54 protein-coding genes (1 of these 54 running past the window's edge) are annotated in these 57,671 nt (G+C 28.6%); 14 read left to right on the plus strand and 40 right to left on the minus strand.

The window, feature by feature from the left end:
- Both C4S76_RS04210 and C4S76_RS04215 read right to left on the minus strand, forming a co-directional pair.
- Window positions 1-1,328, minus strand: a 1,328-nt coding sequence (locus tag C4S76_RS04210; RefSeq protein ID WP_105192985.1) for a contractile injection system protein, VgrG/Pvc8 family, incomplete at its 3' end; no start/stop codon positions are given.
- Window positions 1,329-1,815: 487 nt separating this feature from the next.
- Window positions 1,816-2,874 (minus strand): NAD(P)-dependent alcohol dehydrogenase, encoded by a 1,059-nt coding sequence (locus C4S76_RS04215; RefSeq protein ID WP_105192987.1) that lies wholly within the window; start codon window positions 2,872-2,874, stop codon window positions 1,816-1,818.
- Window positions 2,875-3,408: 534 nt separating this feature from the next.
- Between C4S76_RS04215 and C4S76_RS04220 the strand changes: the two genes are divergently transcribed.
- Window positions 3,409-4,890, plus strand: coding sequence for a catalase (locus C4S76_RS04220; RefSeq protein WP_105193136.1), 1,482 nt, complete (start codon window positions 3,409-3,411; stop codon window positions 4,888-4,890).
- Window positions 4,891-4,993: 103 nt separating this feature from the next.
- Here the strand turns inward: C4S76_RS04220 and pheS are convergent, their stop codons facing one another.
- Window positions 4,994-6,010 (minus strand): phenylalanine--tRNA ligase subunit alpha, encoded by a 1,017-nt coding sequence (gene pheS / locus C4S76_RS04225; protein WP_105192989.1) that lies wholly within the window; start codon window positions 6,008-6,010, stop codon window positions 4,994-4,996.
- Window positions 6,011-6,601: 591 nt separating this feature from the next.
- Here pheS and C4S76_RS04230 point away from each other — a divergent pair.
- A complete protein-coding gene (locus tag C4S76_RS04230) occupies window positions 6,602-7,663 on the plus strand; it encodes a peptidylprolyl isomerase (protein ID WP_105192991.1) in 1,062 nt (353 codons plus the stop codon).
- A gap of 241 nt (window positions 7,664-7,904) precedes the next feature.
- Here C4S76_RS04230 and recQ read toward each other — a convergent pair whose 3' ends face one another.
- A complete protein-coding gene (gene recQ / locus C4S76_RS04235; RefSeq protein ID WP_105192993.1) occupies window positions 7,905-10,106 on the minus strand; it encodes a DNA helicase RecQ in 2,202 nt (733 codons plus the stop codon).
- 87 nt (window positions 10,107-10,193) lie between these two features.
- Here recQ and C4S76_RS04240 point away from each other — a divergent pair, with 87 nt between their 5' ends.
- Window positions 10,194-11,156: a KpsF/GutQ family sugar-phosphate isomerase gene (locus C4S76_RS04240; RefSeq protein WP_105192995.1), complete on the plus strand. Its 963-nt coding sequence runs from the start codon at window positions 10,194-10,196 to the stop codon at window positions 11,154-11,156.
- Between the two features lie 32 nt (window positions 11,157-11,188).
- Entirely contained in the window at window positions 11,189-12,025 is an 837-nt protein-coding gene (tatC, locus tag C4S76_RS04245) for a twin-arginine translocase subunit TatC (RefSeq protein WP_105192997.1), read from the plus strand.
- Between the two features lie 38 nt (window positions 12,026-12,063).
- On the opposite strand, the gene C4S76_RS04250 is transcribed toward tatC, so the two are convergent.
- Entirely contained in the window at window positions 12,064-12,912 is an 849-nt protein-coding gene (locus tag C4S76_RS04250; protein ID WP_105192999.1) for a fructosamine kinase family protein, read from the minus strand.
- A 167-nt stretch (window positions 12,913-13,079) separates the two neighbouring features.
- Between C4S76_RS04250 and C4S76_RS04255 the strand changes: the two genes are divergently transcribed.
- From C4S76_RS04255 to C4S76_RS04265, 3 genes are all read left to right on the plus strand, one after another.
- A complete protein-coding gene (locus C4S76_RS04255) occupies window positions 13,080-13,631 on the plus strand; it encodes a plastocyanin/azurin family copper-binding protein (protein ID WP_105193001.1) in 552 nt (183 codons plus the stop codon).
- Between the two features lie 26 nt (window positions 13,632-13,657).
- On the plus strand, window positions 13,658-14,875 hold the full coding sequence (locus C4S76_RS04260) for a hypothetical protein (RefSeq protein ID WP_105193003.1): 1,218 nt from the start codon (window positions 13,658-13,660) through the stop codon (window positions 14,873-14,875).
- A 431-nt stretch (window positions 14,876-15,306) separates the two neighbouring features.
- Window positions 15,307-15,777: a DUF4252 domain-containing protein gene (locus C4S76_RS04265; RefSeq protein ID WP_105193004.1), complete on the plus strand. Its 471-nt coding sequence runs from the start codon at window positions 15,307-15,309 to the stop codon at window positions 15,775-15,777.
- Window positions 15,778-15,887: 110 nt separating this feature from the next.
- Here C4S76_RS04265 and C4S76_RS04270 read toward each other — a convergent pair whose 3' ends face one another.
- The 20 genes from C4S76_RS04270 to C4S76_RS04370 form a co-directional block, all read right to left on the minus strand.
- Window positions 15,888-16,475, minus strand: coding sequence for a LutC/YkgG family protein (locus C4S76_RS04270; RefSeq protein WP_245915790.1), 588 nt, complete (start codon window positions 16,473-16,475; stop codon window positions 15,888-15,890).
- A complete protein-coding gene (locus C4S76_RS04275; protein ID WP_105193005.1) occupies window positions 16,472-17,860 on the minus strand; it encodes a lactate utilization protein B in 1,389 nt (462 codons plus the stop codon). The genes C4S76_RS04270 and C4S76_RS04275 overlap by 4 nt, the downstream gene beginning before the upstream one ends.
- An 11-nt stretch (window positions 17,861-17,871) precedes the next feature.
- Window positions 17,872-18,618 (minus strand): (Fe-S)-binding protein, encoded by a 747-nt coding sequence (locus C4S76_RS04280; protein ID WP_105193006.1) that lies wholly within the window; start codon window positions 18,616-18,618, stop codon window positions 17,872-17,874.
- Window positions 18,619-19,123: 505 nt separating this feature from the next.
- Window positions 19,124-20,137: a hypothetical protein gene (locus C4S76_RS04285; protein WP_105193007.1), complete on the minus strand. Its 1,014-nt coding sequence runs from the start codon at window positions 20,135-20,137 to the stop codon at window positions 19,124-19,126.
- 39 nt (window positions 20,138-20,176) lie between these two features.
- Complete coding sequence (locus C4S76_RS04290; RefSeq protein WP_105193008.1) at window positions 20,177-20,767, minus strand: tetratricopeptide repeat protein; 591 nt, start codon at window positions 20,765-20,767, stop codon at window positions 20,177-20,179.
- Between the two features lie 432 nt (window positions 20,768-21,199).
- Complete coding sequence (locus tag C4S76_RS04295; RefSeq protein ID WP_146105681.1) at window positions 21,200-21,673, minus strand: hypothetical protein; 474 nt, start codon at window positions 21,671-21,673, stop codon at window positions 21,200-21,202.
- Between the two features lie 825 nt (window positions 21,674-22,498).
- On the minus strand, window positions 22,499-22,858 hold the full coding sequence (locus tag C4S76_RS04305; protein ID WP_105193011.1) for a hypothetical protein: 360 nt from the start codon (window positions 22,856-22,858) through the stop codon (window positions 22,499-22,501).
- 266 nt (window positions 22,859-23,124) lie between these two features.
- Complete coding sequence (locus tag C4S76_RS04310) at window positions 23,125-23,745, minus strand: hypothetical protein (RefSeq protein WP_105193013.1); 621 nt, start codon at window positions 23,743-23,745, stop codon at window positions 23,125-23,127.
- A complete protein-coding gene (locus tag C4S76_RS04315; protein WP_105193015.1) occupies window positions 23,730-23,993 on the minus strand; it encodes a hypothetical protein in 264 nt (87 codons plus the stop codon). Before C4S76_RS04315 ends, C4S76_RS04310 begins: the two co-directional genes overlap by 16 nt.
- A 37-nt stretch (window positions 23,994-24,030) precedes the next feature.
- Window positions 24,031-25,548 (minus strand): polymorphic toxin-type HINT domain-containing protein, encoded by a 1,518-nt coding sequence (locus C4S76_RS04320; RefSeq protein ID WP_105193017.1) that lies wholly within the window; start codon window positions 25,546-25,548, stop codon window positions 24,031-24,033.
- A gap of 15 nt (window positions 25,549-25,563) precedes the next feature.
- Complete coding sequence (locus C4S76_RS04325) at window positions 25,564-27,444, minus strand: type VI secretion system Vgr family protein (protein WP_105193018.1); 1,881 nt, start codon at window positions 27,442-27,444, stop codon at window positions 25,564-25,566.
- Between the two features lie 71 nt (window positions 27,445-27,515).
- Window positions 27,516-28,427 carry a polymorphic toxin type 23 domain-containing protein gene (locus tag C4S76_RS04330; protein ID WP_105193020.1) on the minus strand — a complete coding sequence of 304 codons (912 nt, stop codon included), beginning with the start codon at window positions 28,425-28,427 and terminating at the stop codon, window positions 27,516-27,518.
- Between the two features lie 16 nt (window positions 28,428-28,443).
- A complete protein-coding gene (gene tssD, locus C4S76_RS04335; RefSeq protein WP_105193022.1) occupies window positions 28,444-28,839 on the minus strand; it encodes a type VI secretion system tube protein TssD in 396 nt (131 codons plus the stop codon).
- A 104-nt stretch (window positions 28,840-28,943) separates the two neighbouring features.
- Window positions 28,944-29,330, minus strand: a complete 387-nt coding sequence (gene tssD, locus C4S76_RS04340) for a type VI secretion system tube protein TssD (RefSeq protein ID WP_105193024.1) — start codon at window positions 29,328-29,330, stop codon at window positions 28,944-28,946.
- A 605-nt stretch (window positions 29,331-29,935) separates the two neighbouring features.
- On the minus strand, window positions 29,936-31,288 hold the full coding sequence (locus C4S76_RS04345; RefSeq protein WP_105193026.1) for a UDP-N-acetylmuramate--L-alanine ligase: 1,353 nt from the start codon (window positions 31,286-31,288) through the stop codon (window positions 29,936-29,938).
- 104 nt (window positions 31,289-31,392) lie between these two features.
- Window positions 31,393-32,208 carry a lysophospholipid acyltransferase family protein gene (locus tag C4S76_RS04350; protein ID WP_105193028.1) on the minus strand — a complete coding sequence of 272 codons (816 nt, stop codon included), beginning with the start codon at window positions 32,206-32,208 and terminating at the stop codon, window positions 31,393-31,395.
- 40 nt (window positions 32,209-32,248) lie between these two features.
- Window positions 32,249-32,863, minus strand: a complete 615-nt coding sequence (locus C4S76_RS04355; protein WP_105193030.1) for an NUDIX hydrolase — start codon at window positions 32,861-32,863, stop codon at window positions 32,249-32,251.
- Window positions 32,864-32,879: 16 nt separating this feature from the next.
- Window positions 32,880-34,190, minus strand: coding sequence for a S28 family serine protease (locus C4S76_RS04360; RefSeq protein ID WP_105193032.1), 1,311 nt, complete (start codon window positions 34,188-34,190; stop codon window positions 32,880-32,882).
- Window positions 34,191-34,350: 160 nt separating this feature from the next.
- A complete protein-coding gene (gene odhB, locus C4S76_RS04365) occupies window positions 34,351-35,589 on the minus strand; it encodes a 2-oxoglutarate dehydrogenase complex dihydrolipoyllysine-residue succinyltransferase (RefSeq protein WP_105193034.1) in 1,239 nt (412 codons plus the stop codon).
- A 21-nt stretch (window positions 35,590-35,610) separates the two neighbouring features.
- Entirely contained in the window at window positions 35,611-38,352 is a 2,742-nt protein-coding gene (locus C4S76_RS04370; protein ID WP_105193036.1) for a 2-oxoglutarate dehydrogenase E1 component, read from the minus strand.
- A gap of 613 nt (window positions 38,353-38,965) precedes the next feature.
- On the opposite strand from C4S76_RS04370, the gene C4S76_RS04375 reads away from it, so the two are divergent.
- Window positions 38,966-39,913, plus strand: a complete 948-nt coding sequence (locus C4S76_RS04375; protein ID WP_105193038.1) for a YihY/virulence factor BrkB family protein — start codon at window positions 38,966-38,968, stop codon at window positions 39,911-39,913.
- Here C4S76_RS04375 and C4S76_RS04380 read toward each other — a convergent pair.
- Complete coding sequence (locus C4S76_RS04380) at window positions 39,910-40,791, minus strand: diacylglycerol/lipid kinase family protein (protein ID WP_105193040.1); 882 nt, start codon at window positions 40,789-40,791, stop codon at window positions 39,910-39,912. The two genes, C4S76_RS04375 and C4S76_RS04380, sit on opposite strands and share 4 nt — an antisense overlap.
- A 64-nt stretch (window positions 40,792-40,855) precedes the next feature.
- A complete protein-coding gene (rpe, locus tag C4S76_RS04385) occupies window positions 40,856-41,512 on the minus strand; it encodes a ribulose-phosphate 3-epimerase (RefSeq protein ID WP_105193140.1) in 657 nt (218 codons plus the stop codon).
- 152 nt (window positions 41,513-41,664) lie between these two features.
- Here rpe and C4S76_RS04390 point away from each other — a divergent pair, with 152 nt between their 5' ends.
- Window positions 41,665-42,222: a helix-turn-helix domain-containing protein gene (locus tag C4S76_RS04390; RefSeq protein ID WP_181044053.1), complete on the plus strand. Its 558-nt coding sequence runs from the start codon at window positions 41,665-41,667 to the stop codon at window positions 42,220-42,222.
- A 20-nt stretch (window positions 42,223-42,242) separates the two neighbouring features.
- On the opposite strand, the gene C4S76_RS04395 is transcribed toward C4S76_RS04390, so the two are convergent.
- The 3 genes from C4S76_RS04395 to C4S76_RS04405 all read right to left on the minus strand — a co-directional run bounded on the left by C4S76_RS04395 (window position 42,243) and on the right by C4S76_RS04405 (window position 44,648).
- Window positions 42,243-42,794, minus strand: coding sequence for an RsmD family RNA methyltransferase (locus C4S76_RS04395; protein WP_105193044.1), 552 nt, complete (start codon window positions 42,792-42,794; stop codon window positions 42,243-42,245).
- Window positions 42,791-43,549, minus strand: a complete 759-nt coding sequence (locus tag C4S76_RS04400; RefSeq protein WP_181044054.1) for a DUF3822 family protein — start codon at window positions 43,547-43,549, stop codon at window positions 42,791-42,793. Before C4S76_RS04400 ends, C4S76_RS04395 begins: the two co-directional genes overlap by 4 nt.
- A gap of 97 nt (window positions 43,550-43,646) precedes the next feature.
- The gene (locus C4S76_RS04405) at window positions 43,647-44,648 is read right to left on the minus strand and encodes a 2-hydroxyacid dehydrogenase (RefSeq protein ID WP_105193048.1); all 1,002 of its coding nucleotides are present in this window, start codon (window positions 44,646-44,648) and stop codon (window positions 43,647-43,649) included.
- Window positions 44,649-44,797: 149 nt separating this feature from the next.
- Here C4S76_RS04405 and tig point away from each other — a divergent pair, with 149 nt between their 5' ends.
- Window positions 44,798-46,147, plus strand: coding sequence for a trigger factor (gene tig, locus C4S76_RS04410; RefSeq protein ID WP_105193050.1), 1,350 nt, complete (start codon window positions 44,798-44,800; stop codon window positions 46,145-46,147).
- A gap of 479 nt (window positions 46,148-46,626) precedes the next feature.
- Here tig and C4S76_RS04415 read toward each other — a convergent pair whose 3' ends face one another.
- A complete protein-coding gene (locus tag C4S76_RS04415; RefSeq protein ID WP_105193052.1) occupies window positions 46,627-47,298 on the minus strand; it encodes a hypothetical protein in 672 nt (223 codons plus the stop codon).
- A 124-nt stretch (window positions 47,299-47,422) separates the two neighbouring features.
- Between C4S76_RS04415 and C4S76_RS04420 the strand changes: the two genes are divergently transcribed.
- Window positions 47,423-47,770, plus strand: a complete 348-nt coding sequence (locus C4S76_RS04420; protein ID WP_105193054.1) for a hypothetical protein — start codon at window positions 47,423-47,425, stop codon at window positions 47,768-47,770.
- A 4-nt stretch (window positions 47,771-47,774) separates the two neighbouring features.
- Here C4S76_RS04420 and C4S76_RS04425 read toward each other — a convergent pair whose 3' ends face one another.
- The 3 genes from C4S76_RS04425 to metG form a co-directional block, all read right to left on the minus strand.
- Window positions 47,775-48,728: an endonuclease/exonuclease/phosphatase family protein gene (locus C4S76_RS04425; RefSeq protein ID WP_105193056.1), complete on the minus strand. Its 954-nt coding sequence runs from the start codon at window positions 48,726-48,728 to the stop codon at window positions 47,775-47,777.
- Window positions 48,729-48,819: 91 nt separating this feature from the next.
- Complete coding sequence (locus tag C4S76_RS04430) at window positions 48,820-49,371, minus strand: DUF937 domain-containing protein (RefSeq protein WP_105193058.1); 552 nt, start codon at window positions 49,369-49,371, stop codon at window positions 48,820-48,822.
- Between the two features lie 139 nt (window positions 49,372-49,510).
- Window positions 49,511-51,547: a methionine--tRNA ligase gene (metG, locus tag C4S76_RS04435; protein WP_105193060.1), complete on the minus strand. Its 2,037-nt coding sequence runs from the start codon at window positions 51,545-51,547 to the stop codon at window positions 49,511-49,513.
- Window positions 51,548-51,689: 142 nt separating this feature from the next.
- Here metG and C4S76_RS12180 point away from each other — a divergent pair, with 142 nt between their 5' ends.
- From C4S76_RS12180 to C4S76_RS04445, 3 genes are all read left to right on the plus strand, one after another.
- Entirely contained in the window at window positions 51,690-51,941 is a 252-nt protein-coding gene (locus C4S76_RS12180; RefSeq protein WP_181044059.1) for a phage integrase SAM-like domain-containing protein, read from the plus strand.
- A gap of 503 nt (window positions 51,942-52,444) precedes the next feature.
- Complete coding sequence (locus C4S76_RS04440) at window positions 52,445-53,038, plus strand: TetR/AcrR family transcriptional regulator (RefSeq protein WP_105193062.1); 594 nt, start codon at window positions 52,445-52,447, stop codon at window positions 53,036-53,038.
- A gap of 51 nt (window positions 53,039-53,089) precedes the next feature.
- Window positions 53,090-53,767, plus strand: coding sequence for a haloacid dehalogenase type II (locus C4S76_RS04445; RefSeq protein ID WP_105193064.1), 678 nt, complete (start codon window positions 53,090-53,092; stop codon window positions 53,765-53,767).
- 290 nt (window positions 53,768-54,057) lie between these two features.
- Here the strand turns inward: C4S76_RS04445 and C4S76_RS04450 are convergent, their stop codons facing one another.
- From C4S76_RS04450 to C4S76_RS11900, 6 genes are all read right to left on the minus strand, one after another.
- Window positions 54,058-54,483, minus strand: a complete 426-nt coding sequence (locus tag C4S76_RS04450; protein WP_221404987.1) for a flavodoxin — start codon at window positions 54,481-54,483, stop codon at window positions 54,058-54,060.
- A gap of 32 nt (window positions 54,484-54,515) precedes the next feature.
- Window positions 54,516-55,361 carry a carboxymuconolactone decarboxylase family protein gene (locus C4S76_RS04455; RefSeq protein ID WP_105193066.1) on the minus strand — a complete coding sequence of 282 codons (846 nt, stop codon included), beginning with the start codon at window positions 55,359-55,361 and terminating at the stop codon, window positions 54,516-54,518.
- A gap of 13 nt (window positions 55,362-55,374) precedes the next feature.
- Window positions 55,375-55,737 (minus strand): cyclophilin-like fold protein, encoded by a 363-nt coding sequence (locus C4S76_RS04460; RefSeq protein ID WP_105193068.1) that lies wholly within the window; start codon window positions 55,735-55,737, stop codon window positions 55,375-55,377.
- A 103-nt stretch (window positions 55,738-55,840) separates the two neighbouring features.
- Complete coding sequence (locus C4S76_RS12125; RefSeq protein ID WP_105193070.1) at window positions 55,841-56,404, minus strand: sugar O-acetyltransferase; 564 nt, start codon at window positions 56,402-56,404, stop codon at window positions 55,841-55,843.
- The gene (locus C4S76_RS04470; protein ID WP_105193072.1) at window positions 56,404-57,450 is read right to left on the minus strand and encodes an alpha/beta hydrolase; all 1,047 of its coding nucleotides are present in this window, start codon (window positions 57,448-57,450) and stop codon (window positions 56,404-56,406) included. The genes C4S76_RS12125 and C4S76_RS04470 overlap by 1 nt, the downstream gene beginning before the upstream one ends.
- Before the next feature lie 4 nt (window positions 57,451-57,454).
- A protein-coding gene (locus C4S76_RS11900) for a dihydrofolate reductase family protein (protein ID WP_221404984.1) crosses the window boundary here: on the minus strand, window positions 57,455-57,671 show its 3' portion. 149 nt of this gene lie beyond the right edge of the window; only the last 217 of its 366 coding nucleotides appear in the window; its start codon lies off the right edge, out of view — the gene reads right to left on this strand; the stop codon is at window positions 57,455-57,457.

The raw sequence follows: 57,671 nt of genomic DNA on the forward strand, positions 1-57,671 counted from the left end.
ACCCAAGGAGTCTGGCTGTTAGCCCTCCTTTGCCAGGCAAACTGCACCCTTACCCTTCCCATTTTCAGGGGGTCTCGGTTGTCCTTTACAGTGGCATGTTGTATCTGGGCTTTGGGAGCTTCAACCTCGTTATAGTATGGAGGAACCGGTAAGTCTTTAGGTACTCCGACAAAGGTATTGGTATACCCTTCTCCGTCTGCAAAGGTGTGGACGATCTCGGTAATCTTATACGATTCTATGGGTACCCGTCCGTTTTTGAATATTTCATGCCCCGGAATCCAAGCCATCATCTTAACCACATCACCGACACGTAAGCAAGGATTATTACTGGTAGCTTCCACATAGACTAAATTCTGCCTTTTCTTCATATCTCTTTCCAATGATCGTTGCATATCCAACGAGCCGTTAAGCAATAAGCTCTGATCGTAATGGGCCGTAGGAGATACATTATATAGGTTTTTGGATGCATTGTAGGCAAATTGCTGAAAAGGGTTGTTAGAGGATTGTATGCTTTGGGTTTTGGAATCTAGCAAATAGTCTGTTCCTTGTTTGGCATCATAGACCGTATAGGAAAAATTCTGGGGCTGCACTTCCATCTTAATTTCATAATCGTAAACATCTTCTCCTTCCATTAACTCAATAATTTTACCTCCCCAGGCAGAGAAACAAAACTGTTCTCCATTGTAGTAAAAATATTCTCCAAACCTTTTACTTAGCTGCTGTAAAAACTGAAAATCGGTGCTGTTGTATTGTACTATATAATTCAGCCTTTCATTGTAATTAGGATTAATATGAAAGCTTATAACATTTTGCGGATAGTCTTTAATTACTTCTTTAATAATTTCCTCAAAGGTCTGGTTTTCAAAACTGCGGCAATGGAGCCCGTTTTCCATAAGAATGGAAGGAGAAGTCCCCCGAAAAACAATCTGGCGAATTCCTTCTTTTTTAGGCATGGAAAGTTGGGTAATGATTCCGGTAAAAATAGAGGTGGTTTTCCCGAACTGTCGGAATTGGAAACTAATCCTTTTTCCTAAATATTCTCTGGAGTTTTGTAAAAGGTAAGTGGTATGATTCTCTCCGAATTCGTCGGGGTCACAAATAAGGGTAAATTCGTGCAGGTCATTGATTTTTTGCCTGATTTCTAATTGGATATTTGTTTGAGTGAAAAAATCAACTCCATTGATCTTTATTTGAACTGATACTAAGTGGGAATCTCCGTATAAGTCTTCTTTTGTTCCTCCGTATTTTGCAAAATAAGAGGATTTATTTTGGGGTGGATTAATTTGAAAAAGAGGGTTTTTCTCTTCATTGGGGTTAAGTGTGTCCATATATAGTTAATTGTAAAGACTTAAATAGACAACAAATATATTATTTATTTTAATATAAAATAAATAATTAACAAAAAAATAAAATAAAATGTAGATATAAATATATGGTTATGGGTTATAATATAGTTACATCATTTATTTATACTAATACTTACAAATTAAATATATTATACCCCCTTATTGTTATTAACTTTCTTACTATTTTAATTGTTTAAAAAAAAAATTATTTATTTAAATATAAATAGTATAACTTTATATTAAACTAGTAATTTTCTATATATTAAATCTATACATATTTAAATACTATTAAATTCACATATTAATAAGAAATGAAGAATGTAAAAAATTCTATAATAAGGCATTTTATCTATACGGTCAATACAAAACCGTATAAAGATAATATACTATAAATGTGAGGGTTATATATAACATTAGAAAAAGAGCCATAGAAAACTATGGCTCTTTTTGCTGCTTATACACATAAACTTTAATTTTTTAACGAAGCCATATCAATTACAAAACGATATCTTACATCACTTTTTAACATTCTTTCATAGGCTTTATTAATATCTTGCATTTTGATGATTTCTATTTCTGAGACTATATTATGTTCTCCACAAAAATCAAGTAATTCCTGAGTTTCTGCTATACCTCCAATTACTGATCCTGCTACAGATTTTCTTTCCATTATCATAGGAACAGAATTCAACATAGGAGTTAAATCTCCTAAATATCCTACTAATACTAAGGTTCCATTAATAGATAAAGTTGATACGTATGGGTTTACATCATGCACATAAGGAACGGTATCTATAATTAGATCAAACTTGCCCTTTACAGATTTCATATGTTCCGAATCTGTAGAAATGACAACATCATCTGCTCCTAAATCTTTCGCATCCTGTATTTTAGAAGGACTACGAGAAAATAAGGTAACTTCTGCACCTAACCCTTTAGCTAATTTAATAGCCATATGTCCTAATCCGCCTAAACCAACTACAGCAACTTTACTTCCTTTTCCAACCTTCCAATGTCTTAAAGGTGACCAGGTTGTTATTCCGGCACACAATAAGGGTGCTGCGGCCGCTAAATCAAGATTTTTAGGTACCTTTAAAACAAAATGTTCGTCTACCACCACTTTTTCAGAATACCCACCGAAAGTTTGTTTATGCAAATGTTTATCATTGCCATTATAAGTTCCAATAAATCCATTTAAACAATATTGTTCCAAATCTTGTTTACAACTCTCACACTCTCTGCAAGAGTCTACTAAACAGCCAACAGCCGCCAAATCTCCTACTTTTAATTTTGTTACCTGCTCACCTACCCGTACTACTTTCCCTACAATTTCATGTCCGGGAACAGCCGGGTATAAAGTCCCTCCCCAGTCATTACGTACTGTATGGAGATCTGAATGACAAACTCCACAATATAGAATCTCAATTTCAATATCTTTAGGTGTAATTGTACGACGATCTATCTGCATTTCTTTTAAATCTGCTTTTGAGCTTTCTGCCCCAAAGGCTTTTACTTTAAATGTTTCCATATTTATTATTATTTATGTTTTTTATTATTTATAACTATTAGACACTAGCTCTTTATACAAAGATAAAAGGAGTTTATCTTTTATTGTTTTTCTTACTGGCTCACGATTGTTTTCTAAAAAGTTCAGAACTATTGCTAAGTATAGAAAGAATATTTATAAATTTTCATTTCTATCATTCACAACTTATTTTTAATTTTTTATCATATAAATTACCTAACAATCTCTATATGGTATAAAAAAATTTATGCGTTTTACATTTAAATATTTATTCAAGGATATAAATCCAATTAAGAATGTTTATTCTAATAGTTCCATAAAAGCATTAGTTTACACAAATATATAGCTTGTTTTATAACCCATCAACATCTTATATTATTTTTAACATATTATAAAGGCAATACTCTTTTAGTCTGCACTATATTTATTGATTTTATTTTAAATTATTAAAAAATTACACATATACTTGTATATATAAAATAAAATAAATACATTTGTATACAAACAAACAAATAAACCCAATCAATACTAGTGAATATGGAAACAAATAAAAAAATTACTTCAAATTCTGGTACTCCTATCGGAAATTACCAAGATTCACAAACTGTAGGTCCGAGAGGTCCTATATTATTGCAAGATTTTTTCTTACATGAAAAACTTGCTTTATTTAATAGAGAAAGAATTCCTGAAAGGATTGTTCATGCTAAAGGTTCGGGTGCTTTTGGTACTTTTACTGTAACTCATGATATTACTAAATATACGCGAGCAAAAATATTTTCCCAAATAGGAAAAAAAACTAAAATGTTCGTTCGTTTTTCTACTGTTGGTGGAGAAAAAGGGTCGGCTGATAGTGAAAGAGATCCTAGAGGATTTGCTTTAAAATTTTATACAGAAGACGGAATATGGGATTTAGTTGGAAATAACACACCTGTTTTCTTTATTAAAGACCCACGTAAATTTCCTGATTTTATACATACACAAAAAAGAGATCCTTATACTAATTGTAAAAATCCTACTATGTTTTGGGATTTTTTTTCACTAAATCCTGAATCATTACATCAAGTTATGATTTTAATGTCGGATAGAGGAACTCCTTTCGGGTTCAGACATATGCATGGGTATGGTAGTCATACTTATACTTTAGTAAATGCAAAAAATGAACGTTTCTATGTTAAATTTCATTACAAAACCCAACAGGGTGTAAAAAATTTAACGCTTGAAGAATCTATTGACTATAAAGCAAAAAATCCGGATTATGCTCAAATGGACTTGTTAAAGTCTATTGAACAAAAAAACTTTCCGAAATATACTTTTTATATTCAAGTTATGACTCCGGAAATGTTAAAAGATTATAAGTGGAATCCTTTTGATGTAACAAAAGTTTGGTCTCAAAAAGAATATCCTTTAATTGAAGTAGGCGAAATAGAATTAAATAAAAATCCTCAGAATTATTTTCAAGATGTAGAGCAAGCTGCTTTAGCGCCATCAAATATTGTTGACGGCATCGGTTTTTCTCCTGATAAAATGTTACAAGGAAGAATTTTTGCTTATGCAGATGCTCAAAGATACAGAATCGGCACTAACTACCAATCTTTACCTGTAAATGCTTGTCCTTTTGCTGTAAATAATTATAGTAGAGACGGATCTATGAGACATGATGGAAATGGCGGAAGTTCTCCAAATTATTTTCCTAATAGTTTTGATGGAAATTATGAACCTAAAGAATATAAAGGACAACCTTATGAATTAGAAAGTTCTATAGTGGATTATTATGATAGAAATGAAAACGATGATGATCATTATTCTCAACCTGGCGATTTATTTGATCGTATTATGGATGATAATGCTAAAGCTAATACAATTAAAAACATTGTAGCTCATATGAGTGGTATAGATGGTGAGAAAAAGGATGAAATCATACATAGACAACTTTGTCATTTCTTCAGAGCTAGTTCCGCTTTAGGCATGGGTGTAGCTAAAGGGCTTAATATAGATATAAGTAAGTTAAATCTTAAGTAAGTTAAAAAACTAAAAAACTTTACTTTATAATAATTATTATTATTTATATGACAAAAGGGAGTGTACACTCCCTTTTGTCATATATTAATTATATATAAAATTTTTAAATTTCTTGGCTAAATTGTTGCAACATTCGTATATCATTCTCTGTGAACATTCGTATATCTCCAAACTGATACATAAGCATTACAATCCTTTCTATTCCCATACCAAATGCGAACCCACTATACTTATCAGGATCTATATTTACATTTTTTAACACATTAGGATCTACCATTCCACATCCTAAAATTTCTAACCATCCTGTTCCTTTAGTAATTCTATAATCGGTTTCTGTTTCTAATCCCCAATATACATCTACCTCGGCACTAGGTTCTGTAAAAGGAAAATAAGAAGGACGCATCCTAATTTCTGATTTTCCAAACAATTCTGTGGTGAAATATTGTAAAGTATGTTTTAAATCTGCAAAAGAAACATTTGAATCTATATACAAACCTTCTATCTGATGAAACATGCAATGTGATCGTGCTGAAATATCTTCATTGCGATAAACCCTGCCTGGAGAAAGAATTCTGAAAGGCGGATTATTTTGCTCCATATATTGTATTTGCACGGAAGAAGTATGAGTTCTTAAAACCCTATCCGGATTTAATTCTATAAAAAAAGTATCTTGCATATCTCTTGCCGGATGATATTCGGGCATATTTAGAGCAGTAAAATTATGCCAATCATCCTCTATTTCAGGACCATCAGCCACAGAAAAACCTATTTTTTTGAAAATATCTATAATTTTATTTCGGATAATATGTATAGGATGTCTACTTCCTAAAGAATAAGGGACTCCTGGACGAGTAAGATCTAAATCAGAATTTTTATCATTTTCTCCGGAAAAAGTTTCTTTTAAACTTTCTATTTTTTCTGTAACTGCTTGTTTTAATTTATTTATTTGCTGTCCATATTCCTTTTTCTGTTCATTTGGAACTTCTTTGAATTGGGTAAATAAATCATTCAATATACCTTTTTTTCCTAAATATTTAATCCTGAAAAGCTCAATTTCATCTGATTTTATAGATGTAAATTGTTCTACTTCTTGTAAATAATTTTTTATATTTTCAAACATTATTTATGTTATTTCTTTAAAGTACTTAAATTAATGCTATGCAAAAGTAAGAAAAAAGATAAGTTATATTTACATACTATTTTTAAAATTTTCTTTTAAAAATTTATAATTTTTTCTTAAAGTTAATTCATATATCAGCATCCATATATTTAATAATTCTTAAATTTTATGTATGGTCGGTCTATTTTATATTATTAATTCTTAATCTGAAATCATTGATATCATTAAATACTTTCCAAAACACACTTCTATCATCACTTTAAATAATATTATTTATATATTTACATTCAATATATTAATAAAAAAAAAGTATATTTTTATTTAAATCCTACATAACTCATTTATACAAAGTAAAAATATTTTAACTTAAAGATAAATACATTTTCATTATAGCTATATATCTAATTAAATAAACATATAGTTTTAAATTGATAATTCTAAAAACAGAATTCTATCTATTAATAAATCTATTTCAAATTCTATTTAATGCTATTTTTATTGCAAACTATGATTTCTTGTAATACAAAATTTAACAATAGAAATAAGATTTAATTTAGTAATTTTGTTACTGAATATATAAATATTCAAATCATGAAAAAAATACTTTTTTTTTCTTTAGTATTAACTCTTATAAATTGTAAAACATTGGAAATAGACAAACAGACTTATGAAAGATTGGAAAATGGCTTATATGCAAATATTAAGACCACACAAGGAGATATGCTCATTAAATTTTATGACAAAGAATCTCCGGTAACAGTTTCTAATTTTATAGGTCTCGCCGAAGGCAAAATACAAAATAGTGCTAAAAAAACAGGAGTTCCATTTTATGATGGAATTATCTTTCATAGAGTTATAAAGGATTTTATGATTCAAACCGGAGATCCTCAAGGAACAGGAATGGGAGGTCCCGGATATCGTTTTGAAGATGAAAAAAATGATTTAAAACATTCGGGTATTGGAGTTCTATCCATGGCTAATTCGGGTCCAAATACAAATGGAAGTCAATTTTTTATAACTGAAGTTCCTACTCCTTGGTTGGATGGACGACATACAATTTTTGGACAAGTTATTAAAGGTGATGATGTTGTAAGTAAAATAGCTAATGTACCTACAGGAGCACAGGATAAACCATTAACCCCTGTAATAATAGAAAAAGTATCCATTATTACTAAAGGTGAAGATTATAAAAATTATGATGCTGCAAAATTTTTCCAAGATAACAAAGATTTAATATCTGAAAGAAATAAAAAATATTTGGAAAATAAAGAAAAATTAGAAGCAGTTCAATTAGAAAGCCTGAAAAAAGATATGCAACAAACACCATCCGGTCTATTTTATAAAATAACAGAAAAAGGAAATGGTAGTCAAGCTAAAAAAGGAGATACAGTTTCTGTTCATTATGAAGGTTCCTTAACTAATGGTAATGTATTTGATTCTTCTTTTGCTAGAAATGAACCTATTGAGTTTCCTTTAGGTAAAGGCATGGTTATTCAAGGATGGGACGAAGGTATTTCTTTATTACATGAAGGAGATAAAGCCACCTTTTTAATTCCTCCTGCCTTAGGTTACGGCTCACAAGGTGCCGGCGGTGGTGTAATTCCTCCTAATGCCTGGTTATTATTTAATGTTGAATTAATAAAAGCGAAGTAATATAAAAAGAAACTGTTTAACAATAAACAGTTTCTTTTTAAGTCTTTTAAGTAATAAAAGTAGACCTTATTTATAGTTTACATTATAGTTTTAATATTTTTTTAAAACAATTTATTTTCATTATTGACTGTTATATTAAAACCTCTTATTTCTTTGTAAATATTATTTATACAACTTATTGACTATATTCACTCAAATATATATATAAACCAAAATTTATTGCAATTCCTAACTAGAATTTTTAGTTAGCTACATCACTAATAAATTTAATTCTCATTATTCTTAATTCATCTTCTGAATATTCATCTCCAAATTCATCTAATAAAAGTGACATTTTATCACTTTCTGAATCCATTAAAAAGTCTATTATTTCTTCTTGTTGTTCTTCATCTAATAATTCGTTTACATAATAGTCAATATTCAGCTTAGTTCCCTGATAGACTATACTTTCCATTTCACTTAGTAAATCTTCCATTGAGAGGTCTTTTGCTTTGGCAATATCCTCAAAATCTAACTTCCTATCTGTACTTTGAATTATAAAAACTTTATAAGATGATTTATTAGCAACTTGTTTAATAACTAAATCTTCAGGACGTATAATATCATTTTCTTCCACGTATTTAGCTATATAGTCTACAAATTTTTTTCCAAATTTTTTGGCTTTACCTTCCCCTACTCCAAAAACATTAGATAATTCGGATAAGGTAGTAGGATATTGTAAGGCCATATCTTCCAAACTAGGATCTTGAAAGACAGCAAATGGAGGAATTCCATTTTCTTTTGCTACTTTCTTTCTTATATTTTTTAGATCTTCATATAATTTTTTGTCTGATACATTGTTTTCTCCTGCTGATTGCTGCAAAGTTTGATTTTGAGCTCCAATTTCTTTTTCAAAATCAACATCTTCTGCCATAAGAATTTCCTTAGGCTGATTTATAAATTTTTTCCCAGATTCAGATAATTTTAAAACTCCATAAGATTCTATATCTTTACTCAATAAATTATGTACTATAGCCTGTCTAATAACCGATTTCCAAAAATTATCCGTTTTATCTTTTCCTATTCCAAAATAATCTTCAGTACTTAGTTTATAGGATTTAGTTACTACTGATTCCTTACCCATTGCAATGTTTACAAGATCCTTTAATTTAAGTTTTTCTTGAGTTTTTTCCACAATGATTAACATCTGTTTCATTTCTTCTGATACATTAATCATATTTTTAGGGTTTAAGGAATTATCATCCATTTTTGAACCTAATCCATGGTTTTCATCAAATTCTTCTCCAAAATAATGTAGAAGATATTTTCTTCTCGACATGGAAGTTTCTGCATACCCAACAACCTCTTGTAAAAGTTGCATTCCTATTTCTCTTTCTGAAACGGGCTTAGCTGCTAAAAATTTTTCTAATTTTTCAATATCTTTATAATCATAAAATGCTATACAATGCCCTTCTCCCCCATCTCGTCCTGCTCTTCCGGTTTCTTGATAATAACTTTCTAAACTTTTAGGAATATCATAATGGAAAACAAATCTTACATCTGGTTTATCGATTCCCATTCCAAACGCAATTGTTGCACAAATTACATCGACTTCTTCCATTAAAAATTTATCTTGATGCAATGCTCTTGATTTGGCATCTAACCCGGCATGGTAAGGTAATGCATTTATTCCATTAACCTTAAGAAGTTCAGCTAATTCTTCTACTTTCTTTCTGCTTAAACAATAGATAATTCCGGATTTTCCCGGATTTTCCTTTATATATTTAATTATTTGTTTTTCTGGATTTACTTTTGGCCTTATTTCATAAAATAAATTTGGACGATTAAATGAGGATTTAAAAACTTTTGCATTAGTCATTCCTAAAGTTTTCTGTATATCATCCTGTACTTTAGGTGTAGCTGTTGCTGTTAAAGCGATTACAGGGGCATTCCCTATTTTTTCAATTATATGCTTTAAATTTCTATATTCCGGCCGGAAATCATGTCCCCACTCAGATATGCAATGAGCTTCATCTATTGCAAAAAATGAGATATTTATAGTTTTAAAAAAATCTACATATTCTTCTTTTGTTAAAGATTCAGGGGCTACGTATAATAATTTTGTTATCCCCATAGAAATATCATCTTTAACTTTTTTAACTTCTGTTTTATTTAATGATGAATTAAGTACATGAGCAACCCCATCATTTGAGGAAATACCTCTAACTGCATCTACCTGATTTTTCATTAAAGCTATAAGAGGTGATACTACAATAGCCGTACCTTCAGATATTAATGCCGGCAATTGGTAACATAAAGACTTTCCGCCTCCGGTAGGCATTAAAACAAATACATTATTCTTATTTAGTAAACTTTGAATAATTTGTTCTTGAGGTTCTTTAAATGAATTAAACCCAAAATATTTTTTTAATGATATGGATAGGTCTTTTAGTGAGGATTTCATTCTTTAACCTTAGTTTTTTATTATTAAATTTGTCGTTTAGAATTTAAAAGTACAATTTAATTTTTAAACAAAAAAATATTATTTATTTTGGAAAATGAAAAAATATTAAATGCAGGCAAAAATACTATTTTATTTGAAATAGCAGAACTGCAATCTCTAAATAATAGATTAGGAGAAGATTTTATTAAAGCTGTGCATTATATTCTTGAATGTAAGGGTAAACTAATTCTTTGTGGAATCGGTAAAAGTGCACATATTGCTAATAAACTTGTAGCTACATTTAACTCTACAGGCACACGCTCTCAGTTTCTTCATGCAGCAGAAGCCAAACATGGCGATTTAGGCATTGTCACAAAAGATGACATTATTGTTTGTATTTCTAATAGTGGTACTTCTTCTGAAATACAAGAAATTGTTCCTTTCTTGCGTGAATATTGTAATATACTTATAGCTATGACGGCTAATAAAAATTGTTTATTAGCTGAAGTTGCTGATCTTGTTCTGGATACCCATATAGATAAAGAAGCTGATCCGAATAATTTAGCTCCTACAACCTCTACAACTGTACAACTTGCACTCGGAGATGCCCTTGCTGTAGCTTTATTGGAAGCTAGAAATTTTAAATCTTCAGATTTTGCAAAATTTCATCCAGGCGGAGCTTTGGGTAAAAAACTTCTATGTAAGGTTGAACAACTTATAAAACCGGATAAAAAACCTGCAGTGCAATTATCTTCACATTTAAAAGAAATTATAAATTCTTTAACTTATTCTTCTTATGGAATTACAGTTGTTATTGAAAATAATCATGTTATGGGAGTTATTACAGATGGGGATTTGAGAAGAATTATGGCAAAAGATATTGATTATAATAAAATAATGGCAAAAGATATAATGTCTTTATCTCCTAAAACTATTCAAAAAAATGAGTTAGCCAATAAAGCTTTAGAGATTCTCAAAAAAAATCAGATAGGACAATTGGTAGTTTTAGATGGAGATAAATATGTGGGTATAATAGATTTACATATACTTTTAGAAAATGGTTTTAAATAAAAATCAATTTATATATGATTTCTAAATAATTCATGGCTAAGAAAAAAAAGATCAATTCGGGAGATATGCCTTTTCTTGCTCACGTAGGAGTATTACGAAAGCACATTCTTCGTTCATTAGTAGCAATTTGCATTGGAGCTTGTTTTATAGGATATAAGATGCATTTTGTAATGGATAAAATTATTTTAGGTCCAGTTCAGAAGGATTTTATTAGCTTTAAGATTATGAATGCTATTGCCAAGCTATGGGGATCTGATGAAGCTTTTATAATGCCCGAGCATTTTCCAATTCAGGTGCGTCGAGTTTTTGAACAATTGAATACTGCTTTTTATGTAGCTATGGTTGGAGGACTTATTATAGCTTTTCCTTATGTTATATATGAAATGTGGAAATTTATATCGCCCGGACTTAAGCCAAATGAAAAAAAGAATTCTTTAGCTTTTTTTATATCTACTTATTGCCTTTTTATTACAGGTTGCTGTTTTGGTTATTTTTTAGTAACTCCTCTTACTATGCACTTCGGATATTTTTTTAATCTTTCCGAAACTATTAAAGTTAATATTGATTTATCCAGTTATATTAGTATATTATTACAAACCGTTCTTGGTATGGGACTAGTTTTTTTACTTCCTGTTATTGTATATGCTTTAACGGCTGTGGGAATATTAACTCCTAAATTTTTAAAAACATACCGAAGACATGCTTTAATTATTATACTTATTTTGGCAGGATTTATTACCCCAGGTGATATACCCTCTATGCTTGTAGCTTCATGCCCGTTATATTTACTTTATGAAGCCAGTATACTGGTTTCTGCTGTTGTTTATAAAAGAAATCAAAACGATAATGATAAAAAGGTAACTACGTAATAGAATATATTTCTTTTTTATTTTTTTATAAAATTATACTAAAATATTTTAAGAATTTGCTTTACTTGGTCTACATAATAGCCACCAAATAAAACTGAATGAACTAGAAGAGGATATAATTGACTGAAAGGTAGTCTTTCCTCCCAGTTGTTATCGAGCGGATACACATCTTTATATGCTTCATAAAAATAAGATGGAAATCCACCAAAAAGCTGGGTCATTCCTAAATCAATTTCTCTATGTCCATTATAAACAGCAGGATCTATTAGTAATATTTCCTGTTGTTTTGAAACCATATAATTTCCTGCCCATAAATCTCCATGTAATAAAGATGGTGATTCTTTAGGGAAAATTTCATTTAATTTCAAACATAAATTTTCTACATTCTTCACTACATCTTTCTCTATTTTATTTTGTTCCTTTAGTTTTTTTATAAGGGGAATAAGATGATATTGACCATAAAATTCTCCCCAATTAGAACTAGATGTATTTACTTGTTTTAAGCTTCCAATATAATTATCTTCTTTAAATCCAAAAAAAGGTTGTTCTATTTTATGCATATATGCTAATGCATGACCAAAATTTTCCCATGTTTTATTTTTAGCTTCTCCCCTCTCCGTCCATTCTAATATTAAATACTGAAATTGATCTATTTCTCCATAATTTATAATTTTTGGTGTTTTTATATATCCAGTTTGTCCTAAGGCTTCTAATCCATTAGCTTCTTTAATTAACATTTTAGGAAATAAATTTTTTTGATTAATTTTTATAAAAAAATTTCCTTCTATCGTTTCTAAAAAATATGCCTTGTTAATATCTCCTCCTGATATTGTTTTGAATTTATTTATTTTTATTGGTAATTTTTCAAATAATTTAGATACTTCCATTTTTTATCTTTTATAATTAAATATTCAAATTAATAAATAAAATACTATTGTAAATTTGTTTACTAATACTTATTTTTTTACAATATTAACATTTTCAATAAATTACTTACATTTGATATTAAAATAATATTTTTTAAACTCTATAATTACAAACTTAAATATTTTTTATGAGAAATTTATCTTTAAATATAAAAGTCATCATATTTATAATTTTTTTATATTCTTGTGGCAAAAGTTCTACTCAATCAGATAATTCTTCAGCTAATATTGATTTAAATGCAGAAAATAATAAAGCTGATAATATTAGTACTGTAACAACTAAGGAAGAAATGAAAAAATGGCCTGTAAATTATTTGGAAATAGAAGGTAATGATTTAATGCAATATAATCTTAATGAATTAAGAGCTAAAGCAGGAAAAACGATTACATTAGTACTCAAGCATGTGGGTAAAGCCAGTAAAATGGACATGGGACATAATCTGGTTATTTTAAAACATGGAACTGATCCGGAAGATTTTGCTAAAAAAGCTTTAAAAGAAAGAAGTCATGATTATATTCCTCCCAGTGAATCTAAAAATATTATAGCTCATACGAAATTGTTAGGGGGTGGAGAAACAGATACTATAACCTTTATCATAAACGAAAAAGGAAAGTATGATTATTTATGTTCTTTCCCTTCTCATGCTTTTTCAATGAAAGGAAAACTTATTATTGAATAATAAAAATTTAATAATTCTATAGGTATATGAAGAAAAGCTGGTTAATAACAAGTTTGAGTAATTTATTTATAGCCTCTTGTATAGGCTTTTTACTTAGAATCACTCAATTTTATAAAATTAGTATACCCTATGGCAATTTTTTACATGCCCATTCTCATGTAGCTTTATTAGGCTGGCTTTATTTGTTTTTTTATATTTTTATTTATTGGATGTATATTCCTAAAACCTCAAAAAATAAAAAAAGATTTACTGGTTGTTTCTGGGTAACACAATTTTCTATTATAGGAATGCTTTTTAGCTTTCCAATTCAAGGATATGCATTTTTTTCTATTTTATTTTCCTCTTTACATATAGTATGTTCATATTATTTTTGTTGGATAAGCTGGAAAAATATTTCTCATGTATATTCCATAGATAACTTATATTTGAAGACTGCATTAATTTTAATGTTATTTTCAACATTAGGAGTTTGGTCCTTAGGAGCTATACTTCCTACTTTAGGGAAATCTTCTATAGCTTATCCTATTGCTATCCAGTTTTTTTTACATTTTCAAATTAATGGATGGTTCTTATTTGGAATTTTCTCTTTTATTTTTAAAATCTTAAAAAATTATAATTCCTCAATTCCTAAATATAGTTATCTTTTTTATTTTTTTAACTTAGGAACTGCAATACTTACGTTTTTCCTTCCTATTAGTTGGCATATTTCTTCATTTATTTTTTATATTTTAAATAGTATTGGTCTTTTATTTCAACTTTTTTCATTATTTCTATTTTGGAAATATATTCATCCTCCTTTGTTGGTAATTTTCAAAAAAAAATCTGTTTTTATTTATAGTTTATATATTCTATTTATTCTTCTTTTTTCTGTTAAAATTATTTTCCAAAATTTTCAGTGGATTCCTGAAATAGCTGAACATTCCTATCTTATAAAAAATCTTACTATTGGATTTATTCATCTTATTGTATTGGGAATATATACTTTGTTTTTATTTATTCTTATTCTTACATTTATTTCTACAAAAAAGATAAACGCTTTTATTAAAATAGGGATTATCATTTTTACTATTGCATTTCTTTTAACTGATATTTTATTAATTCTTCAGGGCGCTTTTTTATTTATGGACTGGGGAAATATTACTGGATATTTTATTATAATTTCTTGGGGAAGTGTATTATTTCCCCTTGGAATAATTTTATTTATTATAGGCTTATGTAATAAAAATATAATTTTACTTACTTAAGTAAATAAATATTTATAATTTTTCAACCTCTTAGCATATATCCAAAGATTTTTTTCTTCTTTTCATACTGCACATTGTTATCTTAATTTAGGTATTAATCTCCAAAACATTCATGATAAGTTAAATTTTATTTAATAGAAAAATTGGAAAAAACTATTGCGATATTTTAGTGTATATTTTATAATTTTTAATTTTTTTAAGTGTAAGTAAGATGATATAGATATTATTATTTTATATGAATGATACGCGATACTTTTACTTAAAAGCTAAGGTATAAGAATGTATCCATTTTTTCTAACCCATTAAAAAATTATTTTTTTTAGAAAATATAATATATTTTATCGCTCATAAATATAAGTATTTATAATTATTTTTATATACGGCATGATTTTTACTTAAATATTATAAAATGTTTAAATAACTTATTAATTATGAATAGAAAATGCTTATTACTAACCTTATTTTTATTAGGTTTTATTATTTCTGGCTATTCTCAGGATAAACTATTTGATAAATTTGCTCATAAAAATGAAGTCACTTCCATTAGTGTCTCTAAATTTTTATTAAAAATGATTCCTGATTTTGATAAACAAGGTATATATATCTCTAAAGTATCTGATAAAATAGAAAGTGCACAGATGCTTTATACTAGCGATAAATCTCTGGCTAAAAGGATGAAAAAACAAGCTAATAAATATGCTACTAATAAAGATTATGAAGCTGTTTTTAATAGTACTCATGATACTTTTTCACCTTCAGCTTTTATTAAAAAAGATCCAGATAACAAGCAATATATAGATCAAACAATATTATTTTTTGATAAAGGAAATCACTTTTTTCTTATAAGAATAGATGGAGATAACCTAACATTAGAAGATGTAAAAAACTTACTTAATAAATAATTATATTAGTTTTATTCATAATGTTTTAAATTATTATCATAAAAAAATTATAGGGGTAAAAGTTATATTTACCCCTATTCGATTTCTAAATATTCAAAATTTTTAAATTATTACATAAAAAATACTGAAAGACTTCTAGCTCCTTGTGCCCCACGAACCATAACCGCTCCAATATCAGCAGTTGCAGAAGGTCCTAACATAAAACAGCCATAGTTGTTATTTAGCAAATCAATTCTGGCATATGCCTCATACATGTCCTTCACCAATTCTTGTGGATCTAATAAAATTATTAAATGTTGTGACAAGAAACCTAAAGAAGTAATATCCATATCCTTTTCTGTTATCCAAACCATACCATTTTCCGAAACTCCAAATTGTGCGCGGATAATACCTAAATCAACATCTGCCAACTGATGAGGTTCAGTTATTTGGGTTATATCTTTATTTCCTTTAAATTCAACTGCAGAAGAACAAATAATCTTTGCTTGTGGATACAATTCTCTAATTAAATTTTCTCCATCTTTAATACTTTTCACTATATGCCATGTTCCTGCATTTAAAGTTAAATTATCTTTAAACTCCTGTAAAATATCTTTATTACTTTTAGGAAATAATGGAATTTTAGGATATGCAAATTTACTTCCGTCAGGTTTATTTTTACGTATTGCATTTAAAATATATTCTTTTGTACTTATCATTTTTTATTTTTTCTATTCTTTAAATACCAATCTCTAAATGTTTGTTTAGCCATAGAAAACATTTCTCTGTCCTGTGCCCATGGATTTATTTTACTATATATAAGAAAATCAGGCACTATGGGCAATACTTTTTCTGCTATGGTTTCAGCTGTTCTAAATAACGAAGGATGCCCAAATACAGATCCTGCAGCCTTAAAGGCAAGAGATCTGTTTAAAGGCATATATCCCTTTTCTACTACTACTTTTCTCCATTTATATATTTGTCCGGAAATATCTATTTTTACCGGACAAACATCTGAACATGAGCCACACAATGTAGAGTGAAAAGGCAATTCACTATATTTTTCTAAATCAAACGTAGGACTTAAAATAATTCCTATAGGTCCGGAATATGTAGATTCATAAGATAATCCTCCACTTCTTCTGTATACGGGACAAGTATTCATACATGCACCACATCGTATACATTTTAAAGAAGTCCAAAAATCATCCATCCCTAATCTTTCAGTCCTACCATTATCGGTAATAATAACATGCAACTCTCCGTTTTTTCTTGGACCTGTAAAGTGAGATGTATACTGTGTAGCAAGAGTACCTAATGCACTTCTTGATAGGAGCCTTATAAATATCCCCAAATCTTCCACTTTAGGAATTATTTTTTCTATTCCTATGCTGGCTATGTGAAGCGGTGGAACAGATGCACCTATATCAGCATTTCCTTCATTGGTACAAACTACAAATGTTCCGGTTTCAGCTATGGCAAAATTGGCTCCGGTCATTCCTGCTCCAGCACGAAGAAACTTTGGTCTGGCATTATTTCTCATTGCTTCATTTAAAGAATGTGCATCAGTATCATTAGGGTCGGTTCCAATAGTTTTAGCAAAAAGTTTAGCGATATCTTCTGTAGTTTTTTCAATTGCAGGCATAACAATATGTGCCGGAGGTTGATGGGATAATTGCTGAATTCTCTCACCCAAATCCGATTCGGTAACTTCTATTCCTCTTGATTCTAAAAAATTTGTCATGCCACATTCTTCCTGCAACATTGATTTGCTTTTTATTATTTCAGTTACCTTTCTTTCTTGTAATATATTATATACAATTTCATTATGTTCCTGAGCATCTCGAGCCCAATGGACAATAGTTCCTCGTTTAGAAGCATTTTCTGCAAATAGGTTTAAATATTCATCCAGATGAGTAAGTGTATGTTCCTTAATTTTTGATGCTAAATCTTTGAGAGCTTCCCATTCAGGAACGCTTTTAGCAATCCTGTCTCTTTTTAATCTGGCATTCCAAAGATTTTTATCATGTTGTTTTTCGTGAATATTATCTTGTTTTATAAAATCTGCTGAGTTTTTTACTATATCAACTACTTTCTTTTTCATGAATTATGATTTTAAAAGGGTCCTCCGTTTAAAACTTGTGCTATATGTACAAAAGGTAAATGAGTTATACCATTTTTATGAGCTATTCCTTGTTGATGCATTAAACAAGACATATCTGGAGAAACTACATATTCTGCTCCGCTGGTTATATAGTCAGAAATTTTATCTTTTCCCATTTTGGCACTTACCACTTCATCGGTTACACAGAAAGTTCCTCCGAAACCACAACATTCGTCAGGGCGGCTCATTTGGGCTAGCTCAAGTCCTTCTACCATTTTCAACAGATCTGCTGATTTATTAAATGCAACACCCATAATTTCTGACGGTTTACTTATTCCTAGACCTCTTATTGAACTACAGCTATTATGCAAAGCTACTTTATGATTAAATTTTACCCCGGGAAAATCTTTAACTTTAATTACATCATGCAAAAATTCTACTAATTCATAAGTATTTTTTCTAACATGTTTTACGTCTTCAGACTGCTTTAAACAATCAAAATGAATTCTTACCTGTTTTATGCAGCTACCTGCAGGACCTACTATATATTCATAATTTTTAAAGTTTTGAATAAATAACTTTTCAGCAGCTTCTGCACTTTTGTAATCACCTTCATTAGACATAGGTTGACCACAGCAAGTTTGCTCTGTAGGATATTCTACTTCTAAACCTAATTTTTCTAATAATTCCAATGTAGCAATTCCTACCTCTGGATATATAGCATCTATATAACATGGAATAAATAAACCAACTTTCATAACATATTAAGAACTATTTTATTAAAATATTATTTATAATCATTCTAAAATAAATATTTGTTGATATTTTATTATAGAAATATGTTTATAGCAAAGATAATATTTAAGGTGATATTTTTGAGAAAAATTTTTTACCTATCTTATTAAAGATAAATAAAACTTTATTTTAATATTGGAACAAATTATGAGATTAATAATTTCCACATATACCAAACAATATATATTGTTTAGTTACTGGTTTTAAAATTATCAACTAAAAATAAACTATATTTTTTTATCTAATTATTTATATTGGAAATTTGGAATAGAAAATATAATAAAAATATAAAATTATTAATCCTGTGAGAACCAGAAATACGGTTTGAATCTTTGTTTAAAACAAGTTAAATATTAAAAAATATAACTTAATTTTTAAAAAATTTATAATTATAGTCAAATTATAAAACCAGATAATATAATATTTTTATAAATATTATATATTTTTTTGTTTTTTATGTGTTTCTCACTATTTTTCATTATTAAAAAGATCTTGATCTTTATTTATTAACTTATTATTTACAAAATCATCAAATTGTTTTTGTTCTAATTTTTCCCATTCATTTAGAGTAAAGTCTTTGCCTTTATATGTTTTATATATCTTTTCTGTTTCACTATTTATTGATGTTTCTAATGGATAAAGATCTATTAAATATTTATATTCATGACCTTCAGATATGTTTTCTGTAAGTTCTAATTTTGCATAGGTTATTTTACCTGTACTTTTATCTATATTATAAAACAGATCTTCAAAAAATTTATAATCTGTTATACCATTATACTTATTTTCTAGACTTTTTAATAAAATAGTCAATTCTTGTTTATTTGTAATCTCTGATTTTAAATGAATATTTATTTTAGGTGAAAATTCTTTCTGTAATATATCCGAAATATAAAATTTATATTTAATTTCCGCGCCTTTAATCAAACATGAATCAAAAATGTATAAGCTAGTAAATTCTCTAGCAGTTGAAATATAATCTTTAAATTGATAAATTTCGGGAAATAGAAGTATGTAAGCTAATTCATTTTTAATATTATCTTTTAAGTATAAAAGACCTTTTTCAAATGAAGTTACAAAATTTTCTTGATCTTTTAAAATAGGAAGAAATTCATAAAGTTTTTTTTCTTTCCAGTTTTTCCACTTCTTTTCTATTTGATCTATATTGAGTAAAGTTCGAATTTGCCCTTTCAAACTTCTTTCAATTTTAAGTTCTTCGGTTATAAAAGACAGAAATGATAATTTTTTAAAAAATTTATTGAAATTTTCATCATTTGAATTTTCTTCTGTTTCTGTTAAAAAATAAGTATTTATTATTCTTGAACCCTCTATTATCTGCTTTAACTTTATTTTAGACTTTCTTTCTATAATTAATGGCTCTTTGTCTTTATTTAAATAAGTATAGCTCTTAATGTTTAGAATATAAGAAGATTCAAAATTTTCTAAATTAATTAAATTTTTATTTTTAAATAATGTAAACATTTCCCAATTGTGTATATAAAATTTATCTATATTTCAGCATTATTTTTCATCTAAAAATAAACCTTTTTCGTTCTTTTTTGAGAAATTTCCTTTTTTTATAAGATATTCTTCCCATTGTCTTTGTTCAAAAATATCCCATTCTTCTTTTGTATAATTTTTTCCTTTAAAAGATTTATATACTGAGTTTTGTTTTTCTTCTTTATTTGTTCCCTTATTTCCTGAGCAAATAATTAGATTATAATATTTTGCATCTTCGAAATAAAATAATTTTTTTCCCGAGTTATCATAAACTAGCTGAAAATATTTTTTTGCTAAATCGGTTTGTTCTATTTCAAAAAAAATTTTTCCTATTTTAAATTTTGAATTTAAATACTGATCTTTATCTACGCAATTTTGAGATTGTATATAATATTCTTGGGCTTTTTCATATTTTTTACTAGCAAAACAGGCATCTCCTAATAGAATATATAATTGTTCGGACCCTTTATATTCTTCAATCGGAACCGGAAAAATAGTCCTAGCTTTCATATAATACTCTATGGCTTTTTCAAAATTTTTTTTCTGAAAGCTTAGCTTTCCTTTGTTCACTAAAGAAACAATTTTTGTAAAAATTTCTTCTTGTAATTCCATAAAAATATATTGATATATAAATGATAACCGAAATAAAGATACTAAATTTAAATAATATATATCATATTACTCATATTAAATATAATTTTATAAAATATAAATATATATTTTACACCTTTGACTATAAAAGTATCTATTATTAAACATATTTATTTATTGTTATTATTAATAATATTGTTCAATTCTTCCTTTTTTAAACCTATAGTTCTTTTCACACCATCAACCATACCACTATATTGAACATTTTTTGTCCCATTTTTTAGTATACTTTCTCTATTTTGTTTAATAACTTCCCTTATTCCTCGTTCAATATCTTTAATTGTAGTACTTTTTTGGAGATAACCTTCATTTTTTTATCTCTAATAAAGACATAAGAATTTAACCTGATACTAAAAAATAAAGACTAGTATATAGAGACTAAAATTAAATGTATCATATAACTTTTGAAAGTATAAAACTTTTTTCTTCTTTTGTGAAATAATTATTTAAAAAATTAGTAGCTTTTTGATTATTTCTATCTATTTTAAATATATTAATGAGAACATCTTGCAATTCTTTATGTGACATAAATTTATCTGGTAAATCATAAAAAAATAATAACCATTCCCAGTTATCAATATCATTTCCATTAATTTTTACTAATTTTTTAGCTAAATTATACGCTTCTTTATAAGCATCCCTAAAACTACACAAAGATGTAGCTAGTATCATTGAGGAAAAATAAACGGATTTTTCTTGTTCTGAATTTTCTCCTAAAAAGATCATAAAATCATAATACTCTTGGGACGGATTTCCATATGTATCTAATTCTATTTGGGTAGAAGTCTTATCTGATTTATCATTATCAAATAAAATTGATGCTTTTTGGAATTGCTTTTCTATTATCAACTTTTTTATTCTACTCAAAACTAAGTTTTTATTATTATAATTCCTTTTTATTCAAAATAAATGATTCTCATAAGAAAATTAAAAATTACAATTTTAAATTTTACTTATATTTTATTATTAAACTATTGACTTTTCATTTTTAAATATTTTTAAAAAATGAAAAAATAAATCAAAATCATTTTTATTTTCATGTTTTGACATTTGGCTAATCAAATCTACCCAAGAAACTCTATTAGCTAAAAAATATTTCTTTTTAATCAATAATAAAATTCATTTCTGAATATTTCATCATTTTTATCTATTAAGTTATTTTCATTCTGACATAGAAAATATTCATTTATAAAACTTTCTAATAAGATTAAATTTTTCTCCCTAAGATACATTAAAGGTCTTTTCTCTATGTACATAAAAAATTTAATTAAACTCATTTAATCTATAAAAAGATATTTACTATAATTTTAATTAAAAGACCTGACAACTTAAGCTTTATCTTTGTTTTACTATATTAATAAATATATTTTCTTAATTTTTCATTGGATAGTAATTTAATCCTTTGATTTTATTTTCTTTTAAAATTTTATAAAGCTTATGTGAAATAACCGTATTTCTTTGATTAAGCCCTCCATCACCAAAATATTCTTGTGTATAAAAAAAATCGAATTCTCCGGGAGAACTATAAACGATGGATAAAATATATCATTTTTTAAAACATATTTTTTAATATTCCATCTATCAACCTTAATTGATAACTTTAAATCAATTTCCTTTATATTAAATTTTGATTTTGAAATCCCTTGTTGTATAATTTGACATACATTTTTTAAGGGCTCACCTGTTTTATAATTACATACTGGTATTGATTTTATGCCAATAGGTTTTAAAAATACTTTCATATGTTTCAAGTGGAGTAAAAAAAGCATTTTCTATGTAATTTGCAGAGGCTATATTAGAATTTCCCCATTTAGGTTCTCCATTTAATGAATAATTCCCTATTTGCTCCCCTCTCAACAATCCATATTCTTCATCTGTATCTACTATTTCAAAAACATCTTTATAATAAGGATACACAGTGAATGGATATGTAAATGTATTTATTTTATTTTCTGTATCAGGTTTAGCATCTCCTAAAATCTTACTGGCATATATAGTAAGATACTCAGCATTTTCTTTATCTTTTTCTGAAAAAACAATCTCTCTTTGCACTATATTTTTCCAATCTGGATTAAAATTTTCTTTTATAATTTTTACTCTCGGATCACTTTCTTCTAGTTCAAAGCTATCCCAACCTACTTTTACTTTAATCCTTAATTCACTTAATATTATTCTATCATTAGGGGTAAAATTTTTAGCAATTTTTATATTAATTTTTCATATATCTAATACTTTTTAGAAATAATAAATTCTGTTAATTTTTAAGAGAAATCTTCTTCCCTATACATTTAATATTATTATCATGAATTTTAAAATAATTATTTTAATGAATTTTTTGCTATTTTTATTAATGGTTGATATTGGCTTTCAATACATTCTTTTAAAAAACAATTAATTTTAGGTGTTTTTTTCCAATTTTCACAAGCTGCTGCAAGCCCCATCCTAATATCAGAAAATCCTTTTTCTAATTTAGGTTCAAATTTTTGTATGCAATTAATTATTTCATTTTGATCATTTTCACTCAAAATCATTTTATCTTCGCCTAAAGCTTTAAGAGCCCCATCTACTACCGAAAAATTTCCAAAAGAAAGCATTTTTAATATTGGACTTGCATCCTCTAAATTTTTTCTTTTAATTCTACAGTATGCTCTGGATGCACAAATAGTAATCATATCATGTGATTCATTTTTCTTACAAATTTTTAAAAGCTCATTAGCTGCATTTTTATAATTTAATATACCTAAGGTATCAATTAATAAACATATAAATTCCCAAGACTTATTTTTATTGTATTCTATTTTAAAGAGATTAAATAAATCATCTTGAAAAACAGTAAGTTTATCTATTACAATTTTTTTTACAACTTTTTTTCTTTCAGCTATTTTCGTAGAAAAAAGTTGACGTCTTAATTTATCAATATTCTCTACTGTTTGGTCCATAAACTATTTTTATTTTGTCTATAAACACTTTCATTTTTTTCAATATTTATACTAGCTAAAGAGGAATCTTTTAATAAAATTTCATCTAAAGATACTATTATAGCTTCTTTCATGATAGCCCCCTCTTCACTAAACATTTGTAAATCATTATCTTTATCTAAGGATACATAAACTATATCCTTGTTTTCATTAATCACAAATGTTGTAGTAATTACAGGTTTATTTTTAGGTAAATCAGTTAGTTTCATAAGATAATATATAATATTTGTTATTAAATTTTAAAAATTATTTATTTGATTTATCTCTATTTTGTTGCCTACTTAATATTTGAGCATTATCTGAAGGATCATTAGTTCCTCCTTTAGATTTTGGTTTGACATGGTCAACTTGTGATTCATTAGGATTAGGTGTTACTCCTTTTTCGCTCTTTTTTGCTCTTTCTAGTATAGTTCCATCTTTATCACTCCTTAATAAACCTCCATTATGTTCCATATTAGCTTTATAAATTGATTCTTTCTGAGCTGCTGTAAAATCTTTTCCTGGTTCAATTTTAAATTTACTTGTATCTATTTTACTATAATCAGTCGGTCCTTTCCATACTGGAATTTCATCAGTTTTCTTAGCAATATCTTCAGCTGCTTCAGTAATACACTTTCCTTTAGCATTGTGAACTAAAAATAAATTTTCTCCAACAAAATAAGTATGCCAATGTGCTACTTCAAAATTATAAACTTTTTGGGATGTATACTTAAATTCAGCAGATTTAATTAAAATTTCCTCTTTATTTTGGGTTATAATTTTATCTCCTTTTTCAAGTTCTGAAGCCTCTTTCCATTTTCCATTTACATAAAAAGGGTGAAGTGCTGTCGTTTCTATTGTTTCATTTTCTGTAATTATTTCTATGGTATGGTCACTTTCTTTCTCCATAGTATAGAGTACTTCCTGCAAAGCTATTGCTCCGGTTTCTTCATTATAGGCCCACACTTTGTCTCCGGTTTGTATTTCTTCTATATTTTTGAGTCCTAACTCAGTATGTACCTGTGTACCAGCAGGAAAACAAGCAAAAACACAAGTTTTCAACAGTTTTTTAGCTACATCGTCTATACTGCTTTTAAGTGTTTCTTTTGTTAGTTTTTTAAAAGCCCCTTTACCTAAACCTTTAGCCAATCCTTTCACGGCACTTTTCCCAACTGCTTTAGCTGTTGCTTTTACTCCTCCTTTTATGGCTCCTTTTACAACGCTTCCTCCCCCTAAAGTAAAAACATCTACTACTACCATAGCACTATTAAATAATCCCCAGCCCCATCTTCCTTGCTGAAAATCATTTACTGCATCTCTTCCACTTCCCCATACCGGAATAAAACCTTCTACTAGTCCAGATTCCCCAACACTATCTCCTTCCCCACTATCATTCAACTCTTCCTGGGCCTGATCCTGCATTTTTTGTACTTCTTCTGCTGCATCTGCAGGTAGAGGAACCTGCCCACTAGTCATAAATTCAATTTTTCCTCCTGCAGAGCAGGGACAGGTGCTTTTACCTATTAAAGTTTCAGCTCCGTCCACTTTTACTTGCCAGGTGTCTTTCCAAGTTTTAGGACTGGTAACAGGTACACAAGGTTTCTGTGTTAAAGAGCATATTTTAAAAGACGGAATATTTTTAACCGGCTTTGCATCCATTTCCGTAGCTACCAAACATTCATCTATTTTGGTTTTGGTATTGAAATCCGGTTTAAAATAGTCCGGGGCCGCTCCCTTATCACACATCATTAAAGCCCCTTTGGTAATATATTCTAAATCATCCATAAGTGAACTTTTATTTTACATGATATTCGTATCTCCTGAAGATATTACAGCGGAAGGACCTCCGGTTATGGTTAAATCAGATCCGGTAGATATATCCATTGCTCCTGAAGCATCAATTCCAACTTTTTGTAAGGCAGATATGGAAATATCCTGCTTGGTATCTATAACCGTTTTCCCGTTATCTTCTACTGTAATATTTTTCCCTTTCAGGTTAATTGTTCCATTTTCATGCATGGTAAGAGAACTACTTCCTATGGTTATAGTAAGGCTTGTTGCTCCGTCTAAGGTAATATTTCCTTGATTATCCATATTTAACTTAGCCTGTCCATCAGGTTTTTCTTCATTTCCTCCTACTGTAATACTTTGAGTAGTGGCAGCTACTATGGAAGAATTTCCGGAGCCGTCAAACTTCATATTTACAGAACCCGGCTGATCGGTTAATAAGGTACTTCCATCTTTATCATTTAATTGTAATTTATTTCCCTTAACCGATTGTAATCCTTTTATATAATTTCCTTGGCCACCTAATCCTGATTTTTCCTGACCGTTAAATAATGCTCCTAAAACCACCGGTTTTTCTGCATTATTACTTTCAAAATCTACAATTACTTCTTCTCCTATTTCCGGTAAGACATGCATTCCTTTTCCACTTCCGGCATACGGAGTCAGCATCCTGATCCATGGGGTTTTTTCTCCACTTTCTTTCTGCCATGGAAATTGCACTCGTATACGGCTCAATCCTTTAGGATCATTATTATCCATCACTATGGCTGATTGTGCTTCTGCAACCGGGGTAAGAAAAACATTTCCGTAAGGTGGACATTCCGATTCCACAGGTATTCCGTAAAAATTATTATAATAGTTACCGGATTCATTACATACATGTAAAATGTCTGTAATATAATATGAGCCGTAATTCTGAGGAGTTAACGAAGAAATATTAAAGTTGCTGGTAGAAAATGCTGAGTCTTGAATGTTTATAATATCACCTAAACGCAAAGATGAAATATCTGAGGTTCCTGATGCAACTAACAGATCGGATACCTGACTTTGCAATTGTATTTTTAACCTTTCTGTTAAATGATTACTAATATTTTCTTCGGTTATAGGATTATTATACAATAAATTAGAAGTTATAGGAAAAAAAGATTTGGAATTTTCAATAAGGTAATCCGTAATAGTATTGGTTTTTACTGAAACGGAATCTGATGATTTGTTTTCCTGCTTTTTACTAGAAGCATCATAACCTAAAAAATTAAATTTTACCGGTTTTGCTCTCATTCCTATATTAAAGTCACTAAGCAATTTTCCGTATTCCATTTTTACAGTTCGGGATTCAGGCTTTCCAAAAACCAACTGTCTTCCGTTAAAATAAAACCATAGTCCTTTTTTAGCTGCAAGACGAGAAAGGAACTGAAAATCACTTTCTTTGTATTTTACAGTATAAGCCAATTTTTCATCGTTAGCTATATTTATTACAGGCTCTAACTTATCTGAAGGATACTTGCTTATAATATCATGTACAATTTCAGAGATCTTTTTATCTGAATAAGAACAGGTATCCGGAAGTCCTTCCATTTGGTAGGTAGGGCTATATCCGTTAAGTATTATTTTTGCAGAGGCTCCTTCAGCCCTAAGTAATTTAACTTCTGAAACCGTCCCCCTGAATTCTAACTCATTATCAAGACTAAACTGACTGGGTGAAATAGATATCAATACTTTTGCTCCTACCTGTTGTTTGGCTTTTTCTAAAGAACTGCCTATTAATTCAAATGGAACGGAATAAACTATCGAAAATTTATGGTGTGCATTAAGCTTTTGTTCTATAACTAATTGGTTAAAACTGGTTATAGGCTCTCCGCTAACTAATATCCGAGTATTTGTGGGTGTTGCCATAATTTTGTTTTAAAACTATTATTTAACATATAATTAGATTTTAAGCAATAAAAAAACTGAAAGTCTTTTATTTAAAACCCTTTCTTATAAGAAAACTCGAATTGATCCTGAGAAGTGGGGGGTATTAAATGAAAATTTATCATTCTGTGAATAATCTCCTGCGACCACATATCAAAAGATCCTAAATGACTAAGACCAAAAGTAGTTCCGTCAGGTGTTCTTATCAGTACAGATGTACGTCCCTGATTAAGAGAGAAAGAGTCCCTTTCTTTGAGCCAAGACCTTCCCCCTCTGTGCTCATTCAAATATTTTTGATCCAGCTCTCCTGCTATATTAGGAGTATAAGTAAATCGATCTCTAAAATTACCTGGAAGTGGATTATTCTTCTCTAATAAATCATAGTCTACATAATCTGGCCTAGTAAATGCAGCATTATTCGTATCGGAAGTAAAAACATCGGAAGATAAAATAACCTGATAATTAGATGAATTGCTACCCATAGTCACATTCCCTCCACCTGTATACCAGCGATCATGCCCATCTGATAACCGTCCAAATTTATTAAAATCATTATAAGTCTGGAAGGTAAAATCATTAAAACGGGTTTGAAGAAAACCTACCTGTTGATTTCTCCCAAAATTATTGAAAATATTATCAGTTCCTATTGTAATTGATTTTTTATATCTATCTTGCATACCAGTACCATGATCTATAGTAAGTGGATTTAAATCCATAGGATTGCCTTTTCCTATTCCGGTGGTAAATGCTCCAGTTCCTACAAAGTCCAAATTCAATTTATCACTACCGGGAATACTACCTAATCCTCCATTATAAACTCTAAAACCTAAGTTAACTCCTGTTTGCAAGTGAGGAGAAAATTTATAAGTTGCTCCTACCCCAAAATTACTACTATAATATGTTTCTTTTTGACCAAAATGAGCGGTTAGTGAAAAAAAAACCTTGGTTTCATAATCTGATGCCATAAATCTTCATTATAAGTTAAACTTCAGAAGGCCAGTTCTTTTTAAATTCATTCCCGTTCATTGAGATAGACTGGGCAGAAATCACTAGCTCTACACGCATAGGAGCACTAGACGTAGAGGTGAAAATTTCATTATACCCAATACAATAGGCTTTGGTAAATTTTAAATCTCTCATCTTAGATAGTGCATCTCTACGGTAAAATATAATTTCTCCGTTTTTTGTATGTGTACTACTTATCATCCATTTGAAAAAATCAGTTTCATTGGTAGATTCCACTACCAAAAATATGGTTCCTCCTTGTGGTTCCATAGAGGGTTTTCCGTTATTATCCACAGGTTGTTGCAATGAAATCCTAAACTCTAGAACGTTATAGGTTTTTCCATCTAATTCTAATTTGGCTAAAAAAGACATATTTAAATTTTTATATAAATTAATTCTATATAAGTAAGTAAAATATCAATTAAATTAATAACAATAAGAATTAAAATTTTAAGGTAAAACGCTAAAAAATAAATTTACACCCAATCATTTACATGCTTAGCTGTTCCTATTTTTATGGACTTTGCAGATATAATAAAGGTTTCTGTAAGAGGATTTCTTCCTACTGAATTAAAATTTTCTCTATATTTAACCACATATCCTTCATTAAAGATTAACTCTTTTAAAGTTGAACGAGAATCTTTTTTTAAAAAAACAATTTTTCCATCTTTCCGTTCAAAACTATTAGTCATCCATTCAAAAATATCTGTTTCTCCTGTAGATTCTATAGTTAATTCTATTCGTCCTCCTCTGGTTTGAGCTGATGGTCTTCCTGTAGGGTCAGTTTCTTGAGCTAAAGAATAATTTACATTTAAAATATTATATTTTTTACCAGAAACTTCAAAAATTGCTTTAAATGACATAATAAAACGTTTTATTGTTAATATTTTAAATATATAAATAAAAATTTATATTACAAAAATATATAATACCTATTTATTTATTTTATTTAGTATGTTAATATTATGTTAATGTTAAAAACACTTTTTCTAGCTCTTAAGGAGAAACTTTTTATTAAATAAAATTACTTATTAAATTATATATCATTGATTTACTGAAATTTAGTGGACATATTTAATAAGTTTACTCTAGTTAATAAAATTTGTAGAGGTTTATTTTGTCTTCTTTATATATGTACATATTTAAGGGGATATAATATAAATAAGTAGAATTTATATGTATATTATTTTATCATTGTAAATGATATTTTTATTTATTCAGAAATAAACTAAAAGTTTAAATTTATAAAAAAATAAATAATAGATTTAGCTAAATGTTCAAGAATTTAAGAAACGTTAAAAAAATAAAACATAGGTAATTACTTTTTAAGGATTTTTATTCCCTTTTTAATTTAATTTCCTATTTGTTAAATTTAATTTTAGTAAACTTTAATTATTTATAGCATATTTCGATACACGTTGGGAAAATATTTATAAAAAGGTCTCCATGAATATATTTTAAAATAATTCTATTTAGAATAAAAAACATTATCTAAATTTATTCCTCCGTAATTTCCTGAACTCATCATTAAAAAAACAGTATTTTCTTTGTTTATCTCTTTCAAATATTTTTCTAATGATTTTGCATCAGTAAATACTTTTAAATCGTTGTCCCCAAAAGATTCGATAATTAAATCTTTAGATAAAGGTTGCATCCTTTTAATTTTTAGAGCTTCTTCACTATAAAAAACTAATGCCTGGTCTGCTGGAGATAATGAATTTTTATATTGTTGTAAAAATTCAGGATTTAAAGAGCTATAGGTATGTAATTCCAAACAGGCTACCAATTTCTTTTTTTGATAATTTTCTTTTACTGCCAAAACTGTAGCAGAAACTTTGGATGGGGCATGAGCAAAATCTTTGTAAACTATATATTCTGGCGTTTCATAGATTTTTTCTAATCTACGTGAAGCTCCTCTAAAAGATATTATTGCTTCATAAAAATCTTCATCTTGAACTCCTAATTGATTACAGATAAGACGAGCCCCTTCCATATTTAAAATGTTATGTTTTCCAAATATAGAAAGTTGTATTTCTCCTTGATCTGTCAGTAAATATACTTTCTCATTTTTGATAGTATATTTTGGTGTATGATATGGAAATTTTTTTAAATAATTTTCTGATTTTTCAACAACATTTTTAACTTCCTGATCTTCTTCATTATAAATTAGTACTCCTCCTTGACTTATACTGTTTATAAAAGCTGTAAACTGCGCTTTATATTCAGAAAAAGTAGGGAAGACATTTATATGATCCCAAGCAATTCCACTTATTAATGCGATATTAGGATTATATAAAAGAAATTTGGATCGAAGATCGATCGGAGATGATAGATATTCATCACCTTCTAAAATTATAAATTCATTGTGATTGGTTAACTTTACCATAGTATCAAAACCATCCAATTGAGCTCCTACCATATAGTCAACATCTATATGGTGATAATTCATAACATGAAGGATCATTGATGTTATAGTGGTTTTTCCATGCGAACCTGATATAACTACACGAGTTTTATTTTTAGATTGTTCATATAGAAATTCTGGATATGAAAATATTTTTAGATTTAGTTCTTTAGCTCTTTTCAATTCCGGATTATCTTCATGTGCATGCATTCCCAAAATAACGGCATCTAAATCTGTACTGATTTTTTCTGGAAACCACCCCATTTCCCTAGGTAATATTCTTTGCTTTTCAAGTCTTGAACGAGAAGGTTCAAAAATAGCATCATCTGAACCGGTTATTTGATATCCTTTTTTTGCTAACGCTAAAGCTAAATTGTGCATTGCACTACCCCCTATCGCTATAAAATGTATTTTCATCTATACGTTTTTATCTACTACAAAGATACCTTTTTCAACTAAAAAAGACAGCTTTAATATACTGTCATTTTTATGAATCTATAATTTTAATTTTTAATATAAATTTATATTTCAAAAAAAGGTCTTGTTTTTTCTTCTTCTCTTTCAGCCTCCAATTCTTCTACTGATTTGACTTTTAAAAATTCAGGTGCTTGTTCGATAGCTATCATAATTTTATCTAAAATAGTATTAGCATTTTCAGATTCAAAATCTATCTCTAAAGGTGGCTTAAATGTCATTTTAGGCTCAACTCCTCTTTTTTTAACAATTAAACCTTTTTTATCAAAAGCTCTTCTAAATCCATCTATTACAACAGGAATCACTATAGGTTTATTTTTTTGTATTATTTTTGCTGAGCCTTTTCTACCAGGTGACCATGGAGTTGTAGTTCCTTGCGGAAAAGTTACTACCCAACCACTATTTAAAGCTTTAATAATATTTCCTATCTCAGACATGTCTACCAAACGGTTTACATTTTTGCCTGCATCTCTCCACGTTCTTTTTACGGTAATAGCTCCTGTATATGAAAATATTTTGGCAAGTAATCCTTTATTCATAGTTTCTTTAGCAGCAACATAATAAAGGTCTATCTTTGGATCCATTAGGTAAATAGGATTTTTTATTGTATCTATATATCCATGTTTTACGGCGCAAAATACATGATACATAGCAAATACATCTGCAAAATATGTCTGATGATTGGATACAAATAATACATTAGTATTCGGAAGATTTATCAAATTTTCTGTCCCTTTTATTTTTAATTTATTAAATCCATTAAATCTATTATAAGAAAAAAGCCCTAAGGTAAATACTAAAAATCTTTTTAAAAAAAACCAATGTCCAAATGCGTCTTTAAATATTCTCTTTTTGTCTTTCATCTATTGTTTTCATTTAGTTCACGCATACAAAAGTAAGTTATTATTTAAATAAATGCTTGAATTCATTTAATATCATAGCTGTTGCACCCCAAATTGTAATACTACCATATTGAAATGCAGGTACTTCTCGAAAATATACGTCTGATATTTGTTTATTAACAATTTTTGTTCCAAATAAAAATTGTTCAAGTTCGATTTCAATAATTTTTTGAACCTCATTAGGAGAAGATTGAAATTGAATTAGACTATTCTCATAAAATGCAATAAAAGGGTGTATATAAAAGTTACTTATTGAAATGTATAAAGGAGATAATTTTTTAATAATATGTAATGTATTTTTATTTAGTCCTATTTCTTCGTAAGTTTCTCTTAGTGCTGTTTCTTCGTCAGTATGATCATAAACTTCTTTTTTACCTCCAGGAAGAGCAATTTGTCCTGAATGGAATCCTCCATACTCAGACCTTAAAATCAAGGGAAAATATACACCTCCAGATTTTTGATATAAGGTAATTAAAACTGATGCTTGCTGAGCTTTTTTTTCTTTAATTTCTTCATAAGTATATTCTACCCTATTAATAGGCGCTAATTCTTTTTGGGCTCTTATTCCTGGTAATGAAGCTCCAAGTATAGTATTTTTTACTTCTAAAAAATTCATTTAACTACATAATGTCTTATTTTAAAAGACTATAATCCAGATTTATTCCTATCCATTTATATAATATTTCACTTAATTCATTTTTTAGTAAGGTACTCATATTTACAATTCTTGCCGAAGCATGATTGGCTCCTGGTAATTCTAAAATTACAGAATTTGTTTGAGATGAAGGATTTACTTTAGTAGCACTCCATGTGTCTGTTTCCCCGTAAATATAAATAATATTATTAGCTTTAGTATCCAACCATTTTTTTATTTTTTTATTTAATTCTTGTGAATATTTTACTTTTCCAACTTCTTTAGGTGAAAATATTGCTGACGGATTTTCTGTAAAATATTTTAGGTATTTTTTAAATGAAGTTATATTATAACCGTAATACCCCATCTCTGTATTTGCTTGATAGTAATGTGGAGCTAATTCTTTAATTTCTTGATCACTAAAAAAACTAATATCAATTGAATTCAATAAATAATCTACAGCTTGAACAATATCAGTTGTATAAGGAATCGAATTACATGATGAGCCCCATTGCCAAAATGAAAAAGAATATTCTAGTACACAATATTCATAAGCTTTATTTATAGATCCTAAATAATTATAAGTGAGTCCTCTTGCTTCAGAATATGTATTTATAATTTTAAGAGCTTCCTCTTCATTTTTTAACATATATATTTGAAAATTCTCTATTTTCTTTCTACATTCTTCCGTTCCTACATTATTTAAAAAAGAATAAATTCTTGGATCTTCTAAAGTATAATTTATAGGAGCTACATAAGGAATGGAAACTTCTACATCATCTGGAAAAAAATATTTATAGTAAATAGTTGTCTGACCACCTTTGCTTATACCTGTACTTATCCATTTATTTTTATATAATTTTCTGAATATTTCATTGATATGATGAAGATCATTTGCAGCATTATATAAATTTAAATACTTCCAGTTAAATACCGAGGAATCAGGTATAGATTCACCGAAATACCTATGTTCAATATTTAAATCATTAGAATTTAATATTTGTTGCAATTCATTTTTTCTATCATATATCTTGTAACCCTGAGTTTGCATTAATACAGGACGGTCAAAACCTATATGAGTATATATCACTTTCTGGTAAAAATATCCTTTTTTTGTTTTTTTCCAATCTAATGGTTGCTTAATATAAAGTTCATATTTTAGTATTTTATCTTTAGGATTACTAATTTTTTTATATGTAATTTCTTTTTGTTCGGAAAGGAATTTTTCTATTTTTAATTCATCATCAGATTGTGCTGAAAAAAGAAAAATACTTACTAAAAACAATACTAATAAAATTTTATATTTCATAATTATAAATCATTAATTCAATATTTATTATATATTAATTTTAATTATTATAGATTTATAAAAATAGCAAAAACAAATACAAGAATACATATATTGTATATAATTTTAGTAATAACTAACTATAATGTTCTTTATCTTAATAAGAATAAGAAAAACTGTATTATAATTCTAATGCTTTTTTAATATTATTATTCATCAATAATTCTACAGGATTTTCTACAGCTTCTTTTACAGCGACCAAAAACCCTACTGATTCTTTTCCATCTATAATTCTATGATCATAGGAAAGAGCAATATACATCATTGGAGATATTACAATTTGTTTATTTTTTACCACGGGGCGGTCTACTATGTTATGCATTCCTAAAATAGCACTTTGCGGAGGATTTATTATAGGTGTAGACATCATAGATCCAAAAACTCCTCCATTGGTAATAGTAAATGTCCCTCCTGTCATTTCATCTATGGTGATTTTACCTTCTCTTACTTTAATTGCTAATTCTTTTATATTTTGTTCCACTCCTCTGAATGTCATAGTTTCAGCATTACGCAAAACAGGAACCATTAATCCTTTAGGACCGGAAACAGCTATACTAATATCTTGAAAATCATAGGTAATTTTATAATCTCCATCAATCATAGAATTTACATCAGGAAAAAGTTTTAAAGCACGCACTACTGCAAGTGTAAAAAATGACATAAATCCTAAACTTACTGTATGTTTATTTTTAAATTCATCTTTATATTCGCTTCTTATACGAAAAATTTCACTCATATCTACTTCATTAAATGTAGTCAACATTGCCGTTTCATTTTTAACGGACACTAATCTTTGTGATACTTTTCTTCTTAAAACTGATAATTTTATTGAGGTTGAAGATCTAGATCCATTTCCATTTGAACTTCCCAAAGAAGGTGCTGCTTTCAAAGCATCTTCTTTTGTAATTCTTCCATCTTTACCTGTTCCTTGAATAGATAAGGCAGAAATATTCTTTTCTTCTAATATCTTTTTAGCTGCCGGAGAAGCTGTTCCAGTTGCATAAGATACTGATTGTATGTTTTTATTTTGAAACGATTCTGGAGTATCTATATTTTTAAAATCTTCTCTTTCGATTTCAATTTTGGAAATATCATCGATTTTCTCCTTTTGCTGTGGTTTTATTTTATCAGTATCAATTAAACATACTACCTGACCTACTTGTACAGTATCTCCTTCTTTAGCTTTTAATGTGATAATTCCGCTAGCTTCTGCCGGAAGGTCCAATGTGGCTTTATCTGAATCAACCTCTGCAATTGTCTCATCTTTTTCCACATAATCTCCATCTTTTACTAACCAGGTTGCTATTTCAACTTCTGTTATTGATTCTCCTGGTGAGGGAACTTTCATTTCAAGTATCATAAAATTATATATTTATTTTGTTTATTTTAAATTTTCAAAAACTGTATGAATTAAAGCATGTTGTATCTTATCATATCTATCATGTGATCCAGGAGAAGGAGATCCGCTGGGAGAAGGACAAATAACATCTATATCAAATTTTCTAAATTCTTTCAATATATACCACCATGCACCCATATTTTCAGGTTCTTCTTGTGCCCATATAAACTCTTTTTTGTTTTCATATTTATCTAATATTTGATATATTTTATCCCAATGTAATGGATATAATTGCTCTAATCTTACTATAGCAATTCTTTCTTCATTTAGTTCTTCTTTTTTATTAGATAATTCATAATATAGTTTACCAGAACAAAATACTAATCTAGATACTTTTTTCACATTTGCTGTATTATCATCAATTAATTCTTGAAAACTTCCATTGGCTAAATCTTCTAATGTAGAAAAAACTTTACGATGTCTTAATAAACTTTTAGGTGAAAATACAATTAAGGGTTTTCTGAAATTAGTTTTCATTTGTCTTCTTATGGCATGGAAAAAATTAGCTGGTGTTGTAGCATTTATAACATACATATTTCCATTGGCACATAAAGGTAAAAATCTTTCTATTCTTGCAGAAGAATGTTCTGCTCCTTGTCCTTCAAAACCGTGAGGTAAAAGCATTACTAATCCGTTCTGCATTTTCCATTTATCTTCTGCTGCTGAAATGTACTGATCTATAATAATTTGAGCCCCATTCACAAAATCTCCAAATTGAGCCTCCCATATTGTAAGTGAATATGGTGTCGTCATTGCATATCCATATTCAAACCCTAATACACCATACTCTGAAAGAGGAGAATTATAGGCATAAAATTTTTTTGGAGTATTTAAATTATTAAGAAGTATAATCTCTTCTTCTGTATCTTCTGTTTTAATTACTGCATGACGGTGTGAAAAAGTACCTCTTTCTACATCTTCTCCTGAAAGCCTTACTGCATGTCCTTCGGTAAGAAGTGAACCGTAAGCCAGTAACTCACCCATCCCCCAATCTATTGCATTGGACACTTCTACCATTTCTCTTCGTTGTTTTAATAAACGTTTTATTTTGTTAAATAAGTTTTTGCCCTTGGGTACTTCTGTTATTTTATAAGCTATCTCTTTTAGTGTATTTAATGAAAACTTTGTATCTATAGATTTTAATAATTCATTAACACCAACCTTGTCAAATGTTTTCCATTCTTGTTGCATAAAAAGCTCAACTGTAGCTTGTGGCATATCTTTAGAGGCTTCTAAATTTTTATCTAATAATTTTCTGTATTCTTCATCACTTTCTGCAATCATCTGAGTAGTAATAACATCTTCTTTCTCCAATTTTGCTCGATAAATTTCTCTGGGATTTGGATGCTTAGAAATAATTTTATATAATTGAGGTTGAGTAAACCTGGGTTCATCTCCTTCATTATGTCCATATTTTCTATAACCTAATAAATCAATGAAAACATCTTTATGGAATTTATTTCTATAATCAGAGGCAAAACGAACTACATGAATAACCGCCTCAGGGTCATCTGCATTAACATGTAATACCGGAGATAAAACTGTTTTTGCTACATCTGTACAATAGGTACTTGAACGGGCATCTAAATAATTTGTAGTAAATCCTACCTGATTATTTACTATTATATGTATAGTTCCTCCTGTTTTATATCCATCAAGACTCATCATTTGTAGGACTTCATATACAATACCTTGGGCAGCAATAGCTGCATCTCCATGTATAAGAATGGGCAACACATCACCGTAATTTTCGTTATAATCATGGTCTGTTTTAGCTCTTGCTATACCTTCTACTATGGCATCTACTGTTTCTAGATGTGAAGGATTTGGAGCCAAGCTAATTTTAACAGTTTTTCCTTTTTTAGTATTATATTTATTGCTGGAGCCTAAATGGTATTTAACATCTCCTGAAAAGATTGTATCTATATAATCTTTTCCTTCAAATTCAGTGAAAATTTGAGAGTAAGATTTATTAAATATATTTGCTAATACGTTTAACCTACCTCTATGAGCCATACCTATGACTATTTCCTTTACTCCCTGTTCTGAGGAATGATTTATTATTTCGTCAATAGCTGGAATTAAAGATTCTCCCCCTTCTAAAGAAAATCGTTTTTGACCGACAAATTTGGTATGTAAAAAATTTTCAAAAGCTACAGCATGTGATAATTTTTTAAGTATTCTTTTTTTTTCTTCTATACTTAAGATAGGATGGTTAAAATTATTATTTAACCAATTTTGTATCCATTTAACTTCTTCTGGATTTCTTATGTACATATATTCCACTCCTATAGAATCACAATACATACTCTCTAAATGTTCTATTATTTCTTTGAGTGTACACCTACCTATTCCTATTATTTCTGCTGCATTGAAACTCTCAGAGAGGTCTGATGAAGTTAAACCAAAATTTTCATAGTTTAATGTGGGTGTATAAGTTCTTCTTTGTCTTACCGGATTAGTTTTAGTGAATAAATGCCCTCTTTGTCTATAACCATTAATTAAATTTATAACCTTAAATTCTTTAGCTATATCATTAGATATTATACTATTAATATCAATTTTTTCAAAAGATTTATTATCATAGGACTTATTTGCAAAATCAAAACCCTGAAAAAAACTTCTCCAACTTGGTTCTATACTATCCGGATATTTTAAGTATCTTTTATATTTTTCCTCTATATATTCAGTATGTATTGCATTTAAAAATGAAAATTGGTCCATTTAATTATTTACTTTTTATAGTATATTTTATTCTGTGTAATGTTTCAAATCTACTAATTTTATAAAAATATGCAAAGTAAATCATAAATATATTACAAACACCACTAGTTCAATAAATTACATTTATAAAATCATACTATTTTTGCTTTATATATCTCTATCAAAGAACCTATATATTGATAATTATCATATTTAATAAAAATATCTTTTACTTTTTGAGTTTAATATTATTTGATTCTTATTTTCATATCAATAATATTATAATTAGTTTAAATTATACCTATTTAAAGTTCATTACATTTGTTTTAGTTGAAATAAAAATATTTAGATTAAAGAACTATATTTTCATTTTCTAAATTATCAACTTATTGATAAAAATCCGTTTTAATTTTCCATGAACTATTTTAATATTATAAAAGATTTTTAAATCACCATGAATTAACTAAATTATATTAATACTTTATAAAAATTTAAATAATATATTATAATAATTTATTTTTTATATACTTTTTAATAAAAATTAACAAAAATAATATTATAAATCTATGAGTTTTTATCTAAACATTTTTAAATTATGTAATTATATTTGATCTTATTTTAAAATTTTTTTTTATTGAAAGCAATTAATATTAAGCATATAAAAAAATATTTACAAAAAAAGAAAATCGCTTCTTTAAATAATATTTCTATATACGAAATATTACAAATTTATATTCAAGGAATAACTAAGGGAGCTATAGGAATACGAGCAGCAGCAGCTTCATGGAGCCTATTTATGAGCTTATTCCCTTTTTTAATTTTATTTCTTTTATTTATAAGTCGTATGCCTTATTATGAAGAAATATTACAAATCATTTATAATTTTCTTCTTAAAAAATTATTACCTACTAATATATTTGAAATTGTAAATAATTATATGAATAAGAGAATCGATTTAGTAAACAACAATTTAAAACAACCTAATCTTTTATTTTTAATTTTTTCAATTTTTTTATTCATTATTCTATCATCCAAAGGAGTAAGATCATTAATCAGAGGTTTTAAATCTATAAATAATCATGAACCCATTGAATTTAAAGGATTCAAATCTTTTCTATTAAGTATTTTTATAGTTTTATTTTTTACTATTTTTTTATTTTTATCACTTTTATTAATTTATATTACTGAAATTATTTTTAGAGTTTTCCAAGATTCTCTCCCCTTGAATATTAGTGAATATCGTCTGGCTATAAATATTTTAAATTTTATTTTATCTATTTTTATTTTTTTTATAGGAATCTGTTTTCTTTATTACTGGGGAAGAACTGCTAAATTTAGTTTTAAAGAAGTTATGCCCGGCGCATTTCTTACTACTATTCTTTTTTCTTTAACTACTTACTTTTTCGGTTACTATATTACGTATTTTACTCGATTTAATTTTCTTTATGGTTCAATCGGATCTGTGCTTATTATTATGATTTGGATAAATCTTTCAGTAATGTTAACCCTAATTGGTTATGAATTTAATATAGCATTGAGAAGAGCAAAATATTCTATTTCAGAAAACTCCACTTCAAATTAATTCACCAATACATTTAAAGAATTTGGTATAAGAGAAATTTGTAGTCTTTTTGAATTTAATATGTGATATTCACCATCAATTTGCATATATTTTGCAGATGTTTCTATAGTTAATTGACTTGAATTAAATTGTCTCCTTTTTTTACTCAGTTTCTTATTTAATAAAAAACTTATTCCAATCCAGCTAAACATTGCCCAAGAACATTTTTCAACAAGGTTTATGTCAAATTCTCCATCTTGAAGAGACGCTTTGGGCGATATAGAAAAGCCATATCCCATACAATTACTGTTTGAAATATTTAGCATCATTATTTTTCCTGTATAATTTATAGATTTTGAATTAACAGAAATTTTAATAGGCTCATATTTAAAAATACTAAAAAACAGACATTTTAAATATCCTACAAATTGTCTTTGTTTTTGTTGTGAATATATTTTTACAACTGTAGCATCAAAGCCCAATCCTGCATTGCTAAAAAAATATGTATCATTTATTTTTCCGCAATCAATTTTTTCTATATTATATTTTGAATTTAAGATATTCTGTAAAGCTTGTTCTTCATTAAGAGAAATATTTAAATGGCGAGCTAAACCATTCCCTGAACCTATAGGCACTATGGCTAAAGGAACTTCTTGGTTTATTAAAGCTGAAGCTACTTCATTGAGGGTACCATCTCCTCCACAACTTACAATTAAATCTGCATTTTCATGAACTGATTGTATTGTAAAATCAAATGCATCCTGCTTTTTTTGAGTAATTTTTATTTTTATTTTTATATTTTCTTTTGGGAAAAGACTATATATCTTTCTTATCACTTCTTTTCCTTTTCCTTTTCCCGAGATAGGATTTATGATAAAATGAATATTTTTAAATTTCATTTATTATATAGAAAATATGTAAAAATTACAACCGTTATCTTATACTTCTTAAAATTTACTTTTCTTAAGATTCTGCTTTTTGTTTGAGATCATGAATCATTTGAATCGGATCTTTTGCATTAAACACAGTACTTCCAGCCACCAATACATCTGCTCCTACCTCTGTCAATTTTTTAGCATTATCTAAATTTATACCTCCATCCACTTGTATTAGAGCTTTAGATTCTTTTTGTAAGATTAAATCTTTCGTATTTGCTATTTTTTTGTAAGTATTTTCTATAAATTTTTGTCCTCCAAATCCTGGATTTACACTCATAATTAACACTAAATCCAAATCCGTAATTACATCTTCCAGCAAATGAATATTAGTATGAGGGTTGAGTGCTACCCCCGCTTTCATTCCTGTTAATTTAATTGCTTGAATTGTTCGGTGTAAATGAGTACACGCTTCATAATGAACTGTTAAATAATTCGTACCTAACTTATGAAATGTTTCAATATATCGATCTGGATTTACAATCATTAAATGGGTATCTTTAATTTTTTGCGCTTTCTTATTAACTGCTTCTAAAATTGGAAAGCCAAAGGATATATTTGGAACAAATACACCATCCATTATATCAATATGAAACCAACCAGCTTCACTGTTGTTGATCAAATCTATATCTTGGTTCAAATATCCAAAATCTGCCGAAAGTATTGAGGGTGCTATAATTGCCATATCTTTTTTTTTCAAAATTACTAAAAACATTATATTAGTCAAATGATATATATTATTATTCCGACATATATATTATTAATATAAAAAACATACAATAATTTGATTATAATAATTAATTTATTATCTTTATTATAAAATTTTAAATATAAATTATGAATTTATATATAAAAAATATGGTTTGTTCACGCTGTATATGGGCTGTGAAAAACATTTTAGAAGAAATTTCTATTGATTTTACTTACGTTGAATTAGGAGTAGTAAGATTAAATTTTAACCTTACTAATGATCAAAAAAACAAATTAAACAAAAAATTAAAAGACTTGGGTTTTGAAATACTAAATGATTATCAAGAAAAAATTATTGAAAAAATTAAGTCAATCATAATTTCTCGTATTCAAACTACAAAATATAATAATATTAATTTATCGGAAGAAATTTCTCAAAGGCTAAATAAAGACTATTCTTTCTTAAGTAAATTATTTTCTACAACCGAAGGAATAACCATAGAGCAATATATTATTTTGCAAAGAATTGAAAAGGTAAAAGAACTACTTTCTTATAATGAAATTTCGTTATCTGAAATATCTTATTTATTAAACTACAGTAGTTTATCTCATCTTTCGTCTCAATTTAAAAGAGTTACCGGACTTACTCCTTCTCAGTATAAAGCTAAAGGATTAAAATTAAGAAAGCCTTTAGATAAAATCTGAAAAATTAAATCTATGATCTATTAAATTTTTTTAAAAAACGAAAATGATATATTGCCGTATTTTCGATTATCTACAAGATTAGAATTTGCTGAAAATTTTATACGAGGATTATGTTCTAAAATCAATTGTCCAGAATCAGCTAAAAAATTATTATTAATTATTAAATTAATAAGTTCTTCATATTTTTCTAATGTAAAATTAAATGGCGGATCTGCAAAAACTAGATCATATAATTTAAAACTTGTTTTTTTTATAAAAGAAAAGACATCTTGCCTTATTATATTTACTTGTTCTTGTATATCTAATTTTTTTAAGGTTTCAACTATAAATTTTACATGTTTAACATTGATTTCCACTGATGTAATATCTTTACAACCGCGCGAAGCAAATTCATAATCTATAGAGCCGATTCCTGAAAAAAGATTAAGTACCGATATTTGACTTAAAATATATTGATTATTAATTATGCTAAAAAGAGCTTCTTTTGCAAAATCTGTAGTAGGCCTAACATCAAAATTATTAGGCGCTATGATTTTTTTACCTTTTAAATTTCCTGATATAATTCTTATCATATAGTATCTAATGTGGTATAATTTTCTAATTCAAATCTTTTTTCTGATCCGGGATGTAACGATTTTAAAAAAGATGAAAAAAAGTCTATATTTTTTTCAAAATTTCCGTAATAGTATAATGTAGAATCAGACAAAGTAATAGATTGTTTTTTTGAAATTACTTGTAAGAAATAAAGTATGTCTTGCATTATTTTATAAGGATAAACGTTGTAAATCAAAAGTTTTTGTTTATTTATTACTATTAATTCAAAATACTCTTTATAAATACTTAGGTGAAATCCATCGGTTTTTTTTTCTGCTATTTTGGATAAAAACTTAAATCCTGTATGAGTTATTCTTACTTTATCTGCTAAATCTTTAAAATAATTATCTATTTCTTCAGGATAATAAAAAACTATAGCTAAATCAAAATTGGGTACCCAACAATATCTAAGTCCTTTATTCTCAGAATAAGGAACATTGTAATTTAAAAATACTTCTGCTAATTCTTCATCAAAGTATTCTAAGGGAATTAATGTAAACTCATCATTTATAATTGAAACATCTATAAAGCTGAATTTATTTGAATTATTTTCCTTATATAAACTTTTTTTTACTTTTTGAATACTATCTTTTTTTTCTGTATCAAATACAAAAATATTTTTCGAAAAAACATTTTCTCCTTTTTTTTGTTTAATACAAGAAATTCTCTTTTTTTCTAAAAGTAAAGAAAGAGAATCTACTACAGAATTATCTAAATTTTTTCTAATTTCCAAAATTAATTCGATTTATGCATATGGCAAATATACTATTAATCGAGAAAATAAATTTTATTATGTCTTATAAAAAAAAGCTTGGATTAATGGGAGAAATTTATGCTAAAAAAGCTCCCGGAGTTGATAATTCTTTTCCTTTTTTAAACTCATCTAAATTTAATAAAATACATGAGGCTATCTGGCTTAAAGCTTCTTTGGTTAAAAAAGCTTGATGACCTGTTAATAAAACATTAGGAAGACTTGTTAATAATTTAAATTTTTTATCGGGAATAATTTGTTCAGAAAGATCCTTAAAAAATAAAACTCCTTCATTTTCATACACATCAGCACCAAATCCACCAATATGTTCACTCATAATGCCATCTATCAGATCTTCTGTATTTACTAACCCCCCTCTTCCTGTATTTATAATTACTACTCCTTTTTTAAGAGTTTTTATAGTTTCTTTATTAATTATATATCTTGTTTCTGGTAATAAAGGCAGAAATAGAGCTATAATATCAGCTTTTTTTAACAATTCTTCTTTTGTAACATATTCTCCTCCATTTTTTTTAAAATCAGGAGATTCAAAAACGTCATATCCTAAAACTTTACATCCGAAACCATACATAATTTTAGCAAAATTTTTTCCAATTTTACCGGTTCCAAGTACACCTACTGTTTTATTATGTATAGAATCTCCTATAAGTCCATCTAAAGCAAAATTTTGAGATAGAATTCTATAGTATGCTTTATGTATTTTTCTACTTAATGTTAATAAAAGTGCAACAGCATGCTCTGCTACACATTCAGGAGAGTATGCAGGGACTCTGCATACTTTTATATTGTATTTTTTAGCTGCATCTAAATCTACATTATTAAAACCTGCACATCTCATAGCTATGTATTTTACTCCTTGTTTTTCAGCTAATATTTTAATTACATCAGCATTAATCACGTCATTCACAAATGCACAAATAGCTTCTGATGGCTCCATATTTGTAGCTCTTCTTTCATTTAACGTTTTAGGTACATATTCTAAATCAAAGTTATAGTCTTTATTATATTGATCAAAATACTCTCTGTCATATTGTTTAGCTGAAAAAAATGTAATTTTCATAAAATTTATAATTTTAACTGATTCTTGGAATCTATTATGGGATAAATTTACGAAAAATTATCTAATTATATACTTTACATTCTTTAGGTTAAATATTTCCGTTTATAAAATACTTTTTGTAAATTTGCCGGCTTATAAATAGGAAACAAATGAATGTTACACAAAACAAAATAGATGATTTAAATACTGTTATTAGTATAACTATTTCCCCTGAAGATTATAAACCTAAAGTAGAAAAATCTCTTATAGATTATAGGAAAAAAGTAAGCATGCCCGGATTTAGAAAAGGCAAAGTTCCTATGGGGGTAATAAAAAAACAATATGAAGGTTCTCTTACATTTGAAGAGATTAATAAAGTATTAAATGAAAATCTTAGTAACTACATTAAAGAAAATAAATTGTCTGTTCTAGGACAACCACTTCCTATTAGTGATAATAATTTAGATGTTAATGCCAATGAAATGACTTTTAAATTCGAAGTTGGCTTAGCTCCCGAATTTAAAGTAGATTTATCAAAAGCAAATGTACCTTATTATAAGATAGAAAGTACAGAAAAAGAAATTGATGATACTGTTGCAAAAATGCAAACTCAATTTGGGGAACTTGTAGATACTAATAAAATTGAAGAAGGAGGGAATTTTGCAGGAAAAGTAGAAGAAATTGATTCTGAAGGAAATCCTGTTGATGGGGGTATAAATGTTTCAGTTACTTTTATAGTAGATGATTTAAAAGATAAAAAAACTTTTCTTAAAAAGAAAGTAAATGATGTCATTGAAATACAAGCTCAAGATTTATTTAATGATGTCCATCAATTACAACATTTTTTTGGTTTATCTCATGATGAAGCTCATCATTTTAATGCTAAATTAAAAATAATTATTGAAAAAACTTCCACTCGTACTAAAGCAGAACTAAATCAAGAGTTATTTGATAAAGTATATGGTAAAGATAAAGTAAAGTCTGTAGAAGAACTTAGAAATAAAATTAAAGAAGAAATTGAAAATTATTATAAAAAAGAATCTGATACAAAATTCATGAATGAATGTGTTGAATGGTTATTTTCTAATATTTCTTTCGATCTTCCATCTGAATTTTTAATTAAATATATTAAAAGCAATTCTAAAGAACCTTTATCTGATGAAGAAGCTTCCACTGAGTATGAGAAATCTGAAAAAGCATTACGCTATCAATTAATTGAAGGAAAAATTCTTTCTGATAATAATGTAAACATTCAATATCCCGATTTAATTGAATTCACCAGAAATCAAATGAAACAACAATTTGCTATGTATGGATATACTGATATCCCAGATAGCGAATTAGATAAATATGTAGCAAATGCTATGAAAAACGAGGAACATGTTCGTCAATCTTCAGGAAGCTTAATTCAACAAGAATTATTTAAAATATTTGATACTCAGGTCAAAAAGAACGAAAAAGTTGTTTCAATTGAAGAATTTGATAAAATACTGAAAAAAGAGTCAAATAAATCTAAATAATAAATAAATATTCTATTATTTAATATAATATTATAATAAAATAAATAAAGAGATTACTTTAAAGTAATCTCTTTATTTGTTTAAAATATTAAATCAAATAATGAAAATCTTTTCGTAAAAATAAAAAATTAAATTATTAATATTGCTTTAGTGTTAATTAAGCTCTTTCTTGTCGATTTGATATATAAGATTATCATTATTTTATACTGCAAATATATAGATTTTATTCTAAATATCAAAATAATTAAATGATTTTTATCAATATTTTGTAGAAAATTATATAGCACTTTTTATCGACATGTAGTTAACTATATGAATTACAATAGTTTAATATGCAAGTAAATATAGATTATAATCTTTCCACATAACATAGACAAAAATCTATATTGCAAATAGTATTATTTAATAATAATTATAAAAAAGCTATTTAAACTGAAAGTATAAATAAAATTTTAGTGTTTTAATGTAGGTTTATAAAATTACTTTTCTTCAGAAAAAGAATTTAAAATTGATTTTTGCTGTAATTTTAATAATCTACTTAGATTATGTAATACACGACCTGTAAAACTTTTAATCCATCCTTTTCTTTTTAAATAAGGAGCTGTTTGTTTTAGGGTTTCGAAATCATTATTCAATTTAGTCAACTCTACTTCCAACAATTTAGGATCTCTTACCATATTTTTAATTTCCATCCCAAATTCTTCTTTCAATTCATCAAGCTTTCTATCAATTTTTAACAATTCATCAGTTGTAAAATATCCCTCAATATGATCAAACTTTTCGCATATTTGCTCTACATTTTTTTGTTCTTCAACTAAAAGGCTCAAAGGTGATTCTGTAGATATTTCCTTCCATATAGAATCTAACCAATCATGAATTTTAATATAAACTTCATTTTTATCAATTAATAAAAAAGTATCTTTAAAGGAAAATTTCCCGGGACAAGCTTCTCCAAATATATCATAAGATTCACCTTCTTCTCTAGTTTTAAAATGATTTTTATCATTAAAAAGAATATGAAATTTAGGTTCTATAAGATAAATAATTTTTAAAACTCCGTCATTTATATTAATTTCAAAATCAATGTATTCAAATTTTTCATGTTTCTGAAGAACATCTATCACTCTTTCTAAAAAATCATCTTTAACCATTTTAATATTTTATAATTATAAGTAAATCTAATTAGTTTTGATATTTTTCTATATAATAAGTATTTTTTATTATATTTGCAATTCATGCAAATATATAATTTTTTCTATATACTTTATTAAAATTATGAAAAATATCAATAAAACAACTATAGAAAGGTTAGTAGAGTTTATGGAATATAAAAATCTTAACGATAATAAAATTACCTCCATAGCAGGATTATCTGTAGGTTTAATCGGAAGAGCCAGAAAAAATAATTCCGGATTACATAGTGATACTATTGAGAAAATATTAACTTCTTTTCCTGAATTAAATCCTACCTGGTTATTAACCGGTAAAGGAAATATGTTGAATAAAGAGTCAGAAAAAAATGTAATTAATAATAATGAAGAAAATTTAATTGATGATATTTTTGATACGCAAAGAGATATATTAGCTTTTTTAAAAAAAAATTATACTAAAAAAATATTTTGAATATTTAAACTTCTACTAAACTATATACAGGAAAATGATCACTGTACCCTCCTAAATATCTGCTCCCTGAATAAGTTCTAAAAGGAATTCCTGTTTTTTTTCGTTCTGTATCTTGTAAAAAAGGAGCATTAAAAACGTTAGAGTTTATATATTTAGTATTAGTTTTATTAAGAAAAAATGATTGAGAAAAAATAATTTGATCAAATAACATTCCTTTTCCTTTATAAACAACACTAAATTTATTATTAGTATATAAGTTAACAAAAGGATTAAAAAAATCATCACAAGATAATTTATCTATAGTCATTTTACATTTTAATTCCCGATATATGTAGGAAGCTTCAGGATTATCATTAAAATCGCCCATAATCACAATATTAGCTTTTGAATCATTCTTATAAATTAAATCTATTTTTTCTCTTAATTTATGTAGTATATATATTCTCTTTAATTTATTTTTGTCTTGATCTCTTTTAGAAGGTAAGTGCAAAACAAAAAAATAAATTGGAATTTTTGATAATTTCCCGTGAACATAAATGATATCTCTTGTATATTCTTGGATACCTTCGGAATTAAAAACTGGAATTCGAATAAAATCGTTATCTATTAAAGAAAAATATTTTTTATTATATAAAAAAGCTGCATCTATTCCTCTTTCATCTAATGAATCATGATGTATATATTTATAATTTTCTCCATTAGGAAAACAATCTAACAAATCTTTAATTACCTTATTATTTTCAATTTCGCATAAACCTATAATTGTAGGGCTATTATTTGTTTCTTCTCTACCAATTAAGCCAAGAGTTTTAGTAATACGATGTAATTTATTTATATATCTGGTTCTTGTCCATGAGCGCTTACCTGAAAATGTATATGTATTTTTATTTATTGAATTTTTATCATCAAAACCTACGTAAAAATTTTCTACATTATAAAAAGCAATTGTATGAATCATTCTAATTTTAATACAACATTGTATAGGAATAAAATTATAATATTTTGTAATAATAATTTAGGTATTAAAATAAATAAATTTCATCATCACATTAAAATAATGAAGACCATAATTTATATGTCGAAAATGATTTTAATTTATCTACTAATGAATTCATTTCTATTGGAATATATTGTTGAAAATTAAATCTTTCATCTTCTATATGATTTTTTAATACAGAAAAATTAATTCCAGACAATAAACTTTCTCCTATAAATGCTGCACATAATAAAATAATTCTGAAAATAATTTTTTTTGCGTTTTCTTTAGATAATCCTGAATCCAAACTTATAATATTGATAAATTTATCTTTTTTATCCTGAAATAAATATTGTATAAACTTAGAAACTATTTTTTTATTTTGAGTGCAAATTTTGTCACTAAATAAATCTGAAAAGTTAAACAGCAAACCTGAACTCCCAGCATATTTTAATAATAAAATAAATTTCTTATTTTCTTTTTTTTCGATTAAAATTTCTAATATACTTGCAATTGTAGTTTGTATTGCAGATAAAATTTTACTCTCATCTTCCTTGAAGTCTTTAGAAATATCCTGAACTAATTTTGGAGATATGAACTCGTTTATTGAATTGAATAATTCCATTTTTTAGTGTTTTATATGATTAAGATTTTAGTGATCTTTGCAATTAGAAAATCTCTTCCTTGCAAAACTACTAAAAATAAGTATATATTAGAAGTTTTCTATATATAATTTAAATAAAAAAGCTATTTATTTATCAAATTCACTTAATTCTACATCCATTATCTACTATTTCTTCCGGAACCAAAAAAGAAAACTTACCATTGGTATTTTTTGTTAATAACAACATTCCTCTGCTTTCAATTCCTCTTATTTTTCTCGGAGCTAAATTTAAAAGAACTGTCACTTGTTTTCCTATTAATTCATCAGGAGAAAAACTTTCTGCTATGCCTGATACTATTGTACGAATATCAACTCCTGTATCTATTTTAAATTCTAATAATTTATCTGTTTTTTTAACTCTTTTAGCCTCCAAAATAGTCCCTACTCTAAGGTCTAATTTTTCAAATTCTTCAAAAGAAATAACATCTTTCTGAGGTTCTGTCTCGTACTGAGGCATTACATTTTTATTTTTCTTTTCTTCTAATTTTTGGATCTGATAATTAATCTGATCATCTTCAATTTTGTCAAATAGTAAAGGAATATTCTTTATTTTATGTCCTGCTTTTAAAATTTCACATCCATTTTCTAAATCATTCCATGAATAATAAGAAATATTTAATCCTTCTATAATTCTTTTTGAAGTAAATGGCATGAATGGTTCTGATAACTGAGCTAAATAGGCAACTATTTGTACTGATACAAATAAGGTATTTGCCGTTTTTTTAGGATCTGTTTTTATTGTTTTCCATGGTTCTTGCTCTTGCAAATATTGATTTCCGATTCTTGCTAAAGCTATTAATGAATTTAATCCATTTCTAAATTCATATTTTTCCAAATATTTTGAAATATTTTGAGCTGTTTTAGATAACTCTTGTAATTCAGGAATTTCTGATAGATCTTCTGGATTGGGAACTTCACCATTATAATATTTATGAATTAGTACAGATACTCTATTTATAAAATTGCCAAATACTCCTACTAATTCGGAATTATTTTTAGTTTGAAAATCTTTCCAAGTAAAGTTATTATCTTTAGTTTCAGGAGCATTAGATAATAAAACATAACGTAAAGTATCTTGTTTTCCTGGAAAATCTTCTAAATATTCATGCGCCCAAACAGCCCAGTTTCTTGAAGTGGAAATTTTATCATTTTCTAAATTAAGAAATTCATTTGCCGGAACGTTATATGGTAAAATAAAATCTCCATGAGCTTTTAACATCGCCGGAAAAATAATACAATGAAATACTATATTATCTTTAGCTATAAAATGAACTAATTTAGTATTTGCATCTTTCCAATAAAGCTTCCAATCTTTACCTTCTTTTTCCGCCCATTCTTTGGTAAAAGATATATATCCTATTGGAGCATCAAACCATACATATAAAACTTTTCCCTGTGCATCTTTCAGAGGAACAGGGATACCCCAATCCAAATCCCTGGTCATAGCCCTGGGTTTCAAACCATCATCTAACCAAGATTTCACCTGGCCATATACATTGGCCTTCCAATCGTCTTTATGACCTTTCAAAATCCAGTCAGAAATAAAATCTTGGTACTTTTCTAAGGGTAAATACCAATGTTTGGTTTTTTTTAATATAGGTTTTTCTCCACTTAGCATAGAATGAGGATCAATTAATTCTCTAGGGCTTAATGTTGAACCACATTTTTCACATTGATCTCCATATGCATTAGAATTTCCACATTTAGGACAAGTTCCAACAATATATCTATCTGCTAAAAATTCGCCAGCTTTTTCATCATAATATTGTTCTGACTCTTCTTCTGTAAATTTATGATTATGAAATAATTTAAGAAAAAATTCCTGCGTAGTTTCTTTATGTTTTTGTGATGTGGTACGAGAATAATTATCAAATGAAATACCTAATTCTAAAAATGTTTTTTTCATTAATTCATGGTACCGGTTTACTATATCCTGAGGGGTAACCCCCTCTTTTTTAGCTCTCATAGTTATAGGAATCCCATGTTCATCTGACCCTCCTATAAATACAACCTCATGTTGTTTTCTTCTTAAAAATCTTACATAAACATCCGCAGGAATATAAACTCCGGCTAAATGACCAATATGTAAAGGACCATTGGCATAAGGTAATGCTGAGGTTACCGTATATCTACTCATGAAATAAATTTATTTTTATAATGTTTATTATTAACTTGACAAATGTACAACATAAAAGCAGATTAATGAAATTTAACAACTTTAGATTGATATTCAATGTATAAAGATTAATCCGCATTGATTTTCTGAAGACGATTCTCATATCGAAGACTATTACAGGTATTTACTAACGAACCTTAAATTCAGCGTCGGAACAAGCAGTATTTATCTGATTTATTTCAAAAAAATAGTCCGTAATGCAGTAAATCAGGAAATCCTATTTCACAATCCGTTCTCAGACTTTGCCACAATAATGAAAGACCCCATACATAAGACACTAAGCAAAGAAGAATTGGAGAGATTTATGGCTTACGATAAAAAGTCAGACAGCAAAAAAAGCAAGGATATTTTGTGATTTTTGTATTTACAGGACTTTCGTATATCGATATGAAGAACCTAACATTAATAATATCTATTAGATAAAAGAAAGTAGCCAATAGATCATTTCTAAACGTCAGAAAACAGGAATAGAATACCATGTGCAGTTGTTGTATATCCCATTGGTAATTATAGAAAAATTTTATGAAAAATAGTCTGACATTAAAGTGTTAGACATATCCCTTGCAAGATGACCAATACATTCGGGACTGAATGTCATTGCTACATGCTGCGGCATTAAGAAGAAGCTCGGAATCTATATGAATCAGCATGCATTCTCAACTATTGTGACATTTTAATATATCTAACAGTAAAACAGACAATTAATAGCGAGTAATCTTTAATAGGTAATGGTTGGGAAACGAGCAAAGCACTTTATTTTGCTTAGGTTTCCCATTATTCAAATAACTTCTTGGAAAATGTAAACAAAATATCCCCAAAAAACATACACATATGTATATTTTTTGTTATATTTGAAATATGAAGCAGCAAGAAAAATCAGAATCTACACGTCAATTACTTATTGATGCCGCATATAATCTATTTTATACAAATGGATTACAAAAGACAAGTATTGATAATATCACTACTAAAGTAAATTTATCTCGAGGTGCTTTCTACCATCATTTCAAGGATAAAAAAGAACTTATTTTGGCTGTTATTAAGACTAAAGTACATAGCAGAATTTATGATACAATGATTTCGCCTCTGTATCGAGAAGGTGATCCAGTCTTACTATTATGTGATACCTTTTCTAAACGCCTTAAATCTTTTACAAAAAACGAAAAAGAATTAGGTTGTCCTTTAAACAAATTTATTACAGAATTAAACAGCTACAAACAATACAACTCTGCTTTAATGAACACTATAAATGAGTGGGAAAAAGCTATCAAATATATTCTTATCAGAGCTAAAAAAGAACAGAAGATTAGCTTTGATACGAATGTTAGTGCTACTGCTTTATTTTTGATTAGTGCATATGAAGGTATAAGAACAATCAGAAAAATTGATGAAAATGATACCAAACTAAATGAATTTATTGAGATTATTATAAAATATATAATGAGCTTGTAATTTTTTTTAATTAAAAACATACATGTTAGTATGTTTTGAAATATAAATATTATGAAAACAAATCAACTTATTTTAAAGCCAAAAGTTTTATTTTTTGATATCAATGAAACTATTTTAAACACCGCCCCTTTAAGATCGTTTCTTTCTTATAAATTCGGTAAAAATGCTTACGACTTATGGTTCTCAAAACTATTGCATTACTCATTAGTCTCAACGGTTACCGATACTTACAAAAACTTCGGACTTATTGCAATAGATGCTTTGAAGGTAGTGTCTAACTTAAAGAGGACTGATTTTACCGCAGATACCTCAACTCAACTGGTGAATATTCTATCTTCATTACCGGCATTTCCGGACGTTTTAAAAGCTCTCGAAATACTCAAAGAAAAAGGATACTTGATTGTGGCTCTATCTAATTCGTCAAAAGATTTACTAAAAAGACAACTAACAAATGCCAAAATTGATTATTTATTTGACAAACAAATTAGTACAGAAATCTTCCAAAGTTATAAACCGCATCGGGATGTTTATCTTAAAGCTGCATACCTTTTAAATACTCCTATAGAAGAATGTATGTTAGTTGCCTCCCATAATTGGGATGTATATGGTGCATTATGTGCAGGCTTAAGAGCTGCTTTTATAAAAAGAAGTGAGCAACAAGCATACTTCTTATCATTAAAACCAGATATAGAAGGGATTGGCTTATTATCTTTATTTCAAGAACTATAAAATACATATTCAGAAGCTAAATATTCTTTGTGATATGAACGCAGTTTTCAACGAAATAATGGATAGGATAAATATTGAATCACAAATGATTGATTTGTAAGGGCTATTTATCTCGTGAAAAGGCTGTCAGAATGGTTAAATTCCTCAAATATTGTCTATCTGAACTACGTGATTATTTTCTCGTTTTGAAATCGATAACACTACAGACCGAAATAGAATTTTTCAAAGAATTGAAGCCTAAAGTATTGGGACTGTTGCTGTATTTCAACAAAATACTTCAGACTCTTTGTTCACATTCTTATTTCAGCTTCGGATAAACGTACACAAAATACCTTTCCTTCTTTAATAACTGTCATTAGTGAACAGCTTCTTCTCAGATTTTCGACTGCTTTGCGAAAACTACTTCTGCCGGAAGTGGCGAAAAGGATTACTGTTTTGCCCGAAAAATCGTAGCTCTCCATAAAAGTATTGATGATAGTCGGTGCGATATACAACCAAACCGGAAATCCGATATAAATGACGTCGTAATTTTCGATTTTCGCCTCCCTGTCTGTGATTGCCAGACGGAAATCCTTATCACGCATTTCTACGCTGCTCCGGCTTTTTTTATCAGTCCAATCGAGATCGGCCGCTGTGTATGGAGTTTCGAACTTTATCTCATATATGTCGGCACTCGTAATCTGTAAGAGCCTTTGTCGTACGTGTCGCGGAAAAATAACTTACTAACGTTTTCATCATTTTATTCTTTTTATTTTCCAAGTTTATTATATTCTATATCGCTTACGGGTTCGAGCCATTCGTTCGAGGCATTCTCGCCGGGAATTTCAAAGGCAAGATGTGCAAACCAGCTGTCAGCAGCAGCTCCATGCCAATGCTTGACGTTAGCGGGAATGTGTATCACATCGCCGGGAAGCATCTGCACAGCATCCTTACTGTCTTCCTGATACCAGCCACGCCCTGCTATACATACAAGCATCTGCCCGCCACCTTTAGTTGCATGATGGATATGCCAGTTATTCCGACACCGGGGTTCGAATGTTACATTAAAGAAAGGAATTTGCTCCTTAGAAATAGGAGCCAGATAACTGTTGCCGATAAAGTATTTGGCATAAGCCTTATTGGGCTCTCCTATCGGGAAAATCATCTCTCGCTGAAATGCTGCCTTGCCATTGTCGTCTGCTGTACTATCTTTTGCCCATACATCTTTAGCCATGCGAAACGCTCCCCATGCATTAGGCCATCCGGCATAAAAAGCAATGTGAGTGAGCATTTCGGAAATCTCGGTACGCGTTACCCCGTTTTCTTTTGCAAATTGCAAATGATGGCTTAGTGACGAATCTATAATGCCCTTGCCTATGAGGGTTGCGACGGTAATCATGCTACGGTCACGCGGACTAAGACCCGGACGGTTCCATATTTCTCCGAAGAGAACCTCATCGTTCAACTCAGCAAATTTAGGAGCAAACTCTCCTAATTGCATGCGACCGGCAGTTTGTGTAATCTTTTCTTGTGCCATATTATATTGTATATTAGTTATTGAAATAATTATTACTAAAAGTAGTGCTTTCTTTACATTTACATTTATCTTTTCCATCAAATTTTCAGATTTAGTTTATTGATAGTAGTACTGTTACATCACCATTCCCCAGTGCGGACAACAATTCTTCACGCTTAGTATTGTCAATCTTTCCCAGCCGGGTAAACGAATAGGTATTAGGAGCATAGTAAATGACAAACTGATTTCCTTGATAAAGAATCAAGTCTCCGACAGAGGTGGTGATATATTCGTCATTCCTTGGCAAAGTCGTTACCAAAGTACCAACCTTTTCCATATTGGCATAATCCCGCATATTTATACTGATGTCTTCTTTCGCAAGCAATTCTTTGAGGGCTTTCGCCGAAGAATTATCTGCCAATGTAGCAGTAAATGTCTTACTGCCTGCCGTTAGTTTGATTGTATTCTTTTCCATATTGTTTTTTTTTCGTTTTTTCCGGTTCTGAGGAATCGTTTCCGCATGTCATTATAGTGAATAATGGTAAGAACGCCCATATTGATAATAACTTCTTCATAGGCTATTTTGTTTTGATTTTTCGTATTATTTTTGCAGGAACACCTCCGACTATAGTGTTATCCGGGACATCTTTTGTTACTACCGCACCTGCCGCTACAATGGCGTTCTCGCCCACGGTGACACCCGGCAGAACAGTGACCGAAGCTCCTATCCATGCCCCTTTTTTGATATGTACCGGTTTACTGTAAACATACCGTCGCAGTTCAGGGTCTTCAGGGTGGTTTTCCGTAATGATATTGGCTTTGGGACCGATGAGTACCCTGTCTTCTACCGTAATGCCTCCACGATCCATAAAGGTGCAGCCCATATTGATAAAGACCTCTTTGCCGATGGTGGTATTCTTTCCCCAATCGGTATAAAAGGGAATGCAGACTGTGGTTGTTTCATCTATTCTGATGCCGAGCAGTTCATTGATTTTCTCCCTAATCAGAGCATGTCCGAAGGGCAGCTTATTGAGTTCGATTGTTTTTGCAAACACCCAATCTATCTGTTCCTGTACTTTGTGATAATCAGGGTCGTCCATCCGGATCATCTCGCCCTGATGTAATCTTTCTATTATATCCATTATTTCAGGTTTTCATTAAAAAATGATGCCAGCTTGTCGAACGGAATCATATCCAGACGGTCATACAGGTCTGTATGGTTCGCTCCGGGAATTATCATCAGTTCTTTATTATCACCCGTAAGTTTCTTGTAAGCATCTTCGCCGAAATAACGCGAATGGGCTTTCTCTCCGTGGATAATCAATACCGGGTTACGTATCTCTCCGATATACGCGAGCTGTGGCGTATTGATGAACGAGAGGGAAGAGGTCACGTTCCAGCCATTATTGGAATTCAGAGACCGTTCGTGGTAACCGCGTGGTGTTTTGTAATAGGCATAATAGTCTTTCACGAACTGCGGCGCATCATCGGGCAGCGGATCCACCACGCCTCCCGCAAGGGCATAAGTACCGTTTTTGAAATCCACGTTACGCCGGGCATTGAGTTTTTCGCGAAGTTCATAACGTGCTTCGGCATCCATCGCGTCAAAATAACCGTTGGCATTTACCCTGCTCATATTGTACATCGTAGAAGCTACCGTAGCCTTAATTCGGGTATCGATGGCGGCGGCATTGAGCGCGAGCCCGCCCCATCCGCAGATGCCGAGTATTCCGACGCGTCCAGGATCAATGCCATCAAAGGTGGAAAGAAAATCGACGGCTGCACTGAAATCCTCGGTATTGATATCAGGCGAAGCCACATAACGGGGTTCGCCGCCGCTCTCGCCCGTATACGAAGGATCGAAGGCCAATACGACAAATCCACGTACGGCGAGTTGGTTGGCGTAGAATCCCGAAGCTTGTTCCTTGACCGCCCCAAAAGGTCCGCTAATGGCTATCGCCGCCGATTTACCGCCCTGATTTTTCGGTATGTAGAGGTCTCCTGTCAATCCGATTCCGAAGCGGTTTTTGAAGTGTACTTTTTGACGGGTTACACGGTCGCTTAATCCGAATGTGTAATGTTCTGTTGTATTCATATCATTTGAATTTTGATTGTTATTTTTGTCGCCGATTGCAGGACTGACCCAAAAAAGGAGCAGTACAACCGCCATAACGGATAATTTCTTCATCCCTTTATTTTTTAATGCTATATCTTAACCAAACACAATCGCCTGCCAGTTGTTCAACCGCCAGCAACGAGAACTCCACAGGTGGTTTTTCGGGCAGGCAGCCGGCACGTCCGAAAAGGGTAACTGTATCCGGAGAACCGTCCGTAACGGGAGCGACAACAAGGCTTAATTCGTCAATCAGACCTTCATTCAGAAATGAACCGTTTATATAGCCACCCCCG

Source organism: Apibacter adventoris (assembly GCF_002964965.1).
GTDB lineage: Bacteria > Bacteroidota > Bacteroidia > Flavobacteriales > Weeksellaceae > Apibacter > Apibacter adventoris.

What these genes read in the sequence shown, in the direction of transcription:
- pheS (WP_105192989.1), bottom strand. Translation starts at nt 6,010, where the DNA reads ATGTTTGAAAATATAAAAAATTATTTACAAGAAGTAGAACAATTTACA.
- C4S76_RS04230 (WP_105192991.1), top strand. Translation starts at nt 6,602, where the DNA reads ATGAAAAAAATACTTTTTTTTTCTTTAGTATTAACTCTTATAAATTGT.
- C4S76_RS04325 (WP_105193018.1), bottom strand. Translation starts at nt 27,444, where the DNA reads ATGGCAACACCCACAAATACTCGGATATTAGTTAGCGGAGAGCCTATA.
- C4S76_RS04320 (WP_105193017.1), bottom strand. Translation starts at nt 25,548, where the DNA reads ATGGATGATTTAGAATATATTACCAAAGGGGCTTTAATGATGTGTGAT.
- C4S76_RS04355 (WP_105193030.1), bottom strand. Translation starts at nt 32,863, where the DNA reads ATGAATTTTTTAGAAGTAAAAAATACTATACTTGGAGCTTCATTACCA.
- C4S76_RS04440 (WP_105193062.1), top strand. Translation starts at nt 52,445, where the DNA reads ATGAAGCAGCAAGAAAAATCAGAATCTACACGTCAATTACTTATTGAT.
- C4S76_RS04265 (WP_105193004.1), top strand. Translation starts at nt 15,307, where the DNA reads ATGAATAGAAAATGCTTATTACTAACCTTATTTTTATTAGGTTTTATT.
- metG (WP_105193060.1), bottom strand. Translation starts at nt 51,547, where the DNA reads ATGAGTAGATATACGGTAACCTCAGCATTACCTTATGCCAATGGTCCT.
- C4S76_RS04425 (WP_105193056.1), bottom strand. Translation starts at nt 48,728, where the DNA reads ATGATTCATACAATTGCTTTTTATAATGTAGAAAATTTTTACGTAGGT.
- C4S76_RS04345 (WP_105193026.1), bottom strand. Translation starts at nt 31,288, where the DNA reads ATGAAAATACATTTTATAGCGATAGGGGGTAGTGCAATGCACAATTTA.
- C4S76_RS04380 (WP_105193040.1), bottom strand. Translation starts at nt 40,791, where the DNA reads ATGAAATTTAAAAATATTCATTTTATCATAAATCCTATCTCGGGAAAA.
- C4S76_RS04360 (WP_105193032.1), bottom strand. Translation starts at nt 34,190, where the DNA reads ATGAAATATAAAATTTTATTAGTATTGTTTTTAGTAAGTATTTTTCTT.
- recQ (WP_105192993.1), bottom strand. Translation starts at nt 10,106, where the DNA reads ATGAAATCCTCACTAAAAGACCTATCCATATCATTAAAAAAATATTTT.
- C4S76_RS04260 (WP_105193003.1), top strand. Translation starts at nt 13,658, where the DNA reads ATGAAGAAAAGCTGGTTAATAACAAGTTTGAGTAATTTATTTATAGCC.
- C4S76_RS04255 (WP_105193001.1), top strand. Translation starts at nt 13,080, where the DNA reads ATGAGAAATTTATCTTTAAATATAAAAGTCATCATATTTATAATTTTT.
- C4S76_RS04405 (WP_105193048.1), bottom strand. Translation starts at nt 44,648, where the DNA reads ATGAAAATTACATTTTTTTCAGCTAAACAATATGACAGAGAGTATTTT.
- C4S76_RS04250 (WP_105192999.1), bottom strand. Translation starts at nt 12,912, where the DNA reads ATGGAAGTATCTAAATTATTTGAAAAATTACCAATAAAAATAAATAAA.
- C4S76_RS04470 (WP_105193072.1), bottom strand. Translation starts at nt 57,450, where the DNA reads ATGAAGAAATTATCCGTTATGGCGGTTGTACTGCTCCTTTTTTGGGTC.
- odhB (WP_105193034.1), bottom strand. Translation starts at nt 35,589, where the DNA reads ATGATACTTGAAATGAAAGTTCCCTCACCAGGAGAATCAATAACAGAA.
- C4S76_RS04350 (WP_105193028.1), bottom strand. Translation starts at nt 32,208, where the DNA reads ATGAAAGACAAAAAGAGAATATTTAAAGACGCATTTGGACATTGGTTT.
- tssD (WP_105193024.1), bottom strand. Translation starts at nt 29,330, where the DNA reads ATGTCATTTAAAGCAATTTTTGAAGTTTCTGGTAAAAAATATAATATT.
- C4S76_RS04430 (WP_105193058.1), bottom strand. Translation starts at nt 49,371, where the DNA reads ATGGAATTATTCAATTCAATAAACGAGTTCATATCTCCAAAATTAGTT.
- C4S76_RS04420 (WP_105193054.1), top strand. Translation starts at nt 47,423, where the DNA reads ATGAAAAATATCAATAAAACAACTATAGAAAGGTTAGTAGAGTTTATG.
- C4S76_RS04460 (WP_105193068.1), bottom strand. Translation starts at nt 55,737, where the DNA reads ATGGAAAAGAATACAATCAAACTAACGGCAGGCAGTAAGACATTTACT.
- C4S76_RS04285 (WP_105193007.1), bottom strand. Translation starts at nt 20,137, where the DNA reads ATGTTTACATTATTTAAAAATAAAAATTTAATTAATTTAGAAAATTTT.
- C4S76_RS04275 (WP_105193005.1), bottom strand. Translation starts at nt 17,860, where the DNA reads ATGAAAAAGAAAGTAGTTGATATAGTAAAAAACTCAGCAGATTTTATA.
- C4S76_RS04445 (WP_105193064.1), top strand. Translation starts at nt 53,090, where the DNA reads ATGAAAACAAATCAACTTATTTTAAAGCCAAAAGTTTTATTTTTTGAT.
- C4S76_RS04370 (WP_105193036.1), bottom strand. Translation starts at nt 38,352, where the DNA reads ATGGACCAATTTTCATTTTTAAATGCAATACATACTGAATATATAGAG.
- C4S76_RS04270 (WP_245915790.1), bottom strand. Translation starts at nt 16,475, where the DNA reads ATGATAAGTACAAAAGAATATATTTTAAATGCAATACGTAAAAATAAA.
- C4S76_RS12125 (WP_105193070.1), bottom strand. Translation starts at nt 56,404, where the DNA reads ATGGATATAATAGAAAGATTACATCAGGGCGAGATGATCCGGATGGAC.
- C4S76_RS04310 (WP_105193013.1), bottom strand. Translation starts at nt 23,745, where the DNA reads ATGGACCAAACAGTAGAGAATATTGATAAATTAAGACGTCAACTTTTT.
- tatC (WP_105192997.1), top strand. Translation starts at nt 11,189, where the DNA reads ATGGCTAAGAAAAAAAAGATCAATTCGGGAGATATGCCTTTTCTTGCT.
- rpe (WP_105193140.1), bottom strand. Translation starts at nt 41,512, where the DNA reads ATGGCAATTATAGCACCCTCAATACTTTCGGCAGATTTTGGATATTTG.
- C4S76_RS04415 (WP_105193052.1), bottom strand. Translation starts at nt 47,298, where the DNA reads ATGGTTAAAGATGATTTTTTAGAAAGAGTGATAGATGTTCTTCAGAAA.
- C4S76_RS04280 (WP_105193006.1), bottom strand. Translation starts at nt 18,618, where the DNA reads ATGAAAGTTGGTTTATTTATTCCATGTTATATAGATGCTATATATCCA.
- C4S76_RS04215 (WP_105192987.1), bottom strand. Translation starts at nt 2,874, where the DNA reads ATGGAAACATTTAAAGTAAAAGCCTTTGGGGCAGAAAGCTCAAAAGCA.
- C4S76_RS04330 (WP_105193020.1), bottom strand. Translation starts at nt 28,427, where the DNA reads ATGGCATCAGATTATGAAACCAAGGTTTTTTTTTCACTAACCGCTCAT.
- C4S76_RS04220 (WP_105193136.1), top strand. Translation starts at nt 3,409, where the DNA reads ATGGAAACAAATAAAAAAATTACTTCAAATTCTGGTACTCCTATCGGA.
- C4S76_RS04395 (WP_105193044.1), bottom strand. Translation starts at nt 42,794, where the DNA reads ATGATAAGAATTATATCAGGAAATTTAAAAGGTAAAAAAATCATAGCG.
- C4S76_RS04455 (WP_105193066.1), bottom strand. Translation starts at nt 55,361, where the DNA reads ATGGAAAAGATAAATGTAAATGTAAAGAAAGCACTACTTTTAGTAATA.
- C4S76_RS04290 (WP_105193008.1), bottom strand. Translation starts at nt 20,767, where the DNA reads ATGGAATTACAAGAAGAAATTTTTACAAAAATTGTTTCTTTAGTGAAC.
- tig (WP_105193050.1), top strand. Translation starts at nt 44,798, where the DNA reads ATGAATGTTACACAAAACAAAATAGATGATTTAAATACTGTTATTAGT.
- C4S76_RS04390 (WP_181044053.1), top strand. Translation starts at nt 41,665, where the DNA reads ATGAATTTATATATAAAAAATATGGTTTGTTCACGCTGTATATGGGCT.
- C4S76_RS04315 (WP_105193015.1), bottom strand. Translation starts at nt 23,993, where the DNA reads ATGAAACTAACTGATTTACCTAAAAATAAACCTGTAATTACTACAACA.
- tssD (WP_105193022.1), bottom strand. Translation starts at nt 28,839, where the DNA reads ATGTCTTTTTTAGCCAAATTAGAATTAGATGGAAAAACCTATAACGTT.